Source organism: Gordonia oryzae, from assembly GCF_003797185.1.
In the GTDB taxonomy this organism is placed as follows: Bacteria; Actinomycetota; Actinomycetes; order Mycobacteriales; family Mycobacteriaceae; genus Gordonia; species Gordonia oryzae.
Genome location: NZ_RKMH01000006.1, coordinates 172,554 through 229,849, shown reverse-complemented (window position 1 = coordinate 229,849; position 57,296 = coordinate 172,554). Strand labels below are relative to the sequence as shown.

Annotated in this window: 52 protein-coding genes and 2 pseudogenes (2 of these 54 cut by a window edge); 35 read left to right on the top strand and 19 right to left on the bottom strand. The window is 66.7% G+C overall.

Annotated features, from left to right (window positions below; translation table 11 throughout):
* The 9 genes from dapE to EF294_RS09785 form a co-directional block, all read left to right on the top strand.
* Positions 1–319: the final stretch of a succinyl-diaminopimelate desuccinylase gene (dapE, locus tag EF294_RS09830; RefSeq protein ID WP_123928872.1), read on the top strand. Its footprint begins 776 nt before the window's first position; only the last 319 of its 1,095 coding nucleotides appear in the window; its start codon lies beyond the left edge, outside the window; the stop codon is at positions 317–319.
* 67 nt (positions 320–386) lie between these two features.
* Positions 387–1,235, top strand: coding sequence for an LOG family protein (locus EF294_RS09825; RefSeq protein ID WP_123928868.1), 849 nt, complete (start codon positions 387–389; stop codon positions 1,233–1,235).
* 118 nt (positions 1,236–1,353) lie between these two features.
* Complete coding sequence (locus tag EF294_RS09820; protein ID WP_123928864.1) at positions 1,354–1,893, top strand: LOG family protein; 540 nt, start codon at positions 1,354–1,356, stop codon at positions 1,891–1,893.
* Positions 1,894–1,973: 80 nt separating this feature from the next.
* Positions 1,974–3,743 carry a long-chain-acyl-CoA synthetase gene (locus tag EF294_RS09815; protein ID WP_123928861.1) on the top strand — a complete coding sequence of 590 codons (1,770 nt, stop codon included), beginning with the start codon at positions 1,974–1,976 and terminating at the stop codon, positions 3,741–3,743.
* Between the two features lie 22 nt (positions 3,744–3,765).
* Positions 3,766–4,665, top strand: a complete 900-nt coding sequence (gene folP / locus EF294_RS09810; RefSeq protein ID WP_123928858.1) for a dihydropteroate synthase — start codon at positions 3,766–3,768, stop codon at positions 4,663–4,665.
* Complete coding sequence (locus EF294_RS09805) at positions 4,662–5,723, top strand: glucosyl-3-phosphoglycerate synthase (RefSeq protein ID WP_123928855.1); 1,062 nt, start codon at positions 4,662–4,664, stop codon at positions 5,721–5,723. Before folP ends, EF294_RS09805 begins: the two co-directional genes overlap by 4 nt.
* A 125-nt stretch (positions 5,724–5,848) precedes the next feature.
* On the top strand, positions 5,849–6,376 hold the full coding sequence (locus tag EF294_RS09800; protein ID WP_123928853.1) for a DivIVA domain-containing protein: 528 nt from the start codon (positions 5,849–5,851) through the stop codon (positions 6,374–6,376).
* Between the two features lie 170 nt (positions 6,377–6,546).
* The gene (locus EF294_RS09795) at positions 6,547–6,714 is read left to right on the top strand and encodes a DUF3117 domain-containing protein (protein ID WP_006367626.1); all 168 of its coding nucleotides are present in this window, start codon (positions 6,547–6,549) and stop codon (positions 6,712–6,714) included.
* Between the two features lie 71 nt (positions 6,715–6,785).
* On the top strand, positions 6,786–7,646 hold the full coding sequence (locus EF294_RS09785; protein WP_342774335.1) for a putative RNA methyltransferase: 861 nt from the start codon (positions 6,786–6,788) through the stop codon (positions 7,644–7,646).
* Here EF294_RS09785 and glgA read toward each other — a convergent pair.
* Positions 7,628–8,794, bottom strand: a complete 1,167-nt coding sequence (gene glgA, locus EF294_RS09780) for a glycogen synthase (protein WP_221182449.1) — start codon at positions 8,792–8,794, stop codon at positions 7,628–7,630. The genes EF294_RS09785 and glgA overlap by 19 nt on opposite strands.
* 156 nt (positions 8,795–8,950) lie before the next feature.
* Between glgA and glgC the strand changes: the two genes are divergently transcribed.
* Positions 8,951–10,165 (top strand): glucose-1-phosphate adenylyltransferase, encoded by a 1,215-nt coding sequence (gene glgC / locus EF294_RS09775; protein ID WP_123928845.1) that lies wholly within the window; start codon positions 8,951–8,953, stop codon positions 10,163–10,165.
* A gap of 42 nt (positions 10,166–10,207) precedes the next feature.
* On the opposite strand, the gene EF294_RS09770 is transcribed toward glgC, so the two are convergent.
* The 3 genes from EF294_RS09770 to cofD are packed head-to-tail and all read right to left on the bottom strand — an operon-like array spanning position 10,208 to position 13,202.
* On the bottom strand, positions 10,208–10,777 hold the full coding sequence (locus EF294_RS09770) for an NUDIX hydrolase (RefSeq protein WP_123928842.1): 570 nt from the start codon (positions 10,775–10,777) through the stop codon (positions 10,208–10,210).
* Entirely contained in the window at positions 10,774–12,141 is a 1,368-nt protein-coding gene (locus EF294_RS09765; protein WP_123928839.1) for a coenzyme F420-0:L-glutamate ligase, read from the bottom strand. The genes EF294_RS09770 and EF294_RS09765 overlap by 4 nt, the downstream gene beginning before the upstream one ends.
* The gene (gene cofD, locus EF294_RS09760; RefSeq protein WP_123928836.1) at positions 12,138–13,202 is read right to left on the bottom strand and encodes a 2-phospho-L-lactate transferase; all 1,065 of its coding nucleotides are present in this window, start codon (positions 13,200–13,202) and stop codon (positions 12,138–12,140) included. Before cofD ends, EF294_RS09765 begins: the two co-directional genes overlap by 4 nt.
* 785 nt (positions 13,203–13,987) lie before the next feature.
* On the opposite strand from cofD, the gene EF294_RS21405 reads away from it, so the two are divergent.
* Positions 13,988–14,209 (top strand): WhiB family transcriptional regulator, encoded by a 222-nt coding sequence (locus EF294_RS21405; RefSeq protein ID WP_185091023.1) that lies wholly within the window; start codon positions 13,988–13,990, stop codon positions 14,207–14,209.
* 117 nt (positions 14,210–14,326) lie between these two features.
* Here the strand turns inward: EF294_RS21405 and EF294_RS09750 are convergent, their stop codons facing one another.
* Positions 14,327–14,830, bottom strand: a complete 504-nt coding sequence (locus EF294_RS09750; protein ID WP_246007777.1) for a metallopeptidase family protein — start codon at positions 14,828–14,830, stop codon at positions 14,327–14,329.
* Between the two features lie 141 nt (positions 14,831–14,971).
* Here EF294_RS09750 and EF294_RS09745 point away from each other — a divergent pair, with 141 nt between their 5' ends.
* The 3 genes from EF294_RS09745 (at position 14,972) to manA (ending at position 17,940) form a co-directional block, all read left to right on the top strand.
* Positions 14,972–15,439: a DUF3499 domain-containing protein gene (locus EF294_RS09745; RefSeq protein WP_123928833.1), complete on the top strand. Its 468-nt coding sequence runs from the start codon at positions 14,972–14,974 to the stop codon at positions 15,437–15,439.
* 135 nt (positions 15,440–15,574) lie between these two features.
* Positions 15,575–16,696: a hypothetical protein gene (locus EF294_RS09740; RefSeq protein ID WP_123928829.1), complete on the top strand. Its 1,122-nt coding sequence runs from the start codon at positions 15,575–15,577 to the stop codon at positions 16,694–16,696.
* Entirely contained in the window at positions 16,693–17,940 is a 1,248-nt protein-coding gene (gene manA, locus EF294_RS09735; RefSeq protein ID WP_123928826.1) for a mannose-6-phosphate isomerase, class I, read from the top strand. Before EF294_RS09740 ends, manA begins: the two co-directional genes overlap by 4 nt.
* 6 nt (positions 17,941–17,946) lie before the next feature.
* On the opposite strand, the gene eccE is transcribed toward manA, so the two are convergent.
* A complete protein-coding gene (eccE, locus tag EF294_RS09730; protein WP_123928823.1) occupies positions 17,947–19,623 on the bottom strand; it encodes a type VII secretion protein EccE in 1,677 nt (558 codons plus the stop codon).
* Positions 19,624–19,962: 339 nt separating this feature from the next.
* Between eccE and eccB the strand changes: the two genes are divergently transcribed.
* On the top strand, positions 19,963–21,459 hold the full coding sequence (gene eccB, locus EF294_RS09725) for a type VII secretion protein EccB (protein ID WP_123928821.1): 1,497 nt from the start codon (positions 19,963–19,965) through the stop codon (positions 21,457–21,459).
* A gap of 56 nt (positions 21,460–21,515) precedes the next feature.
* Here eccB and hpxO read toward each other — a convergent pair whose 3' ends face one another.
* Both hpxO and EF294_RS09715 read right to left on the bottom strand, forming a co-directional pair.
* Entirely contained in the window at positions 21,516–22,679 is a 1,164-nt protein-coding gene (gene hpxO, locus EF294_RS09720) for an FAD-dependent urate hydroxylase HpxO (RefSeq protein ID WP_123928818.1), read from the bottom strand.
* Between the two features lie 118 nt (positions 22,680–22,797).
* Positions 22,798–23,424, bottom strand: a complete 627-nt coding sequence (locus tag EF294_RS09715; protein WP_123928815.1) for a TetR/AcrR family transcriptional regulator — start codon at positions 23,422–23,424, stop codon at positions 22,798–22,800.
* 93 nt (positions 23,425–23,517) lie between these two features.
* On the opposite strand from EF294_RS09715, the gene EF294_RS09710 reads away from it, so the two are divergent.
* From EF294_RS09710 to EF294_RS09675, 8 genes and pseudogenes are all read left to right on the top strand, one after another.
* Positions 23,518–24,087, top strand: coding sequence for an NAD(P)H-dependent oxidoreductase (locus tag EF294_RS09710; protein ID WP_123928812.1), 570 nt, complete (start codon positions 23,518–23,520; stop codon positions 24,085–24,087).
* A gap of 356 nt (positions 24,088–24,443) precedes the next feature.
* Complete coding sequence (locus EF294_RS09705; protein ID WP_123928809.1) at positions 24,444–24,677, top strand: redoxin NrdH; 234 nt, start codon at positions 24,444–24,446, stop codon at positions 24,675–24,677.
* A gap of 221 nt (positions 24,678–24,898) precedes the next feature.
* A pseudogene (gene nrdI, locus EF294_RS09700) lies at positions 24,899–25,345 on the top strand (class Ib ribonucleoside-diphosphate reductase assembly flavoprotein NrdI); the annotation flags it as partial.
* Between the two features lie 211 nt (positions 25,346–25,556).
* On the top strand, positions 25,557–27,764 hold the full coding sequence (gene nrdE / locus EF294_RS09695; RefSeq protein ID WP_123928806.1) for a class 1b ribonucleoside-diphosphate reductase subunit alpha: 2,208 nt from the start codon (positions 25,557–25,559) through the stop codon (positions 27,762–27,764).
* A 31-nt stretch (positions 27,765–27,795) separates the two neighbouring features.
* Positions 27,796–28,539: a maleylpyruvate isomerase family mycothiol-dependent enzyme gene (locus tag EF294_RS09690; protein ID WP_123928803.1), complete on the top strand. Its 744-nt coding sequence runs from the start codon at positions 27,796–27,798 to the stop codon at positions 28,537–28,539.
* A gap of 52 nt (positions 28,540–28,591) precedes the next feature.
* Entirely contained in the window at positions 28,592–29,593 is a 1,002-nt protein-coding gene (gene nrdF, locus EF294_RS09685; RefSeq protein ID WP_185091016.1) for a class 1b ribonucleoside-diphosphate reductase subunit beta, read from the top strand.
* Positions 29,594–29,661: 68 nt separating this feature from the next.
* Positions 29,662–30,633, top strand: coding sequence for a hypothetical protein (locus EF294_RS09680; protein WP_123928800.1), 972 nt, complete (start codon positions 29,662–29,664; stop codon positions 30,631–30,633).
* Between the two features lie 86 nt (positions 30,634–30,719).
* The gene (locus EF294_RS09675) at positions 30,720–31,235 is read left to right on the top strand and encodes a TrmH family RNA methyltransferase (RefSeq protein WP_123928797.1); all 516 of its coding nucleotides are present in this window, start codon (positions 30,720–30,722) and stop codon (positions 31,233–31,235) included.
* 9 nt (positions 31,236–31,244) lie between these two features.
* On the opposite strand, the gene EF294_RS09670 is transcribed toward EF294_RS09675, so the two are convergent.
* Both EF294_RS09670 and EF294_RS09665 read right to left on the bottom strand, forming a co-directional pair.
* Entirely contained in the window at positions 31,245–32,048 is an 804-nt protein-coding gene (locus EF294_RS09670; protein ID WP_123928794.1) for a hypothetical protein, read from the bottom strand.
* A gap of 25 nt (positions 32,049–32,073) precedes the next feature.
* Positions 32,074–35,040 carry a DEAD/DEAH box helicase gene (locus EF294_RS09665; protein WP_123928791.1) on the bottom strand — a complete coding sequence of 989 codons (2,967 nt, stop codon included), beginning with the start codon at positions 35,038–35,040 and terminating at the stop codon, positions 32,074–32,076.
* 78 nt (positions 35,041–35,118) lie between these two features.
* Here EF294_RS09665 and EF294_RS09660 point away from each other — a divergent pair, with 78 nt between their 5' ends.
* Entirely contained in the window at positions 35,119–36,516 is a 1,398-nt protein-coding gene (locus tag EF294_RS09660) for a DUF2252 domain-containing protein (protein ID WP_123928788.1), read from the top strand.
* Positions 36,517–36,549: 33 nt separating this feature from the next.
* Here EF294_RS09660 and EF294_RS09655 read toward each other — a convergent pair whose 3' ends face one another.
* The 3 genes from EF294_RS09655 to EF294_RS09645 all read right to left on the bottom strand — a co-directional run bounded on the left by EF294_RS09655 (position 36,550) and on the right by EF294_RS09645 (position 38,949).
* A complete protein-coding gene (locus EF294_RS09655) occupies positions 36,550–37,041 on the bottom strand; it encodes a beta-class carbonic anhydrase (protein WP_123928785.1) in 492 nt (163 codons plus the stop codon).
* Positions 37,042–37,148: 107 nt separating this feature from the next.
* A complete protein-coding gene (locus EF294_RS09650; protein WP_123928782.1) occupies positions 37,149–37,922 on the bottom strand; it encodes an isocitrate lyase/PEP mutase family protein in 774 nt (257 codons plus the stop codon).
* Positions 37,909–38,949, bottom strand: a complete 1,041-nt coding sequence (locus EF294_RS09645) for an ABC transporter substrate-binding protein (RefSeq protein WP_123928779.1) — start codon at positions 38,947–38,949, stop codon at positions 37,909–37,911. The genes EF294_RS09650 and EF294_RS09645 overlap by 14 nt, the downstream gene beginning before the upstream one ends.
* Positions 38,950–39,224: 275 nt before the next feature.
* Here EF294_RS09645 and ctaD point away from each other — a divergent pair, with 275 nt between their 5' ends.
* Genes ctaD through EF294_RS09625 form a run of 4 tightly spaced genes read left to right on the top strand, consistent with a single transcriptional unit; the run spans position 39,225 to position 43,514 of the window.
* Complete coding sequence (gene ctaD, locus EF294_RS09640) at positions 39,225–40,994, top strand: aa3-type cytochrome oxidase subunit I (protein ID WP_123928776.1); 1,770 nt, start codon at positions 39,225–39,227, stop codon at positions 40,992–40,994.
* Between the two features lie 14 nt (positions 40,995–41,008).
* Positions 41,009–42,295 carry a phosphoserine phosphatase SerB gene (serB, locus tag EF294_RS09635; RefSeq protein WP_123928773.1) on the top strand — a complete coding sequence of 429 codons (1,287 nt, stop codon included), beginning with the start codon at positions 41,009–41,011 and terminating at the stop codon, positions 42,293–42,295.
* Complete coding sequence (locus EF294_RS09630) at positions 42,292–43,041, top strand: peptidyl-tRNA hydrolase (protein WP_123928771.1); 750 nt, start codon at positions 42,292–42,294, stop codon at positions 43,039–43,041. The genes serB and EF294_RS09630 overlap by 4 nt, the downstream gene beginning before the upstream one ends.
* On the top strand, positions 43,038–43,514 hold the full coding sequence (locus EF294_RS09625; RefSeq protein ID WP_123928768.1) for a cupin domain-containing protein: 477 nt from the start codon (positions 43,038–43,040) through the stop codon (positions 43,512–43,514). The genes EF294_RS09630 and EF294_RS09625 overlap by 4 nt, the downstream gene beginning before the upstream one ends.
* A gap of 6 nt (positions 43,515–43,520) precedes the next feature.
* On the opposite strand, the gene EF294_RS09620 is transcribed toward EF294_RS09625, so the two are convergent.
* A complete protein-coding gene (locus EF294_RS09620) occupies positions 43,521–44,510 on the bottom strand; it encodes an LLM class flavin-dependent oxidoreductase (protein WP_123928764.1) in 990 nt (329 codons plus the stop codon).
* Between the two features lie 178 nt (positions 44,511–44,688).
* Here EF294_RS09620 and EF294_RS09615 point away from each other — a divergent pair, with 178 nt between their 5' ends.
* Positions 44,689–45,555: an ABC transporter ATP-binding protein gene (locus tag EF294_RS09615; protein WP_123928761.1), complete on the top strand. Its 867-nt coding sequence runs from the start codon at positions 44,689–44,691 to the stop codon at positions 45,553–45,555.
* A 117-nt stretch (positions 45,556–45,672) separates the two neighbouring features.
* Positions 45,673–46,515, top strand: coding sequence for an NUDIX hydrolase (locus EF294_RS09610; RefSeq protein WP_123928758.1), 843 nt, complete (start codon positions 45,673–45,675; stop codon positions 46,513–46,515).
* 430 nt (positions 46,516–46,945) lie between these two features.
* Here the strand turns inward: EF294_RS09610 and ligD are convergent, their stop codons facing one another.
* Both ligD and EF294_RS22030 read right to left on the bottom strand, forming a co-directional pair.
* On the bottom strand, positions 46,946–47,935 hold the full coding sequence (gene ligD / locus EF294_RS09595; protein WP_123928755.1) for a non-homologous end-joining DNA ligase: 990 nt from the start codon (positions 47,933–47,935) through the stop codon (positions 46,946–46,948).
* Positions 47,936–47,958: 23 nt separating this feature from the next.
* Positions 47,959–48,156 (bottom strand): hypothetical protein, encoded by a 198-nt coding sequence (locus tag EF294_RS22030; RefSeq protein ID WP_246007775.1) that lies wholly within the window; start codon positions 48,154–48,156, stop codon positions 47,959–47,961.
* A 1,898-nt stretch (positions 48,157–50,054) separates the two neighbouring features.
* Between EF294_RS22030 and EF294_RS09585 the strand changes: the two genes are divergently transcribed.
* From EF294_RS09585 to EF294_RS09575, 3 genes are read left to right on the top strand one after another with little or no spacing between them, the layout of a single operon-like run.
* Positions 50,055–50,210, top strand: coding sequence for a hypothetical protein (locus EF294_RS09585; protein ID WP_246007774.1), 156 nt, complete (start codon positions 50,055–50,057; stop codon positions 50,208–50,210).
* A complete protein-coding gene (locus EF294_RS09580; RefSeq protein WP_123928752.1) occupies positions 50,203–50,991 on the top strand; it encodes an enoyl-CoA hydratase/isomerase family protein in 789 nt (262 codons plus the stop codon). The genes EF294_RS09585 and EF294_RS09580 overlap by 8 nt, the downstream gene beginning before the upstream one ends.
* Positions 50,992–51,014: 23 nt before the next feature.
* Positions 51,015–52,076: a class I SAM-dependent methyltransferase gene (locus EF294_RS09575; RefSeq protein ID WP_123928749.1), complete on the top strand. Its 1,062-nt coding sequence runs from the start codon at positions 51,015–51,017 to the stop codon at positions 52,074–52,076.
* Between the two features lie 95 nt (positions 52,077–52,171).
* On the opposite strand, the gene EF294_RS09570 is transcribed toward EF294_RS09575, so the two are convergent.
* Complete coding sequence (locus EF294_RS09570) at positions 52,172–53,353, bottom strand: alpha/beta hydrolase (protein WP_123928746.1); 1,182 nt, start codon at positions 53,351–53,353, stop codon at positions 52,172–52,174.
* 211 nt (positions 53,354–53,564) lie between these two features.
* Between EF294_RS09570 and EF294_RS22025 the strand changes: the two genes are divergently transcribed.
* Positions 53,565–54,893, top strand: a complete 1,329-nt coding sequence (locus tag EF294_RS22025) for a THUMP-like domain-containing protein (protein ID WP_246007773.1) — start codon at positions 53,565–53,567, stop codon at positions 54,891–54,893.
* Between the two features lie 237 nt (positions 54,894–55,130).
* Here EF294_RS22025 and EF294_RS09560 read toward each other — a convergent pair.
* Positions 55,131–56,021: pseudogene (locus EF294_RS09560) on the bottom strand (MFS transporter); the annotation flags it as partial.
* A gap of 189 nt (positions 56,022–56,210) precedes the next feature.
* Between EF294_RS09560 and EF294_RS09555 the strand changes: the two are divergent.
* Complete coding sequence (locus tag EF294_RS09555) at positions 56,211–57,194, top strand: GlxA family transcriptional regulator (RefSeq protein WP_123928740.1); 984 nt, start codon at positions 56,211–56,213, stop codon at positions 57,192–57,194.
* A gap of 43 nt (positions 57,195–57,237) precedes the next feature.
* On the opposite strand, the gene EF294_RS09550 is transcribed toward EF294_RS09555, so the two are convergent.
* On the bottom strand, positions 57,238–57,296 hold the 3' end of the coding sequence (locus EF294_RS09550) for an outer membrane protein assembly factor BamB family protein (RefSeq protein ID WP_123928738.1). 1,276 nt of this gene lie beyond the right edge of the window; the window shows 59 of its 1,335 coding nt (coding positions 1,277–1,335); its start codon lies beyond the right edge, outside the window — the gene reads right to left on this strand; the stop codon is at positions 57,238–57,240.

Genomic DNA, 57,296 nt, shown 5'->3' with positions numbered 1-57,296 from the left:
CGAGACCGCACTCGACCACGTTCGCGAGGTGTTGGCCGGGCCGCTCGCCTCCGGTGCGGTGACGCTCGAGCTCACCGATTCCGCCGCGGGCGCGTTGCCCGGTCTCTCGCATCCGGCTGCTGCCGCACTCGTCGACGCCGCGCAGGGACGATTCCGCGCCAAGTACGGCTGGACCGACGTGTCCCGATTCTCGGCTCTCGGCATTCCCGCGGTGAACCTCGGGCCGGGGGACCCGAGCCTGGCCCACCGGGTCGACGAACGCGTCCCGGTCGCCCAGATCCGTGAGGTCACCGACCTGCTGCGGACCTACCTGAGCTGAACTGACGCACACCGGGTTCCCGTCGGTGTGGCGGGGACATCGGCCGGGCGCGCTAGCGTTACGCCCCATGACGACTTCTGGTAGCGAGACGACTTCTGGTAGCGAGCCCGCCGAGCCTGATCCGGTCACCGACGTCGACATCGAGGATCGCCAGAGCACCCGCTACATCGGCCCCATGCGCGTGCGCCGCACCGACGGCGACGAGCGGACCACCGACCGTCGGCTGCTCGAGTGGGTCGATCCGCGCGACGCCGAACGCAGCGCCGAGCGCACCATGCGCGACTCGTGGCGCGTGCTGCGCATCCAGTCGGAATTCGTGGCGGGTTTCGATGCGCTCTCCGACGTCGCCGAGGCGGTCACGGTGTTCGGATCGGCGCGTCTACAACCCGGCTCACCCGATTACGAGCTCGCGGTGCGCGTGGGCCGCGCCCTCGGCGCGGCCGGCTACGCCGTGATCACCGGCGGCGGGCCGGGCGCCATGGAGGCCGCAAACAAGGGAGCACACGAGTCGTCGGCGACGTCGATCGGACTCAACATCGAGCTGCCGTTCGAGCAGCATCTGAACCCCTGGGTCGACCTGGGGATGAACTTCCGCTACTTTTTCGTCCGCAAGACGATGTTCGTGAAGTACGCCCAGGCCTTCGTCTGCCTGCCCGGCGGTCTCGGCACACTCGACGAGCTCTTCGAGGCGCTGACCCTCGTGCAGACCAAGAAGGTGGTCCGGTTCCCGATCGTGCTCGTCGGCCGCGAGCACTGGGCCGGGCTGCTCGCGTGGATGGGCGAGGTTCTCGTCGCCAAGAGGATGGTCTCGCCCGAGGATCTCGACTTGGTGACCGTCGTCGACGAACCCGACGAGGCGGTCGAAGTCATCCGGGCGGCGGCGCAGCGCCGCGCCGCACGGGGCGAGGCCGACTGACGGGACGCCCCTACCGGAACTGCTCCGGCCACGCGCGGAACGTACCGGCGGGCGACAGGGACACTCCATTCGCCGACCATGAGGGTCCGCGAACAAACAGCGAGAGGGTGCAGGACTGATGAGCGCGATCTGCGTGTACTGCGCGTCGGGACGAACTGTGGGGCAGGAGTACCTGGATCTCGCGGCCGAACTCGGCGCAGCGATCGGGGCGGGCGGGCACACGCTGGTCTCCGGTGGCGGCAACGTGTCGATGATGGGCGCGGTCGCCGATGCCACGCGCGCGGCCGGTGGTAGGACGGTCGGGATCATCCCGCGGACCCTGATGCAGCGTGAGGTCGCCGACCTCGACGCCGACGAACTCGTCATCACCGACACCATGCGGGAACGCAAGAAACTAATGGACGATCGGGCCGACGGTTTCATCACCTTGCCTGGCGGTATCGGCACGCTCGAGGAGTTGTTCGAGACGTGGACCGGTGGAGTCCTCGGCATGCACACCAAACCCGTGGTGCTGCTTGATCCGGTGGGCTTCTATAGCCCGCTGTTGTCGTGGTTGCAGGGTCTGGTGGCCCCGGGATTCGTGGCACAGAGTTCGTTGGACCGGCTCGTGGTCACCGATTCTGTGGAGGGTGCGCTGCGTCATGCTACTGCCCGGTAAGGTGTGCACACGAGCTGGCGTCGTGTGTTCGCGGCGGACAGCGCGCGCCATCGTCGTCCAACCAGAGAGCGAGTAAGTCGATGTCGTCCCAGGACACCGTCGGAATCACAGATCTGTTCAGAGGCGTACTCAAGATGGCGCCGCAGGCGCCCCAGATGATCAAACACGCACCCGGACTCATCAGGCGACCCGCCGACGCCAAGCGCACCATCGGCCTGATCTTCGCGCAGCACGCCGCCAACCACCCAGATCGTCCGTTCGTGCGGTTCGCGGGTAAGTCGACCACCTACGGTGAGGCCAACCGGACGGTGAACCGCTACGCCGCGGTGCTCGCTGAGAAGGGTGTGCAGACCGGCGACGTGGTGGCGATTCTGTCGAAGAACTGTCCGACCGACCTGTTCGTGATGCTCGCGACGGTCAAACTCGGTGCGATCGCCGGGATGATCAACTACAACCAGCGGGGCAATGTCCTCGAGCACAGTATGAAACTTCTCGGGGCCCGGGTGTTCGTCCACGACCCGGATTGTGCGGAGGCCTTCGAGTCGATTCCCGAGAGTGCTCTGCCCGAGCACGTTCTCGACTTCGCCGCACTCGATGCCGCGGCGCAGGGAAGGTCCGAGGCCGACCCGCAGGTCACCGCGACCCTGCCGGCATCCACCGAGGCGTTCTACATCTTCACCTCCGGGACCACTGGCCTGCCCAAGGCCAGCGTGATGAGCCACAACCGGTGGCTGGCCAGTCTCTCGGGTATTGGCGGCCTCGCGGTGCGCCTGCGCGCCAGCGACACCATGTACGTACCGCTGCCCCTGTATCACAACAACGCACTGTCGGTGTCGCTGTCGTCGGTGCTCGCCTCGGGCGCCTGTATCGCCATCGGCAAACATTTCTCGGCGTCGAAATTCTGGGACGACGTCATCCTCAATCGCGCTACCGCGTTCTGCTATATCGGCGAGCTGTGCCGTTATCTGTTGGCGCAGCCGGAGAAGCCGACCGACCGCGCTCACAGCGTGCGCCTCGTGGTCGGCAACGGCATGCGCACCGACATCTGGGACGAGTTCCGCGAGCGGTTCGGCATCGACCGGATCGTCGAGTTCTACGGGGCCAGTGAGTTGAACCTGGTGTTCGTCAACGCCTTCAACGCCAGCCGCACCGCCGGGTTCTGTCCGTTGCCGTACGCGATCGTCGAGTACGACGAGGACGGCAAGCCCGCACGTAACGCCGCCGGTCGGCTGACCAAGGTGAAGCGCGGCGGAACCGGCCTGCTCATCTCCGGCATCAACGACCGCGTCCCGATCGACGGCTACACCGATCCGGAGGAGACCGAGAAGAAGATTATCCGCGATGCCTTCAAGGACGGCGACGCCTGGTTCAATTCCGGTGATCTCGTCCGTGACCAGGGCTTCAGCCACATCGCCTTCGTCGACCGACTCGGCGACACGTTCCGCTGGAAGGGCGAGAACGTCGCGACCACCGAGGTCGAGGCCGGGGTCGACGGCCACCCGTCGATCGCGCAGTCGGTGGTCTTCGGCGTCGAGGTCCCGGGCACCGACGGCAAGGCCGGAATGGCGGCGGTGACGCTGCGTGAGGGTGTGAGCCTCGATGGCAGAGACATGGCGTCGCACCTCTACGAAGCTCTGCCGACATATGCGATGCCGCTGTTCATCCGGATCGTCGGTCAGCTCGAGGCCACCTCCACGTTCAAGAACCGCAAGGTCGAGCTGCGCGACGAGGGTTACGAGAAGGTCGGTGACGACCCGCTCTACGTGCTCGCCGGGCGCTCCGACGGATACGTGAAGTACTACGACTCCTATCCCGACGACGTCGCGGCGGCCAAGGCACCCAAGAACTGAGTGCTTTCGTAGTCTGGTCGCCATGGATACGCGACATGCGGAGAACGGCGGCGAGACCCTGTGCGGCCGTCCCGTCGCGGCCGATCGGGCGCTGGTGATGGCGATCGTGAATCGCACACCCGATTCCTTCTACGACCGCGGGGCCAGTTTCACCGACGGCGCGGCCAAACAGCGGGTCGATCGTGTCGTGGCCGAGGGCGCCGACATCGTCGATATCGGCGGCGTCAAGGCCGGCCCGGGCGAGGAAGTCGACGCCGCGGGGGAGATCGCGCGGGTGGTGCCGTTCATCGACTGGATTCGTGATCGTTACCCCGATCTGCTGATCAGCGTCGACACCTGGCGCAGCGAGGTCGCCGATCAGGCGTGTGCGGTGGGCGCCGACCTCATCAACGACACGTGGGCCGGCGCCGATCCGGGACTGGTCGAGGTGGCCGCCGCCCGCCGAGCCGGCATCGTGTGCTCGCACACCGGCGGCGCGGTGGTGCGGACCCGGCCGCATCGGGTCGCCTACGGCGATGCGGTCACCGACGTCGTGGCCGATGTGCTCGAAGCGGTGACGTCGGCGGCCGCCCGGGCCGAGGCCGCGGGTGTCGCCCGTGACTCGATCGTGATCGATCCGACGCATGATTTCGGCAAGAACACCCACCACGGGCTGACCTTGTTACGCCACGTAAAAGATCTTGTTAAGACAGGTTGGCCGGTGCTGATGGCGCTGAGCAACAAGGATTTCGTGGGGGAGACTCTGGGAGTGGACCTCGAACACCGGGTGGAGGGCACACTCGCGGCGACCGCTCTGAGCGCTGAACACGGCGCCCGGATCTTCCGCGTCCACGAGGTCGCCGCCACCCGCCGCGTGGTCGACATGGTCGCCGCGATAGCGGGCACACGGCCTCCAGCCAGAACAGTCAGGGGACTCGCATGACCAAGAAGGTACGTCGAACCCAGAATCGCCCACACGTCGCTGGTCGGACACCGAAGGCATCCACCGGTCGGGACAAGGCCGCCATGTGGCCGGCGCCCGCAGACACCGCCGACCGGGGTTCGTGGTCGACCACCCACACTTGGGAACAACCGGACTGGACAATCGACGAACTCGTCGCCGCCAAGGACGGACGTACGGTATCGGTGGTCCTGCCCGCGCTGAACGAGGAACAAACCGTCGCCGACGTCATCGCCACCATCCGGCCGCTGGTCGGAACACTCGTCGACGAGCTCATCGTGCTGGACTCCGGGTCCACCGACGCAACCGTCGAACGGGCGCGGGCTGCCGGTGCAGAGGTGATCAGCCGCGAGGATGCGGTCCCCGAACTCGAGCCCGTCAAGGGCAAGGGCGAGGTACTGTGGCGCTCGATCGCCGTTGCGACCGGGGACATCATCGCCTTCGTCGACTCCGACCTGATCGACCCCGACCCGATGTTCGTGCCGAAGATGCTCGGACCCCTGCTGGTGAACCCCGGCATTCAGCTGGTCAAGGGCTATTACCGCCGTCCCCTGCGCACCGGGGGTACACAGGACGCGAACGGCGGCGGCCGGGTCACCGAACTTGTCGCCCGCCCACTTCTCGCCTCGCAGAAACCAGAACTCACAGCGGTGCTCCAGCCCCTGGGTGGGGAGTACGCAGGCACCCGTGAGATGCTCTCCTCGGTGCCGTTTGCGCCCGGATACGGCGTGGAGATCGGCCTGCTGATCGATACCTATGACCGGTACGGACTCGAGGGCATCGGGCAGGTGAATCTCGGGGTGCGTACCCACCGCAACCGCCCGCTCATAGAGCTCGGCGTGATGAGCCGTCAGATCGTGGGCACCCTGATGCGCCGTTGCGGCATCGAGGATTCGGGGGTCGGGCTGACGCAGTTCACCGCGGAGCCCGACGGCACGTTCACCCCGCATACCACCGACGTCTATCTCGAGGACCGGCCGCCGATGAAGACGCTGCGCGCGGTCGACATCGCCGTTGACGACGAGGAGATCGCCTCGTAGGCGCGCCTCGCCTCCGAAGGGCCGCCCTCGCCCGGCAGACGCTTGCCACGGCCCGTGTGTTGTGAGCGTGACGCGGCACCGGGCCACAGCGGAACCGCCGGTCACCTCTCTGACACCATGGGATCATGCAGACCCTCTTGCTGTACCTGCTGATCATGGCGGTCGTTGTGGCTGTCGTCTTTGCCGTGGTCTGGTTCGTATTCGGTCGCGGTGAGGACCTTCCGCCGGTTGACGCGGCCACGACGCTGACCCGTCTTCCGCGGAACGGGATCAGCGGATACGACGTGCGCGCACTGCGATTCGCGGTCACCGTCCGCGGGTACAAGCAGAGCGAGGTCGACTGGGCGCTGGCCCGTCTCTCCGACGAGATCGACGATCTCCGCGCGCTGATCCAGCAGTTGCAGGATCGCGACCGTGCGTCGGTGCACCTGGACGCCGCCAGCGTCGGTCGTCACGAGGCGCGCACGCCGTCTACGGGAGTCGGCGATCCACAGAGCGCCGCCATCCACCCCCGCCCGGAGGGCGCCCTGGACCCCCGCCCGGAGGGCGCCCTGGAGTCCCGCCCGGAGGGTGCCCTGGACCCCCGCCCGGAGGGTGCCGGGGCGGCTTCTGCCGACCCCAGTGGCGGGTCCGTGACCGAAACGCGTCACTGACATGTGGGCGCGTGGGCATCTGCACGTCGGCGCGCCACGTATCATTGCTCTGGCGGCAACCACCGTCACCGGCCGCATGGCCGCGATCCGGGCTGCCCCGTCATGTCGGAATGATCGTCCGGCGACGGCGGGAGCCCTCGGCGACGCGAGACTCTGAAGGGAGTTTGAGAATGGCGGCGATGAAGCCACGAACTGGAGATGGGCCACTCGAAGCGGCCAAGGAGGGACGTGGGATCGTCGTGCGCATTCCGATCGAGGGCGGTGGACGCCTGGTGGTCGAGCTGACTCCGGACGAGGCCGCGGCTCTCGGCGAAGAACTCCGCGGGGTCACCGGCTGACCGGGTCGCAGGCCCGCTCGGCGCTGACCGAGCTACTTGCCGATCTGAGGTGTCCGATCTGTTCGGATGACCTGGATCTCACCGCCGACCGCGCCGCGCTGCGGTGCGGTGCGCGCCATTCGTTCGACATCGCCCGCCACGGCTACGTTGCGCTCCTCGACGGGCGCTCTGGTGCACTCCGCGCCGACACTCCGGAGATGGTTGCCGCTCGTGCGCGTGTGCACGATGCGGGCGTCCTGTCGCCGGTCGTCGAGGCCACCGCCATCGCAGTCGCCGAACTGTGCGCTGCAGTCGACGAGCCGTCGCCCCTGATTGTCGATCTCGGGGGCGGTCCGGGGGTGTATCTACGGGCGTGCCTTCGCCGGGCCCCGACCGCGCGTGGGGTGGTCATCGACCTGTCCAAGGCGTGCGCCCGCGCGGCGGTGCGCGGTGAGCCAACCGCTGCGAGTGTCATCGCCGATGTGTGGCGGCAGATCCCGATGCGGTCGGCCTCGGCAACGGTGGCGCTGTCGGTGTTCGCACCGCGCAATATCGCCGAGACCGCGCGTGTCCTACGCGCGGGTGGTCACCTGGTCATCGTGACTCCCCGTCCCGATCACCTGACCGAACTCGTGGGCCCGCTGGGCATGCTGAGGGTGGGACCGGACAAGGACGATCGGATCGACGCCGCGTTGTCGCCGGCTTTCGGCATCATCGATCGGCGGGTGGTGCAGGAGACGCGCACGGTGACCGCGCCGACGATCGCCGATCTCGTCGCCATGGGGCCCTCGGCATTTCACCACGACCGCGCGCACATCGACGAGGTGGCCGATGCGGTGGCCGACGCTCGCGGCGGCAGCCTTGAGGTCACCGTGGCGGTCACCGTCACGGTGTGCCGCGTTCGCGGTGACCGGTCCCACCCGTCGGGGTCGGATCAGCGTGTGACGGACTGATATACCCCGATGGTCTGCTCGGCAATCGCATCCCAGGAGAACTCCGCGGCGGCCCGCTCGCGTCCGGCCTTGCCCATCGATTCGGCTGTCGCCGGATCACGCACCACCGCACTGACGCCGTCGGCGAGCCCGCGCTCGAACGCCACCGGATCGGCGGGGTCGTAGGGGACAAGCACACCGGTGACGGCATCGCGGACCACCTCGGGTATGCCGCCGACCGCCGAGGCCACCACTGCCGTTCCGCAGGCCATGGCCTCGAGGTTCACTATCCCCAGTGGCTCATACACCGACGGGCAAACGAATACCGTTGCCGCGGTGAGGATTTCTCGGATACGCGGGAGTGGGAGCATTTCCCGGACCCAGTGCACACCGTGGCGCGAGGCCGAGAGCGAGGCGACCGCCGACTCGACCTCTGCACCGATCTCCGGGGTGTCCGGAGCTCCTGCGCACAGGATGAGCTGTACGTCGGGGTCGAAATGGTGGGCGGCCGCGACGAGGTGGGCGACGCCCTTTTGTCTCGTGATCCGTCCGACGAAAGCCGCGATCGGCCGATCCGGGTCGACGCCGAGCGCGGTCAATGTCGAGTCCGGACCGAAGGGGTCGTCGACGGCGAACCACTGCGACGTGTCGATCCCGTTGCGTACCACGTGAACTCGATCGGGATCGAGGCGAGGATAGGTCTCGCATACGTCGTTGGCCATCCCGGAGCTGACCGCGATCACCGCGTCGGCGTACTCGACGGCATTGCGTTCCACCCAGCTCGACACCCGATAGCCACCACCGAGTTGTTCGGCCTTCCACGGCCGCATCGGTTCCAGCGAGTGTGCGGTCAATACATGTGGCACGCCGTGCAACTCGGCCGCCAGGTGCCCCGCGAGACCGGTGTACCAGGTGTGTGAGTGCACCAGGTCGGCGCCGCCGGCACCCACCGCCATCCGCAGATCAACGGACAGCGTTGTGATCGCCGCATTGGCGCCGTCGAGCCCTGGGTCGGGCGCGTAGACCGTCGCGGTGTCCCGCGGTTGTCCCATGCAGTGCACGTCGACCGCGATCAGTGCGCGCAGGTGTCGCACCAGTTCGGTCACGTGGACTCCGGCACCGCCGTAGACCTCGGGTGGATACTCCCGTGTCATCATCGCCACCCTCATGACGACGACGCTAGTGCCCGCGCGCGCAGTTCGCCACGAAAGCGGGGCAATCTCGGCGGTAGCCGAATGTCGTCGAGGCGAGAACGTCGCGAACATCGGTGGATCGAGGCGTGTGTTCGTCTGGCCCGCGCACAGATTGGCGGTTAAGTTGTGAGTGTGAGATCACAGCCGCACGTGCTCGGTATCGTCCTTGCGGGCGGTGAGGGTAAACGCCTGTACCCGCTGACGATGGACCGCGCGAAACCGGCGGTCCCATTCGGTGGCGCCTACCGGCTGATCGACTTCGTCCTGTCCAATCTGGTCAACGCCGGTTATGAACGCATCTGCGTTCTGACGCAATACAAGTCGCATTCACTCGACCGACATATCTCGCAGACCTGGTGGTCATCGGGATTTCACGGCGAGTACATCACCCCGGTGCCTGCGCAGCAGCGCCTTGGGCCGCGGTGGTACACCGGCAGCGCCGATGCGATCTTCCAGTCGATGAACCTCATCGAGGACGAACAGCCGGAGTACATCGTCGTTTTCGGTGCCGATCACGTGTATCGGATGGATCCGTCGCAGATGGTCGAGGCGCATATCGACTCCGGCGCCGACGTCACCGTCGCAGGCATCCGGGTGCCGCGCTCGGAAGCCGGCGCATTCGGGTGTATCGATGCCGACGAGTCCGGTCTGATCACCCGGTTTCTGGAGAAGCCCGCCGACCCGCCGGGCACACCCGACGATCCCGACGTCACCTTCGCCTCGATGGGCAACTACGTGTTCACCACCGAGGCTCTCGTGGAAGCGATCCGCGCCGACGCGGCCGACTCCGATTCCGATCACGACATGGGCGGCGACATCATCCCGGCATTCGTGAACAAGCAGCGGGCGTTTGTCTACGACTTCGCCGACAATGAGGTGCCCGGTGCCACCGAGCGAGACCGGGGGTACTGGCGCGATGTCGGGACGCTCGACGCGTTCTACGACGCACATATGGACCTCGTTTCGGTGCACCCGGTATTCAACCTGTACAACCGTCGTTGGCCGATTCGCGGTGAGACCCTACATCTGCCGCCCGCGAAGTTCGTGCAGGGCGGTCATGCCCAGGACTCGGTGGTCGGCGCCGGCTGCATCGTGTCGGCCGGATCTGTGAGTACCTCGGTGCTCTCGGCAAACGTGATGATCGAGGACGGCGCCGTCGTGGAGGGCAGTGTGCTGATGCCCGGCGTGCGGGTCGGTAAGGGTGCGGTGGTCCGACGCGCGATCCTCGACAAGAACGTCGTCATCGGCGAGGGCGAACAACTCGGTACCGACCTCGAGGCCGACCGTCAGCGCTTCGCGGTCAGTGCCGGTGGTGTGGTGACCGTCGGTAAGAACATCCGCGTCTGAGTGCTCTGGGGCGCCGGTCTGCTCACTCTTGCAGTGTCTCGCTCAGGGTGCGAGCATCCGGTGTCCCAGTGCGATGAGGGCGACGATATCGGTGCCCTCGGTGTCGGCGGGCAACGCCTCGACCGGCCACCACCGCAGATCGAGTGACTCGTCGCTGATCGTGATCGGCGGCAGGCCGCCGTCGGACGTCGGTGGGGCCACCGCGACAAACCGCACGTCGAGATGTCGCGTCGGCACGCCGAGCGAGCAGGTGATCGGGTGGGTGTGCAGTTGGGCGAGCCCGGCCAACTCCAGACCGTCGATGCCGGATTCCTCACGCGCCTCGCGCAGCGCGGCGTCTTCGATCGTCGCATCGTTGGGTTCGCAGTGCCCCCCGAGCTGAATCCATCTGCCCACCCGCGGATGCAACGTCAGCAGTACGTGGTCGGCCCCGGCGTCGAAGACGATTGCCGACGCGGTCAGGTGACCGGGAGCGTGAACCCGTAGGCAGGCCTGCGCAGCGGCGTCCAGGAAGGCGCGATAGGTGTGTCGCAATGAGTCCTGTTCCGGTGACGGCGCCGTCCATGCCTCGAGGGTCGCTACCGCCGAATCGTGCAGGGATTCGGCGCTCACCGCAGGATCAGCCAATCGTCGGTAGGTGCGCCCCCGCGCAGCCCGAACTCTTGCGCAGGGTGGCCGATAGCGATGGCGCCCAGCGGTTCCCAGTCCGCGGGAACCTCGAGGTGGGAGGTCACCACGGACGCGGCGAAGATGGTCGAACCGACCCAGCAGGAGCCGAGTCCACGCACCGAGAGGGCCACGAGCAGGGCCGTGACGGCGCCACCGGCGGCAACGGTGAACATGGTGTGCTCGGCGGCGTTGCGACGCTCGTCGGGATAGGTGTGGGCGCCGTCGGGGATCAGGAACGGGATCACCAGTTCCGGGGCATCGTAGAGGATTCGCCCTCGTGCGACGCGTTTCTCGATCGACTCGGCGGTCTTCTCGTCGGCGCTGAGATCGGCGCGCCACGCCTCGCCCATCGCATCGAGCAGTCGCGTTCGGCGCGCGGGGTCGCGGACCCACACGAATCGCACTGGGTGGGTGTGGTGCGGAGCGGGCGCGGTGAGCGCGTCCGCGCATGCCGCGGTGATCGACTCAGGATCGACCGGGGTGTCGGCGAAGGCGCGCACCGACCGCCGCGTCAATAGCGCCTCCCGACGGCCCTGCTCGATCGCCTCTGCGGTACCGAGGTGGAACAGGTCGTCGTCGGTCGGCCGGATCAGGTCGGCCGCCCGTGACCCGTCATCGGTGGGGCACAATCCGCGCACTACGGCCACCGGTACCCCCGCGAGTTTGCCCTTCACCAGATCTGCCGCGGCCGCGATCTCGTCGGCGACGGCGATGTCGGTGACCACCAACGGGTTTCCGTGGCTGTCGACACACCCCTCGTAGGGGTGGGTGACCGCGATACCCGCGGCTCCGATCGCCACGTCGATCTGTCCGGTCCGCCACGCGCGGCCCATGGTGTCGGTGACGATCACCGCCACATCGATCCCGGCGGCCGCGGCGAGGGATGCGCGGAGTTCTGCGGCGCTGCGGTCGGGATTCTCGGGCAGCAGCGCGAGCGAGTCGACCGGAACATTCGAGCCGTCGATGCCGGAGGCCGCCTGCACGATGCCGAGCCGGTTCTCGGTGATCAGCGTGCGGTTGCGGCGTGCGAGTATCCGCACCGATTCCTGCACGACGAGGCGTCGGCGCAGGGCGTCGCGTTCGTCGGGGTTGGCGGGGGCAGGCACCATGCGGCCCTCGGTTTTGGAAAAGACCTTGCTGGTTACCACCAGCACATCACCGGACGCCAACCACGGTGCGGCCGTAAGTATTTCGCTGGTTAGGTCGGTCGTCGTATCGAATTCCGGCAGCCCGGTCACCGGGCGCACCTCGACGATGTCCGGCGCGCGGTGATCAGTGATCGGTGATGCGCCGTTGCCTGTGGTCATCGATCGACCCCGGTGGAGTCCGGTCCGACGATCTGCGGGGTGTCGACGCCGACCAGGGCACACGCCGCGCGCACCATGTGCGCGGTGGTGGCCGGGTCGGTCATCAGCAACGGAGCGGCGCCGATGGAGATGCCCTCGACCACGGCCTCGTCTCCGTCGGCGATGAGCCACCCGTCGAGGATTCCGTTGCCGCTGCGCGCGCCGTAGTGTGCCGCGATCGCCTCGGCGGTGGTCTCGACTCCGATCACCGACAGACACTCGTCGGCCATCCCGCGCAAGGGCCGGTTGTCGATGACGGGACTCACGCCGACGACGCGTGCCCCGGTGGAGCGCAGCGCGCTGCGCACGCCGGGCACTGTGATCACCGCACCGATGCTCACCACCGGATTGCTGGGGGCGAGCAGGACGACGTCGGCGTCGGCGATCGCCTCGATCACGCCCGCAGCGGCGTGCGTGTCGTCCGAACCGACCTGGGCGAACCCGAATGTCGGGATCTTGGCCCGGTGTCGAACCCACCACTCCTGGAAGTGGATCGCCACCCGGGCGCCGTCCTCGCCATCCGGAGCGGACACCACGACGTGAGTCTCGTGGCGGTCGTCGGTGGCCGGTAACAGCCGCACGCCGGGCTGCCAACGTCGACACAGTGCGGCGGTGACGTCGGAGAGCCGGTAGCCCGCGTCGAGCATCTGGGTGCGGATGAGATGGGTGGCAAGGTCGCGATCGCCGAGCCCGAACCAGTCGGGATCGGCGCCGTAGGCGGCGAGTTCCTCCTTGGCGTGCCAGGTTTCAGCCTTGCGCCCCCATCCGCGCTCGGTGTCGATGCCCCCTCCGAGGGTGTACATGCAGGTGTCGAGGTCAGGGCAGATTCGTACCCCGTGCATCCACGCATCGTCGCTGACGTTGACGATCGCAGTGATCTCGTGGGGGCCGGGGGGAGTTGGCGCCTCGGCGCCCGCCGAGTCCTGGGTGGGTGCGGGAAACGGCGTCGGCCCGAACAATTCGCGAACACCCTGCAGGAATCGAGCGCCACCGACACCACCGACGAGAACGGTCACCTTCACAGCGCTCCACTGTAGTGACCCGACGGCGGCGGTCCGACTCTGGTGGCCCACAACGGCTGGTGAACCAGAACCGATGACCGACGTGCGCGTCGGGCCTCGACAGGGGGTGGCGCTCCTCGACAGGGGGTGGCGCTGCGCCCGCGCTTGCGGTAGACCGTACGGGTCGGTGTCCCGAGGGGCCGGTTCAGATCGCAATCCGGACATCCGGGAGCGCAGGATCTGTGAGATTCCTGACGAATCATCTTCCCCACGTGTCGCAACTCCGGTTTGCTCCGGCCGGTGGTATTAAGGAGATTTCTCGCTCGGCTTGACCTGGGTGGTCGCCAGCGTGTCTAATCACATGAGTGTCATTTTCGGTTCGAGATCGAAAATCACTGAGAACTAAGTGGTTTCGATAGAATGTTCGACCGGATGGCGCTTCGGGTCGAGGTGGTGCTCGCATGTGTGAGTGCGACTCGGAACGCCGGGCGCTGGTGGTGATCGAACGACGAACAGGTGGACGGGGTGGCGCGGCAGTGACGCCGTGGCGCGAGACAGCAGCAGTACAACGACTTCCCAGGCAGGAGGGGCCGACGATGGCATTCGACAACCCGATCGGCAATCCCCTTGAACCACAAGATCCTTCACGCGTCACCGGCTCGGACGACTCGTTGTATCACAGTCTCGGACCGGTAAACGACACGTTCCTGAGCTCACCGCAAGGCGGGGTCTTCGACGCCGAGTCCGACGCTCCTCGTCGGCATTTGTCGTTGGTGCCCAACGAGTTCGACGATCTGTTCGATGCGATGGAGGATCAGTGGCAGGACCGGGCGCTGTGCGCCCAAACCGATCCCGAGGCGTTCTTCCCGGAGAAGGGCGGATCGACCCGCGAGGCCAAACGCATCTGCTCCGGATGTGAGGTCAAGGCGGAGTGCCTCGAGTACGCGCTGGCCAATGACGAACGTTTCGGCATCTGGGGCGGTCTCTCCGAGCGCGAGCGCCGCCGCCTCAAGCGCGGCATCATCTGAGCGGCGGTCGGCGAACTCCGGTCATGGTGAGCACCGCACGGTGAGCACCATGAGTCGTCAGCCACCGGGGTCGGCCCGTGAGATCGTCGCCCGGCGACAGCATCCGGCCGTCCCAGGTCAGTCCAGGCCCCCGTCGATCGTGTCCTCGTCGACGCCGAGGTGGGTGGCGACCTGCTGCACGAGGACCTCGTGAATCAGTTCGATCAGTTCGGTGTCGCGACGCGCACGGCTCTCCAACGGTCTGCGGAACAAGATGATCTTCGCGCGGGTCGGTTGTCCGTGGACGTCGACACCGGCCGGGATGAGCCGTGCGAGCGGGATCGCGCCGTCGGCGGTCACCTCGTCGGGCCACTGGATCGTTTCCGGATCCCGCGGAAGCATGCGGGGGATCTCATCTACGGCGATGTCGAGTCCGGCGAGTTCGTCGTGCCACCGCGCATCGATCTCGGCGAATGCCTCGATGGCCACCGCGTCGAAGTCGTCGGATCTGCTGCGCCAGGCTGGTACGTTCGGCGGCAACAACGGTGTCCGCAGACCACGCCCCCGGCGTTCACGACGCCGAGGGGTACGCGCTGGCCCGGTACGACCAGCGCGCAGTGGCCGAAAACCATCGAATCGCATGGCGCGAGTGTAGGAGGGTGCCTGCCCGATGTCTCGTGCCGGTGCCCGTCTTGCGTCGGTTGCCCGTCCACGGTGTCGGTCTCGGCGGTTCAGGCGTGTCGGGATCACTGGATCGATCCGGGCCGGGCTAACCTCAATGGCGTGAAGCTTCCCCGCCAGTGCTGCAGGCCCGGCTGCGCCCGTTCCGCGGTAGCTACCCTGACCTTTGTCTACGCGGAGTCGACCGCGGTGATCGGGCCGCTCGCCAGCTCAGCCGAACCGCATTCCTGGGATCTGTGCGACGAGCATGCGCGCCGGATCACCGTGCCCCGAGGCTGGGAGATGCTGCGCAGCGAACGGGGTTTCTCGGCGCCGTTGGCCGAGGATTACGAGTTGACCGCCCTTGCCGAGGCCGTGCGCGAGGCAAGCTCCGGAGGACGTGCCGGGCGGGTTGCCGCCGACATGTCGCATCCCGATCCGATTGATGCTTTCGACGACATGCGTCCAGGGCGTCACCGGGCGTCCACCCGCGACGCACATCTCGCCGATCCCGGGCCGCGTGGCGGCGCCACCACACCGCGCCCGGGCCGTCGCGGCCACCTCCGGGTCCTGCCCGACCCCGTTGACTGAACCACTCGTCTCTCGCTGATCGCCTCGAGCGCCCCCGATGGCCCGCGCTCTCCGGCGAACCGGATGGCCGATCGTGCGTCGTCGGGTCCCGCGCTGTGTGGGCACCGTGGCGAACGGCTGACTACTGTAGAGGTCATGCGTACCGGTGTCCCCGATCTCGACGATGTCGACGACCTGATCGCGGCCGACACCGAGGGACTCCTGCACGGGGTCGCACTCGCCGGGGCGCAGGTGCGCTCGGTCGCCGAGGCCGTGCGTGAGGGTGTCGCCGAGCCACTCTCGGAGTTGCGTCCCCGGAGTGTGGTCATCGTGTGCGCCCCGGGTGGTCCGGCCGCAGGCGCCACTGCGATGGTAAGTGCGACGATCGCCACGCGGGTCGACGTCCCCATCGTGTGCACCTCGGCGTTGCCCGGTTGGATCGGTCCGCTCGACGTCGTCGTTCTCGCCGGTATCGATGGCGGCGACATGATTCTCGCCGACGCCGCGGCGCGGTCGTTGCGCCGTCGCGCCGAGGTTGTGATCAGTGCACCCATCGAAGGTCCGTTACGGGATGCATTGGGGGGCAATGGGATCGACCTCTCGCCTCGGGTGGACGTCGATCCCCGGTTCCGTTTCCCCGGCTTCGTGGCGGTGTTGCTCGCGGTGTTCACCGCGCTCACCCAGGTCCGGTTCACCGGATCCCCGCCCACGGTGTCCGACCTTGCCGACGCGCTCGACTCCGAGGCTGCCGCCGATCATCCCGCGCGCGAGACCTTCCATAACCAGGCCAAGATCCTCGCCGCTCGGCTCGGCGAGGGGCCGGTGATGTGGACCGGTGACTCGCCCGCGACCCTCGCGGTGGCCGATCGGGCCGCTGCGGTGCTGTTTGCGGTTTCTGGAAGCCGTTGCGCCACAGCTGATCTCGCCGAGATTTCGCGTGTTTCGCGAGATATCTGGCCGGTGGCCGAGGCTGGGTCGGCAGCCGATGCCCTGTTCTACGACCCGCAGATCGACGGGCCGCGTGGCGATGCCCCACCGCGGGTGCTGGTGGCCACCACCGCCGCCCGTGAGTGGGACACGCGTCGTCGCATCGGTGCCCTGGCGTCGATGGAGGTTCTCGTCGGAGCCGACGCTGACGCGCACGCCCCGCCCGTGGTCGGTGGTCACCCCGCCGAACCGGCCGACACCCCTGGCGATCTCACGTCCCTGTTGGTGTTGATGTTGCGTATCGAAATGGCAGCGGTGTACCTGCGACTGATCGGAGCCGAGCAAGGATGAAGGTCATCGAGGGAGCAGTCCGCACGTATGCGTGGGGGTCGCGTACCGCGATTGCTTCGCTGCGCGGCAAACCGGTTCCGTCACCGCACCCCGAGGCCGAGTTGTGGTTCGGCGCGCACAGCGCCGGTCCGGCGTGCGTCGTGGAGGACGACGGGACGACGATGGGCGACGATCTGCTCTCAGTGATCGAGTCCGATCGGACCGCTGCGCTCGGTGCGCCGACCGTTGAGCGGTTCTCCGGTCGGCTGCCGTTCTTGCTCAAGGTCCTCGCCGCCGAAGAACCGCTGTCGCTGCAGGCGCATCCCTCGTCCGACCAGGCCAGTGAGGGTTTCGCGCGGGAGAACGCTCAGGGGCTCGCCCTCGATGCGCGCGATCGCAATTACCGCGATCGGTGGCACAAACCCGAGTTGGTGGTCGCGCTCACCGAGTTCGATGCTCTCGCGGGTTTCCGCGACCCGGCGGTCACCGTCGAGTTGCTGCGCGAGCTGCAGGTCAGCGAACTCGACCCGTTCCTGGGAATGTTGGTGGGCCAACCGGATTCACACGGTCTGCGCGCGTTGTTCACCACCTGGCTCACCCTGCCGGAGGCCGCGATCCAACGGGTGACCCCCGCCGTGCTCTCCGCTGCGGTGCGCGTGCTCGAATCGGGTGAGAGCGGCTTCGGCGACGAACTGCGGACCCTGCTCGAACTCGGTGAGATGTACCCCAATGATCCCGGGGTGCTGGGTTCGCTCCTGCTCAACCGGGTGCGATTGCAACCCGGTGAGGGTCTGTACCTGCCGGCCGGCAATCTGCACGCCTACCTCGACGGCACCGGGGTGGAGATCATGGCCAACTCTGACAACGTGTTGCGCGGAGGGCTGACGTCCAAACACATCGACGTGCCCGAACTGTTGCGGGTCCTCGATTTCACGCCGGTTGACGTGTCCGACCTGATCCCGGCGATCCGCACCGTAGGCGCCGAACGCATCTATCTGACCCCGGCTCCCGAATTCCGGCTGTCCCGTGTGGAACTCGACGGCACCGGGATGACGCAGCCGGCATCGATCAGTTTCGACATGCCGGGCCCACAGATCCTCGCGGTATTGTCCGGCACCATCGAGGTCCGTCCGGCCGGGGACGCGCCGATGGCGGTGACCGCGGGCCGGGCAGCCTGGTTGACCGACGCCGATCCCGATGTGGTGGTCCGCGCGGCGTCGGCGCGCGCGGTATTCTTCCGCGCGCTGGTGCCGATCCGCGGGTGATCGGGGTTACCCTCGCCCGGCTGGCACCGGCTCGGCGGCTGCGGCCTCTCCGATCATCGCCCACTCTTCGGGTAATGCAACCATCGTTACCGTCGTTCGGGCAGCTGGGGTTACCACCGAGATCTGTTGGGGTACAAGCGGATTCTGGATGAGCGAGATCGTCGCGACCGATCCGGGTCGGCGCGTGCCGTCGTCGACGACGAATCGCGTGACACCCGTCGGCGGGGGACCGGCCGGCGGGTCGATCCCGTCGTAGAGATCCACTCGCGCCCCACGCGCAGCGTTGTCGGCGAGTGCGACATGCAGCATCGGGGGATCGGCGACAGCGGCGACGAGCGGGTGCCAGCGCTGCGGGGAGGCCGTGTGCAGCACCACCGGAGTCCCGATCGCAACCGTGCGCAGCACCGTTTGGGCGATCATCGCAAACGAGCCCGAGAGAACGACCGCCTCGATGCCTGGACCGACGAGCGGCAACGCGACCGCGTGACCGCCCCGATCGGCGCCGAGGAGTTGTCCGCAGCCGCCGGCGGGGAGCACCAGGTGCTCGACGAGTCGCGTGGCACGTGCGCCGTCGGCCGCGGGTAGCGCGCGTGCGAGCCGCGAGGACGATGCCACCGGGAGTGAGGCGGTAAACGCATCGAACTGGCGGCCGTGCAGCCGTATGGTGCCGGCCGGGTCACCGTTGTTCGGGCCATTGCCGTGTGGACCGACATCAGCCGGACCGCCATCGAGACGGACCAGTGCGGCGATCTGCAGGCGACCATCGGTGCCTCGTCCGAGACGCACCGTCAGCGTCGTCGCAGTGCTCGGCCGTGACCAGATGTCGGCAGCAACCGCCCGGAGTTCCTTCGGATCGACGGCGAGTGACCGCGTGGTCAGTCGGGAGCCGTGCAACCCGTCCCACTCCTCGGTCAGCTCGTCGAGCTCGTGGCCGGCGGCGAGATGGTCGGTAACCGAGGTCATCTCGGCCGCCGTGAGCGCGGTGACGGCGAGCCCGCGTTCGGTCAGCCGGCGGGCGACTCGCTTGGTGGTGATCGTCGCCGCCCGGAGTGCGCCTTCGGCGCCACCGCCACGCCGGGCGACGGCGTCGGGACAGTTCCGGGGATCGAGCCGCAGGATCACGAACACGTTCCGGTAGGCGATGGCCGACAGTCGCCCCAGAGTGCGTAGATAGATCGACGCCGCGGGGCCCCGACCACCGATACGCATCCCGTGGCTCACCACGTCGATCGAGGCGAGTGGGATGTCGAACGGATCGATGCACGCGGCGAGAACATCAAGGGGCACTTGCGCTTCGGCGGTCTCCGAGCCGACGTCAGCCGGCGCGCCGAGCCGGGTCAGTACTGGTGTGCCAGGGCGGACCCGCAGTGCGGTGATCAGGGTGTCGCCGGCCCAGCGGGCGCCGATCCGCGCCTCGTCGACGTCGGCGACCGGTGATCCCACGACCGTGCGGGTCGGGATGTCGAACGGTGCGGGGGCGATATCGTCGGTGCGCCGACGCAGACGCGCCCAGGTAAAAGCACATCGGCGACCGATACGCTGTAGGGGCGAGGTGCGTTCGCGCCACGGGATCATCATGAGTGCGGCCACCGCTGCGATCGCCAGTGCCGGTCCGCCCAGGTGGGCGCCCCCGACGGCCCAGATCATCAGGCCCAGGGCCAGCAGCACCTCGATGAGCACCACGTACCGCACCGGGAATGGGCCTACAGCCCGCCGATACGCTCTCGTACCATCCTGTCCAGAACCTCTCCGTCCCGACCTGCTCGATCTCAACTCGCCCCCTGTTCGACCTGTCTCTGCCACGTATCGGTGCACGATCCGGCGCCTAGGACGAGGTGTGCGCACACGACGTCTGCATGTCGGGGCCGAGACGATCGGCGTGTATCGGTTAGGGTACTACCCAAATCGCACAAATCGCCGCGGAGACCGATCGGTGACCCCGTAGTCCACAGGGGAACCGAATGGACATGGGGTGCGTCCAATCGGGTATCGACACCGTCGTGTGCGCAGGGAGGGGATCGCATGGCGCGGCAACTCACCACGAAGGCTCAGGTCAACGGCTACCGGTTTCTGCTGAGCAGACTCGAGCACGCTCTGGTCCGACGCGACGCCCGGATGCTGCACGATCCGATGCGCTCGCAGATGCGTGCTCTGGTCCTCGGAACGGTGCTGGCGCTGCTGGCGTTGGCCGGCTTCGGGATCTGGGGTCTGGTGAAACCACAGGGCAGTGTGGGCAAGTCGGCAATCCTGGTGAGCAAGGACAGCGGCGGCCTCTTCGTGGTGATCGACGAGACCTTGCATCCCGTTCTCAATCTCGCCTCGGCGCGCCTGATCGTCGGCGACGACGCCGCCCCGACGTCGGTCGGCGATCGCAGGTTGTCGGACTATCCGCGCGGTGCGCTGCTGGGTATCCCGGGTGCACCTGCCGGTTTGCCAGGTTCGGCACACCCTGGGATCTCGACGTGGAGCGTGTGCGACCGGATCGACGACCGACAACTCGCGGGCCGGCCGGATGGGCCGCACGCGGTTCGGCTGGCGGTGATCGGGGAGAGGCCGGCGCTCGGTGACCGATTCCGCACGGCCGCACCAGAAGACGCGATACTGGCCTCCGACGGCCGTTCGACCTTCCTGCTGTACACGGTTCGGCGTGGGGACCGGCCGATGCCGGTGCGCGCCGAGGTCGACACCGCGGACCCGGCGGTCATGCGGGCGTTCGGTCTTGAGGGGGCCACGGTGCGCACGGTCAGTACCGGCTTGCTCAATTCGGTGCCGGAGGTGGCGTCGCTGCGGGTTCCCGACATCTCCTCCGACACGGTGGCGCCGGTGATCTCGGCGCCGGGTGTGCGGATCGGATCGGTGGTGCGCACGGTCGGAATCGACGGTGCGGCACACTATTACGCGGTGCTCGCCGGCGCGGTGCAGCCCGTCGGGGCGGCCACAGCCGAGATGTTACGGCTCGCCGACGATCGTGGTGGCGCGGAGGTGGTGACGGTGTCACCGGCTGTCGTCAATGCGGTGCCGCACACCGATACCGCCCTGCCGGTCGGCGAGTTTCCTTCTCGACCACCGCATCTGGTGGATGTGGCAGCGGTCCCGACGCTGTGTACGACGTGGGCCCGAGGTGTCGACGAACCGCGTGCATCCACGGCCATGCTCCTCGGCCGCGGATTGCCGATCGAGTCGTCGCAGCGACCGGTCACGCTGGCCACTGCCGATGGCAGTGGACCCGGTATCGACGAGGCATTCGTTCGCCCAGGGTCGGGTGAGTATCTCCGCGTCACCGGTAACGAGCCGGACAGCATTCGGTCCGAATCACTGTTCTACCTGAATGATTCGGGCATTCGATTTGGCATCGAGGATGTGGCCACCGGCCGGATTCTGGGGCTCGGTGACGCTCCCGCGCTCGCACCCTGGTCGGTGGTCTCGCTGCTCACCTCGGGCCCTACGTTGTCGCGTCACGATGCGCTCGTCGCGCATGATGCCCTCGCCGCCGACCCCGCCGGCGCGCCGGTTGGTTAGGGCGTCTTCCGAGCAGGTGTCCGACCGGGTCGGCCGTGATCGCGGCACATCGCTGGTCAGACCGGGGTGACCGGCCCGCCCATGATGTTGCCGACGATTCCGCGGATGATGTTGGTGCCGTCCTCGTCCCGCAGTTCGCGATACCACTGTGCGGTCTTCTCCGGGTCCTTGGCGTGGGTGACGTCGCAGCGTTTGCGCGCCCGCAACACGAGTTCGCCTGCGCGCTCGGTGCGCGCCGCCTGGTAGGCAGCGAGTGCTGCGGGAACGTCGTCGGGATGGTCGCGGAACGCGTACTGCAGTGCGACGGCGTCCTCCATCGCTGAGCAACCACCCTGTCCGATGTCGGGGGTGGTGTTGTGCGCAGCGTCGCCGAGCACCGCGACTCGGCCCTTGACCCAGGTGTGGAAGGGGTCGAGGTCGAGGATCTCGACGCGATTGGTCGCCGACGGGTCGAGGGCGGCGATCAGCGTCTGTACGCCAGGCGCCCAGTCGGCGAACTCGGCGGCAAGGACCTCTCGGGCGCTGCCCCGTTCGTACGGCGCACCCTCGGGCATCGGGACATCGAAGAAGAAATAGAACCGGCCACCGGCCACCGGCATCACCGACACTCGGCGACCGTCGCCGACGTAGGTGGTCCACTCGGTGGCGGGCCCGATCGCCTCGTCGATCTCCACGAGTCCGTTGAAGTTCACATATCCCGCGTAGCGTCGGGTGACGGGTCCTCCCAGTACGTATTCGCGGGTCCGCGATTTGGCGCCATCGGCGCCGATGACCAGATCCGCGGTGACGGTGGTCCCGTCGGCGAACTCGACTGTGGCACCGTCTGATCCGTCGCTCACCGAGATCATCTTCTTGCCGAAGTGGATGTCGTCGAGCCCGTAGGCGTTCATCAGCATGAGTTGCAACTCGGCGCGCGCGACTGGGTAGGGTCGTTGGCCTACCTCGTCGATGAGTGGCTGCATCGAGAAGCGGCACATGGTGTCGCCGGTCTTGGCCTCGACATAGCTCATCGTCTCGACGATGCCGCCGAGTGCGGCGACCTCCCGCTCGAGTCCGAGGTGATTGAGGCACTTGACACCGTTGGACCACACCGAAATCGCCGCTCCGACCGGCTTGTTCTCGGTGACCTGCTCGTACACCTCAACCTCGATGCCGAGTTGTTTGAGCGCGATCGCTGCACTGAGTCCACCCATGCCGGCCCCGATGATGACAGCCTTCACAACACTTCCTTCCCACAGAACCACTACAGGCTAAGGGGATCGGGGCGTTCGCGCGCGCCGAGGATCTTTTTCCGATCGAATACGATCCGGGGAGAACTGGTGGGAGTCGCCGATGCGGTCAGCGGGCGGCGCTGCCCGCGACGAGGGTCCGCACCATGCGTTCCCATTGATCGGTGATGGTGGCGATATCGAGTCCCACGGTGTCGGTGAGGTGCTGCACCGACGATGCCGCCAGCGGTGCGTGCACCGCGATGGCCAAGGTGTGGACGTCGTCGCCGAAACCCAACTGGCGCAGCAAGATCTGCACGTGATGGGTGGACGCCCGCCAGACGGGGTGCTTCATGAACTCGCCGCTGTCGGCGCCGGCTTCTAGGAGTACGTCGAGATGATCCACGGTCATCTTCAGCCGCACCCGCCCGTAGGCGAGCAGTCGGTCGAGAGGTGGTGCACCGGGGCCGAGGGGTTCGGGACCGGAGAGGTATGCCTGCTGGAGCTCGGATTCGGAGTGGTCGAGCAGGGCATGCATCAGCCCGGTCCGGCTACCGAAGCGACGGAACACCGTTCCTTTACCGACGCCTGCGGCCGCCGCGACGGCATCCATCGTCACCCCCGCGGCACCGCGGGTGTCGATGAGTGTCTGTGCTGCGGCGAGCAATAGGCGGCGATTGCGTGCGGCGTCGGCGCGTTCGGGTTCGCCGGTGCCGGCCAGGCGCAGAGGCAGTGCGTTGTGCTCTGACTCGGACACGTGATGTACCTAACTCTCGGCGTCATGCAGAAATATTCGGACCGTGGTCCGGTTGATCCTATCAATCGATACTCGAGTGAAGGAGGAGATGTGATGTCCGAATCAATCGTTCATGTGGTGGCGCTGGTGGGGAGTCTGCGCAAGGACTCGATCAATCGTCGGTTGGCTCTGGCCGCCGTTGACAATGCGCCGGAAGGCGTGTCGGTGACCTTGGTCGACGGCCTCGAGCGACTGCCCTTCTACAACGAGGACCTCGATTCCGCGACCGGATCGGAGGCCGATGATATCGATCCCGCGGTGGCGCGGCTACGCGCGCAGGTGGGTGCGGCCGATGCGGTTCTGCTGGCCACGCCCGAATACAACGGCTCTACTCCGGCGGTACTGAAGAACGCCATCGACTGGCTGTCGCGGCCGTACGGCAATGGTGCGCTGAAGGACAAGCCGGTCGGCGTCATCGGTGCCGCGCTGGGTCGTTACGCGGGCACCTGGTCGCGCGCGGACACCCGCAAGTCGGTCGGTATCGCCGGTGGTCGCGTGGTGGAAGAAGTGGACTTCGGAATTCAGGCGAGCGGGCTCGACGACGGCGCGTTGCACGCCGACGTCGTCGACGGTGTGGGTGCGGCCGTGCGCGCGCTGGCCGATCAGGTGCCCTCCCGCCTCTGACCACGGCGCCACGGCTCGCGGTGGCCTGTGAGCCGTGAGCAGGGGGTCGCTGAGGCGCGCAAACGCGACACGCCCGGCGGCGCCGCAACACGCCGGGATTCGTGATTGTGTATGCGCCGCGACCTGCGAGTTTCATGAATGTGATTCACAACTTCTTGGGGTGCTCTGAAATGTCAGGCACTAGGTGTAGTGTTCTCAGCACCGGCAGGGCCGAGATGCGTAGAGGCGTCAGCGGTCGCAGGGGAGGGCTAGATGCGGTGATCTGCGTCACGTTCTTCACGCTGGAAAACCGAACCAACCGCCACCCATCCGACGAGCATCTGCCGTTCATCATGTGACCCGAGGAGCGTTCATCAATGGCCATCACCGTCTACACCAAGCCGGCCTGTGTGCAGTGCAATGCCACCTACAAGGCGCTCGACAAGCACGGGCTGTCCTATGAGGTCGTCGACATCAGCACCGACGACGAGGCCCGTGACTACGTGATGGCCCTGGGTTACCTGCAGGCGCCGGTGGTCGTGGTTGGCGATGACCACTGGTCGGGATTCCGTCCCGACCGCATCAAGGCGCTCGCCGCCAGCGCTGCCTGAACTCGCCACGCTCGTTCGATCCGGAGGGGAAGTCGGGATCGAACCGAAGGCGGGTCGACGTGCAGCCACGTGCGCGGTTGCCTGCCCCGTGCGATCCACCGGGGCAGGCAACCGGACCACGAACTTCTGCATGGGATCACGGTGTTCAACCAGATGCGGCCCTTGATCGGGTAGCTGTTGACCGAATACGACGTTCATCAGACTCGGTGGGGGTGGGACATATGACGGGCACCGCGCCATTGGTTGTCTACTTTTCCTCCGTGTCGGAGAACACTCACCGTTTCGTCCGCAAGCTGGGGCTGCGGTCGGTACGGATTCCCGTCGCCGATCGGATGACAGTGGAGTCGTTCCGTGTCGACGAACCGTACGTGCTCATCTGCCCGACCTACGGCGGTGGCAGGCCATCGACCGCGGTCAGCGGGGGATTCGTTCCCAAGCAGGTCATCAAGTTCCTCAACAACCCCGACAACCGATCGTGGATTCGCGCGGTGATCGCCGCGGGTAACACGAACTTCGGTGAGGAGTTCTGCCTCGCCGGGGACATCATCTCGCGCAAATGTCACGTGCCCTATCTCTATAGGTTCGAGCTGATGGGCACCGACCACGACGTCTCGCGGGTTCGGGAGGGTCTCGTCGAGTTCGCGGTGAGTCCCGCCTTCAAGCGTCCGAGCCTGTCCGACCCAGTCGTTCGTTCGGACGTGTCCGACCCAGTCGTTCGTTCGGACGTGTCCGACCCAGTCGTTCGTTCGGACGTGTCCGACCCAGTCGTTACAGTGTCGCGGTAGTCGTTTCATCGTCGAAGCCGTAATCCGTCAACCCCATCCCCGATCAGCCCTTCACGCCCCCGTCCGCACACCCTGAAAGCACAGGAGAGTTCTCGTGTCGCCCACCGCATCCGTCTCCGACGTGACCACCGACACCACCACCTCGGCCAGCAAGTCGGGTGTGCACGCCTCGCCGGCGGGTCACGACCCGGGAGATCTCGACTACCACGCCCTCAACGCGATGCTCAACCTGTACGACCGTGACGGCAAGATCCAGTTCGAGAAGGACCGCGAGGCCGCGCACCAGTACTTCCTGCAGCACGTCAACCAGAACACCGTCTTTTTCCACGACCTCGACGAGAAGCTCGACTACCTCGTCGAGGAGAACTACTACGAGCCCGAGGTCCTTGCCCGGTACGACCGCGAGTTCGTCAAGCTCCTCTTCGGACACGCCTATGGAAAGAAGTTCCGCTTCCCGACCTTCCTCGGCGCGTTCAAGTACTACACGAGCTACACGCTCAAGACCTTCGACGGCAAGCGCTATCTCGAGCGGTTCGAGGATCGCGTTTGCATGGTGGCGCTGACGCTGGCAGACGGTGACACCGCATTGGCCCGTAATCTCGTCGACGAGATCATGGAGGGTCGCTTCCAGCCGGCTACGCCTACCTTCCTCAACTCCGGTAAGAAGCAGCGGGGCGAGCCGGTCAGTTGCTTCCTTCTTCGTATCGAAGACAACATGGAATCAATTGGGCGGTCCATCAATTCGGCTCTGCAGCTGTCCAAGCGCGGCGGCGGGGTGGCGTTGTTGCTGTCCAACATCCGTGAGCACGGTGCGCCGATCAAGAAGATCGAGAACCAGTCCTCGGGTGTCATCCCCATCATGAAGCTGCTCGAGGATTCGTTCTCCTACGCCAATCAGCTCGGCGCCCGTCAGGGCGCCGGCGCGGTGTATCTGCACGCCCATCACCCCGACATCTACCGCTTCCTCGACACCAAGCGGGAGAACGCGGACGAGAAGATCCGCATCAAGACGCTGAGCCTCGGCGTGGTGATCCCCGACATCACCTTTCAGCTCGCCAAGAACAACGATGACATGTACCTGTTCAGTCCGTACGACGTCGAGCGTGTCTATGGTGTGCCGTTTGCCGACGTCAACGTCACCGACAGGTACCACGACATGGTCGAGGACAAGCGGATTCGCAAGACCAAGATCAAGGCGCGCGAGTTCTTCCAGACTCTGGCCGAACTGCAGTTCGAGTCGGGTTACCCCTACATCATGTTCGAGGATACGGTGAACCGGGCCAATCCGATCCACGGCAAGATCACCCACTCCAATCTGTGCTCGGAGATCCTTCAGGTCTCGACGCCCTCGACGTTCAATGATGACCTGTCCTATGCGCATGTGGGCAAGGACATCTCGTGCAACCTCGGCTCGCTCAACATCGCCAAAACCATGGACTCGCCCGACCTCGGGCACACCATCGAGACTGCGATCCGTGGATTGACCGCCGTCAGCGACCAGACTGCAATCACCTCGGTACCGTCGATCGAGAACGGCAACAACGAGTCTCACGCGATCGGCCTCGGTCAGATGAACCTGCACGGCTATCTTGCCCGCGAGCGCATCTTCTACGGCAGCGATGAGGGTATCGACTTCACCAACATATACTTCTACACCGTGCTCTATCACGCGTTGCGTGCATCGAATGCCATTGCGCGCGAACGAGGTAAGGCATTCGCTGGGTTCGAGCGTTCGAAGTACGCCAGCGGTGAGTTCTTCGACAAGTACACCGATCAGGAGTGGCTGCCGAAGACCGATCGGGTGGCGGAGTTGTTCGCTCGCGCCGAGATCGCCATCCCGACCCGCGACGACTGGCGTGATCTCAAGGCGGCAGTGCAGCGTGACGGCATCTACAACCAGAATCTGCAGGCTGTTCCGCCGACCGGTTCGATCAGCTACATCAATCACTCGACGAGTTCGATCCACCCGGTGGCGGCCAAGATCGAGATCCGCAAGGAAGGCAAGATCGGTCGCGTCTACTACCCGGCGCCCTATATGACCAACGACAATCTCGAGTACTACCAGGACGCGTACGAAATCGGCTATGAGAAGGTCATCGACACCTACGCCGCGGCGACGCAGCACGTCGACCAGGGGTTGAGTCTGACGCTGTTCTTCAAGGACACCGCGACCACCCGCGACGTCAACAAGGCGCAGATCTACGCGTGGCGCAAGGGAATCAAGACCCTGTACTACATCCGGTTGCGCCAGATGGCCCTCGAAGGGACTGAGGTGGAGGGTTGCGTCAGCTGCATGTTGTGAGCCTCGGGCGACCATGAACCCAACTTCTGCTATGAGCTTCGAGCAATGGATGGCCGCGATCACCACCCACGGTGCCATGATCGCCGCCACCAGCACCGCCGATCTCGGTGTGCCCGTACCGAGTTGTCCCGAGTGGACCGCCGCCGACCTGATCTCCCATGTCGGCGCCGTGCACCGGTGGGCGACCGCACGGATCGTCGGCGACGATTCGGTGCAGTCCTACGCCGACGTCCCCACTCCTCGGGCCGACGAGCTGACCGAATGGTATCGAGGTGGGCTCCGCGGACTCGTCGAGGTCCTCGGTACCCGGGATCCCGACACGGTGGCACCGACCTTCGTCGGTGCGCGCACCGTCGGGTGGTGGGCGCGCAGGCAGGCGCACGAACTCGTCGTTCACCGATGGGATCTGGAGTCCGCGATCCGGCCGGGCCCGCAGCAGCCGGTCGACGCCGAGGTCTCCGCCGATGGGATCGAGGAGTGGCTCGAGGTCTTCGCGCCCCGATTCCTGTCCCGGTCTGGCGGCGTTCCGCAGCACCTGCACGGGGCGACACTGCATATCCATACCCTTGACGAGCCGGTAGGTGAATGGCTGGTCAAGCTGTCCGCGAACGGGCTGACATGGTCGCGAGAGCACATGAAAGCCGATGTGGCGCTGCGTGGTTCGGCTTTCGATGTGTTGCTCACGCTCTGGCATCGCCGACCGCTGTCGGCCCTCGATACGGTGGGGGACCCCGGAGTCGCCGCCGAACTGCTCGACCTCATCCACGTCACCTGACCGCCACCGATACCGTAGAACCCGCATCCGCATCCATGAGGAGATGATCATCATGACCGCAGGCACCCACAGCCCGGCCGACGGCGCGCCCATCAAGCTGGTGAGCCGCGTCTCTGCGATCAACTGGAACCGCGTCCCCGACGAAAAGGACGCCGAGGTGTGGGATCGTCTCACCGGCAATTTCTGGTTGCCGGAAAAGGTGCCGGTGTCCAACGACATCCCGTCGTGGAACACGCTCACCGAGTACGAGAAGCAGCTGACGATGCGGGTGTTCACCGGTCTGACGCTGCTCGACACCATCCAGGGCACCGTCGGCGCGGTCTCGCTCATCCCGGATGCCTCCACCCCGCATGAAGAGGCGGTGCTCACCAACATCGCGTTCATGGAGTCGGTGCACGCCAAGAGCTACAGCTCGATCTTCTCCACGCTGTGCTCGACCAAGGAGATCGACGAGGCATTCCGCTGGTCGGAGGAGAACGAGCACCTGCAGCGCAAGGCCCAGATCGTCATGGACTACTACCGTGGCGAGGATCCGCTCAAGCGCAAGGTGGCCTCGACCCTGCTCGAGTCGTTCCTCTTCTATTCCGGCTTCTACCTGCCGATGTACTGGTCCTCGCGCGCCAAGCTCACCAACACCGCCGACCTCATCCGCCTGATCATCCGCGACGAGGCGGTGCACGGCTACTACATCGGCTACAAGTACCAGCGGGGTCTGGAGGTGCAGACCGCGCAGCGTCGTCAGGAACTCAAGGACTACACCTTCGAGTTGCTCTTCGAGCTCTATGACAACGAGTCCGATTACACCGAGGCGCTCTACGACGAGGTCGGCCTCACCGAGGACGTCAAGAAGTTCTTGCGCTACAACGCGAACAAGGCGTTGATGAACCTCGGCTACGAGGCGATGTTCCCGAAGGACGAGACCGACGTGAACCCGGCGATCCTGTCGGCACTCTCACCCAACGCCGACGAGAACCACGACTTCTTCTCCGGCTCCGGCAGTTCGTATGTCATCGGCAAGGCGGTCAACACCGAGGACGAGGATTGGGACTTCTGAGATAGGAGCACCCGCCTGATTGGGTGTAGCTGGGGAGACGGAGACGAATGAGATGAGGGGCCGCCGTCATGAGTGACGACAAGAACGACCACCGCAAGATCGACCACCGGAAGGGCCCGGTCACGCCTGCGACGGTGAGCGTCGTGGGCGCCCCACCGAAGAGCTGGACCGCGTTTTGGGTATGTGGGGGAATCGGCGTGGCAGCATTCGTCGCCGTCGCGATCTGTGCGGCCGCGCATGCTGTGGCCGGCGTGATCTTCTTCGGCATCTTTGGTGTGGGCTGGAGCGGTCTGGTTCTGCTGACCCTGTGGGGAGCACGATCGGTGATCGGTAGACCTCAGGTCACCGCAGGCCCGGACGGGATCTGGGCGCCGGCCTTTCAGCTGCCCTGGGATCAGATCCGTGCCCTGGATTTCGTCAGCGGCGGAACCAGCTACGGAAAGATCGATCCGCATCAGACGCACGCGGCACGGCGACGGGAGACGTCGCTTGTCGTCACCTCGCGCGCGACGAACAAGAACGGGCGACCCCTGCAGTACGGAACGACCCTGCATCACTTCAACTCGGAGAACTTCGACGAGTTCCGCAGTGCAGTAAGGGCTTTGGCGCCGCACGTCGAATTCTGGACCACGCTGAACGTCAGCGATTACGTCGTCGACCCCACCGCACAGCAGGAGCTTACCCGGCAGTTGGCTGCGACCGGACGGGTCGCGGTGACCACGCGGCGCGGGAAGGAGAAGATGTACTTTGACCGAAACGGAGTCGGCGCCGACGGCAAGTTCGTGCCGTGGACGTCGGTCACCGGTGTCATCGCGGTCATCGATCTGCACACGACCAGCGGCAGCACCGGAATGGGAAAGAGTACGTCGCGGACACCGAAGCTCGTGATCGTCACGAATATGGTTGACCAGAAGGGAAATGAGCTGCGGCTCCGACCCACCTACGAGGCGAGCTACCAGCCGCCCGTCGAGCATCTCCTGCCGCTGCTGCGACAACTCGCACCGCATGTGCAGATCGCCGACCAACGCGCCGTCAAGTGAGCGTCCCTTCGTACTCGGCGCCCGCGGTCGGCTAGCATGGTCGCCATGTCGATCACCGAAAGGGGCGCTGCGCCTCACCTGAGTTGATGGCCGGCGTTCGCGTCCGCAGGGCGGACGAACTCCGACGTTCCCGACGAGCCCGCTCCCATTCCTGTTGGGGCCACCTCATTCTGGCGCCGCTGTGGGCCCAGCACGGAGCCAACCTGGGCACCCTGCTGCGCACCTGTGATGCGGTGGGCGCCTGTATGGCGGTGCCACCGCACGACTGGGTGGGTCCGGCCCTGCGACGGGGCAACACCGTTCCGGGTCGCTCATGTATCCATCGCACCGGCAACCCGGTCCGGTGGCTCGAGCGTGAGCGCGATGCCGGCGCTCACCTCATCGGCGTCGAATTGGCCGAGGGCGCAACGCGTCTGGCCGATCTACCGATCGCACGGCGACGTACCGTGGTGGTACTCGGGCACGAACGCACAGGTATCGGCGAGTCCGTCCTCGACGTGCTCGACGACGTCGTCGAGATACCGATGGTCGGGCGCGGAGCGAGCCTGAATGTTGCGGTGTCCGGGTCGCTCGTCGCCTACAAGCTCGCAGGTTTGGTGTAAGAGCCGCCCTCAGGGTTCGATGATCCGGTCGTAGAGATCGCCCAACTCGTCGACGGCCTCGGCGATGTCGCCGGGGGCGACTCCGGAGGCCCGCAACGCGGTGCGCAGAGCGGTGGCGTCGAGGTCGGTGAGCGGATTCATCCGGGGCGGTGAGGGGAGCGGGGGAGCGGTCGCGCCGGTGCCGTAGAAGTCGATTCGCGGCGGTGCGGAGTCATTCTCGTCGCCGATCCGACCACTATCACCCGACGGGGAGGAGTCTGGGGCGGGTGCGAGTTCTTCGATCGCGTCGAGCAGATCCGGCAGCGACGTCCCCATCACGGACAGCAGGGTGGTGGGGCGCCGGTCGATCTCGACGGCCACCTCGTACAACGTCGACAGGATGTGGATGCACCGTCCGGAGTCGTCGGGGCATGTGCATGCGCCGACGATGTCGGCGCTTTCGGTCGGTAGCACCAGTTCACCGACGGTGCGCGGCTGCTCACCACGCGAAAGCGACATCACCTCTGTCACAGCGTCGGCGGCGCGCAGCAGCGTTGCCACCGTCGCGGTGTCGACGGTGCGGATCTCGATCGTCACCTCGAACGGTTCGAGCTGACTGCCCTCGACCGACGAGGTGACCCGACCTGCGTCGATCCTCAGCCGATGCACATGCCGATCGCGGAAGTACCTGCGGGCCTGGGTGATTTTGCGGCTATCGACTGCCGCATCGGTGCCGTCGCCGGTGAATCGACCTTCGGCCACGTCGACCAACGCACGTGACCACGGAGTGAGCGCATACCCGCGCACCGGGACCGTGCCGCGACGTGCACTCATCGGCGTGCACTCATCTCGGCGCCGCTCATTCGCTCACCGCGTCCTCGCGCAACCGGAACAGTTCGAAGAGTTCATCGTTGCCGAGTTCGCCCATCCAGGTCTCGCCTGCCGACATCGTCAGTCGTGACAGTTCGCGCTTCTTCGCGATGAGGTCGTCGACGCGTTCCTCGAGCGTGCCGACGCACACGAAGCGTCGCACGTGCACACGTTGCCGCTGCCCGATCCGGTACGCGCGATCGGTCGCCTGGTCCTCGACGGCCGGATTCCACCAACGATCCACGTGCACTACGTGATTGGCGGCCGTCAGATTCAGGCCGGTGCCGCCGGCCTTGAGGGTGGCGATCAGGATTGGCGATCGAATCCCGTTGTTGCCGTGCTGGAATCGGTCGACGATCTGGTCGCGATCGCCGCGTGCCAGGCCGCCGTGCAGCAACGGGACCTCGGTGCCCAGCAACTCGGTGAGCCACGCCGAGAGCAAGTCGCCGAACGCGGCGAACTGGGTGAACAGCAGGGCCTGATCACCCTCGGCGACCAGCGTCGTAGCGATGTCGTGGAGTAGTTCGAGTTTGCCGGACCGGTGGGCGCCCCGACGGAGCAGCGGTGTGCCGTCGGCCAGATAGTGCGCGGGATGATTGCAGATCTGCTTGAGTCGCGTCAACGCCGCCAACACCGTTCGCCGGCGCAACGCGCGCTGCTGTCTGTCCCGCAGGGCCTCCATCAGATCGTCGATGACCGCGCGGTACAGCGCGGCCTGCTCGACGGTGAGATTGGCGCGCACGGTGATCTCGGTCTTCTCTGGCAGGTCGGTGATGATCGACGGGTCGGTCTTCTCGCGCCGGAGGATGAACGGGCGGGTCAGTGCGGCCAGCCGGGCGAGCGCGTCGGGATCACGGTCGCGCTCGATCGGCTCGGCGAAGCGATTACGGAAGGTCGATGCCGACCCGAGCAGCCCGGGGTTGACCAGGTCGATCACCGCGCGCAGATCCTCCAGCCGATTCTCGACGGGGGTCCCGGTCAGGGCGATCCGGTGATCGGCAGGAATCGCCCGGAGTGCTGTGGCCGCAGCGGTTCTCACATTCTTGACGTGCTGGGCCTCATCGACGACGAGATGCCGCCACGGGTGCGCTGCCAGCAACTCGCGGTCCCGGGCGACGATCGCGAAGGTCGTCAGCACCACCTCGGAGCTGCCGTGGACCGCGGCGAATGCGGCGCCCTTCGCGCGATCGGGACCGTGGTGGACCGCGACCGGCATGCTCGGCGCGAACCGGGCCAATTCGGCAGACCAGTTGCCCACCACCGACATCGGGCACACGATCAGCGTGGGCGAGCGGGTGGCAGTGTCTGCGGTATGTGCTTCGTGGGCGAGCAGAGCGATCACCTGCACCGTCTTGCCCAGCCCCATGTCGTCGGCGAGGACGCCACCGATCCCACGCCGCGCCAGATGCGCCAACCACTCCAGGCCGCGCTGCTGATACGGGCGCAGCGAGGCCGCCAACAGTTCGGGTGGCGGGATAGGGTGTGGGCGCAGGGCTCCGGTCTCGGCGATCTCGTCGAGCCAGTCCAGTCCGCGCACTGCGCTCACCGGTACCGGCAGGGTGTCGGTGTCACCGGTGACCAACCCGAGCAACTCACCCATGTCGGGTGCGCCGCCCGAACCGGCAAGCGCGCGCTGGGAGGTGACGTACGCGGCCGCCCGGCTCAGCCGAGCGCCCTCGGCGCGCACCCACACTCCGCGGATTCGAACGAGATCGCCTTTCTGCCTGGATAACTCGTCCAGATCGGCTTCCCCGAGGGTGATCGCATCCGGCCCGTCGCCGAGTGCCAGGCGCCACTCGAACTCCCGGATCTCTCGCAACCCGACCATGCGTGCCGGCGCACCGCCGCCGACCACCGGGCGTGCCCGCATGGTCAGACTCGGCCGAACCTCGGCGATGGTGCGCGGCAACAACACCGGGAACCCGGCGTCGGCCAGCGCGGCGGCGCCTGTGGTGAACAGTCGTTCGGCAAGTTCGGTGGGCAGCAGGTAGTCCAGGCTCGTTCGATCCGGATCCGCCTGGTGCAGTTCGGGAAACGCCCGGACCGCGGTGGCCAGCTCGGTGGTCACCTCATCGAGGTCGGTGGCATTGAGCCGACCCGGCAACACCGGCGCCACATGACCGTCGATCGAGCGTCGACACACTGCAAGACGCCATCGCAACCGGTCCGGGTCGGTGCGCACCCGGCCGGTGTCGTCTGGGCCGAGGTCGTCGATCGGCGAGTCCGGGTCGTCGGGTTCGTGCAGCCGAAAGATCAGGGTGGCCTCATGGGCCGCGGCGCTCGTGCCCCAGCCCGCCCACGCCGACATCGCCGCCGGGCGGGTGGCGGCCGCCGGCACCCCACCGTCGCCCACGAGCGCGGCGATCAGCGGCGTCGTGGGTTCGATCGCGCCCAGTCTTGACGCGGAAGTATCTATCCGACAACGGCATTCGTGATCGACCGCCTCAGCCGCGAAGTCCATCAGGGCGGCGCCGCCACCGTTGTCGGCGAGCGCGCCGGGCGCGCCGCCGGTGATTACCGCACTCCAGGCACGCCACGCCGGGGTCGGCAATGGCGCCCAGCGGAACACCGTTTCACCAGCGATGTCGGCCAGGGCGGGGGCGACCGCGCCAGCGGCGACGAAGCGCCGGACCCCGTCGACGAGGTGCCGATACCAGGCGATGTCGCCGGGAACGGGCAGCGAGCGGGTGGCATCGAGGAACGAGACGGCAGAAGCCGTACCCAGGGTCATCGTGGCGACGAAGTCGCGGCGGCCGGCATCGTCGATGATGTCGATCTGGCGGCGGAAACGCCTACCCGCCAACAGTGATCGCAGGGGATCGGGGAGTTCGCCGGTGCGGCCGGCGTCCTCCCAGACCGCCAACCCCACGCCCGGGCGCCACAGCGCATGTAATCCCACCAGCGACCCGCCCTGAGCCGACGGCTCGCCGTCCCGCGTCGCGAGAGTCGATGACATGGTCTTCAGAGTAGTTTGCGACCCGGACACGACCGCGAAACGGCCGCCGGCGGTGCCAATCTGCGAGAGAATCCAGCGATGACCGCCACCCACGACGCTCCGAAGACCCACGGTGAGGCGCTGGCCTCCGGCCCCACCGTCTACTCCGGCAATGAGCATTCGGCGGGCAAGGCCGCACGCAAGATCGTGCCTCGCCGAGCCCTCGGAGACTGGGACCCGTCGGGGCGCGGGCACGATGCGCTGCAGACCATCCTGGCTCAGAACGAGACGCGCGATCAGCGGCTCGTCCCCATCCGCCACGGCCGGATGGCGGCGTCGCCGTGGACCTTCTATCGTGGCGCTGCCGCGGTGATGGCCGCCGATCTCGGTTCCCGGCCGAACACCGGCATCACCGTCCAACTCTGCGGAGACGCACACGTCCTGAACTTCGGGCTGTGGAACACCCCGGAGCGGACGCTGGCCTTCGATCTGCGCGACTTCGACGAGACCCTGCCCGGGCCGTTCGAGTGGGATGTGCTGCGATTCCTGGCAAGTCTGGTGGTGCTGGCACGAGATAACAAGGTCGCCGACGCGACTGCCACCGAGGCGGTTCGCGCCGGGTTCGGCGGCTACCGCAGGTGGATGCGCACCTATTCGGGGTGGCCGATCCTCGATGTGTGGGCCGAGAAGTTCTCCGTCGACGAGCTCACCGGCTACGTTGCGACCCCGGCGAACGGGGCACGCCTGGACAGGGTGATCGAGAAACGGGCGCAGAAGCGGACCAGCCGAGGAGCCTCGAAGAAACTCACCCACCTCGTCGACGGCCGCCGGATGATCAAGGAGGAGCCGCCCTATCGGGTGCACGCGTTGGCCGACTACTCCGACGTCCTCAACGACGTGATCGTCGCGTACTACGCGTCGGTGCCGGAGAACGTCGCAGCCCTGCTGCGTCGCTTCGACCTCGTCGACGCGGTGCAGCAGATCGTCGGGGTGGGCAGCGTCGGCATGCGGGTGTTCCTGAACCTCGCCGAGGAGCACGAGACCGGAGACCCGCTGTTCTTTCAGATCAAACAGGCCGCCCCGTCGGTGTACGAGAAGGTGGTCGCACCGAGCGCCTACGGCCATCACGGTCAGCGGGTTGTCAACGGTCAGCGCCTGATTCAGACCGCCTCGGACATGTTCCTGGGGTGGACGACGATCGGGGAGTGGGAGTTCTACGTCCGACAGTTCCGCGATGGCAAGGTTATTCCGGATGGTCCGACTGTGTCGCGTGCGCTGTCGCAGTTCGCCGCCGCGTGCGGCCACGTGCTCGCGCGAGCCCATGCCCGTAGCGGCGACGCCCGCGCCATCGCCGACTATCTCGGCACCTCCGACAAGGTTGAGGAATCGATGGTGCGTTTCGCGCACGCCTACGCCGACCAGACCGAACGCGATCACGCACAATTGGCCGCCGCGATCGCCGACGGGTCGATCCCTTCGGCGCCGGGCTGGCCGTAGAGTACTGCGGGTTCGGTGACGAGACCGGAGTCCTCAGTCGGTGACCTCGGTCAGCGTGCCGGTGGCCACGTCGAAGATGAATCCGCGGAGTGAACTGGTCTTGGTGACGAACGGGCTGTTGCGGATGCGCGTCAACGACTGCCGCACGTCCTCCTCGACGTCGGGGAAGGACTCGGCCGCCCATGCCGGCTTCTGACCGATCTCGTTCTGGATGTCGCGCTTGAATTCGTCGTCGGTGAACGTGAGCATCCCGCAGTCGGTGTGGTGGATAAGGATGATCTCGGTGGTGCCGAGCAGTCGCTGGCTGATGGCCAACGATCGGATCTCGTCGTCGGTGACGACGCCACCGGCGTTGCGGATGACATGGGCCTCGCCCTCGTTGATCCCCAGCGCGCGGTAGACGTCGAGGCGGGCGTCCATGCAGGCGACGACCGCGACGTGACGGCTCGGTGGCAGGGGCAGGGGACCGGAGAAGGTCTTGGCGTACTCGGCGTTGTTGGCCAGGTACTCATCGGTGACAGTCATTCGTCCACTGTGCGCGCCGGCACGCCCGGGGCGCGAGGGTTGCGATCACGACGGGCCGAACACCTCGGCGTCGGCGCATGTATCGGCGCCCGGTCCGCTTTGGGCGCTCACTGCCAGCGGGCCAGCAGGTCCTTCGATCGTGCGGCCAGATCGGCCTGCCAGAACGGACCGAAGCTGATCCGTCCGACGCCGAGCTCGGCCAGGTGCGTGAGCGAATCCTCGGCGGGCACGGCGATCGCGTTGACCGGCAACGGCAACGACGAGGTGAGCTCGCGCTGCACCGCGTCGGTGTGTCGGCCGACGGGGTAGAGGCTGCTCGCCCCGGCCTGCGCACAGAGCGTCAGACGTTCGATCGCGCGGGCCACGCGGTCGGTCTCGGCGCCTCCGGCACGCAGGAACAAATCGGTCCGTGCGTTGATGACGACCGGGACACCGGCGGAGTCGGCGGCGGTGCGCAACGCGCCGACGAGTTCGGCGTGCTCTCCGGCGGCGCGCAAACGTCCACCGTCGGCGTGCACGGTGTCCTCGATGTTCAGACCCACCGCTCCGGCGTCGAGTAGTCCGTCGATCAGTGCGGCCGGCGACCGGCCGTACCCCGACTCGACGTCCACCGACACCGGAAGGTCCACCGCTGCGGTGATCTGGCGGACGCGGGTCAGTAGTTCGTCGAAGGTCATGCCCTCGTGGTCGGCGCGACCGATCGAGTCGGCGACCGGATGGGAGCCGACGGTCAGCGCCGCGAACCCGGCGTCGGCGGCCAGGGCCGCCGACCACGCGTCCCAGACCGTGGGCAGCACAACCGGGCTGCCGGGCACGTGCAGATCGGCCAGGGTGCGGGCGAGGGTGACCAGGTCAGGAGTTGCTTCTTCAGGAATTGCCATTCAACGACTTCTTCACATCGTTGAGCACGAGCCACGCGGCCGCCAAGCCTGTTCCGCTGTACCAGATCTCGTCGTTGACCGAGAGGACGCGCTTCCAAGTGGGTGCGCCCATGTTGAGCCAGCGATCGCTGAGCAGAACCTGTGTGCCGTGATCGAGGCCCCCGTCGCCGTCGAAGGATACATAGATGAGGTCGGCGTCGGCGTCGGTGAAGTTCTTGTCGGTGACGGTGAAGCTGTCGGCACCACGCTGTGGGGCGGGGCGCTGCACGCCGATCGTCGTCAGGATCTGGCCGGCGAATGTACCGGTGCCGGCGATGATCTCGGTGTCCTTGGTGAATCGCACGAGCGACACCTGGTTGTGGGCGGCATCCATCCGTGTACCGGTCTTGGTGGCCTCGTCGGTGAATTCCTGAAGGAGGCGGGTGCCGTCGGCGGAGCGGCCGAGGGCGGCGGCCACCGCCTGGAAGCGTTCCTGCCAGGTGCCGTCGGCGATCGTCGCCGTCTTCGTTCCGGTAAAGGACTGTGCCGAGCTTGAGGTTGCCGGGGTGGTGAGCACGATGTCTGGGGCCGCGGTGCGGGCCGCCGTCGGATCGGGGGTGGTGCCGATCGCCGGAACCGAGGTCAGCTGCGGTCCGAGATAGGCGGGGACCGAGCCGGGGGCCGCGGTCACTGCGGTCACTTTGGGGCCGATGCCCAGGGCACAGAGATCATCGAGCAGCGCCGGGTCGGTGACCACGATGCGCCTAGGGTCGGTGCGTGGGTCGGAGGCGGTGGTCGGTGCCAGGCAGGTGCGCGAGTAGTCGCGGTCGGCGGAGACGACGTTGACCTGGGCGATGCGGGTGGTGGAGGTGGAGATGGTCTTGCCATCGGGGGTGGTCAGTAACGGCTGATCGTCGGAACAGGCGCCGAGCGACAGGGTTGCGACGCACACCAGCACTGCCGTGGCAACCACGCCACGCCTGCTCGACCGACTCCGAACACTGTCGCCGGATCCGCGTTCGACCCGTTCCTCACCGCCACCCTGCACCCGCCCAACCTAGCAGGGCCGCCACCGCACCCGCCCGAGCTTGTCGCCGCCGGGCCGCACGCCGTGGCGGGACGTTCCGGCGAGCCTGGCGCGTCGGCTCCGGTGCTGGGGTTGACCTGCGTCGATGGTGCCCACGAGAAATCATGTACGACAGATCGTAGGACCCACTCGGCCAGGGTGGGTGCAAGGGTTTAGGATCGGTACCCAGCGCTCGGTTTGTTCATGTGCCGACCGGCGGACATCGCATCCCGACCGGTCGGGCAAGAGGAGGATCTGTGACCGCGGTAGACCAGCCCACCACGCAAGTGGCACCAGTACGTCCGTACCCGGAGCGCTTTCAGCCCAAGGGTTCGTTCATCTACAAGCTGATCACCACGACCGATCACAAGTTGATCGGCATGATGTATATCGTCGCCTGCTTCGCCTTCTTCCTCATCGGCGGCCTGATGGCACTGCTGATGCGTGCGGAGTTGGCGCATCCGGGTATGCAGTTCCTGTCGACCGAGCAGTTCAACCAGCTGTTCACCATGCACGGCACGGTGATGCTGCTGATGTATGCGACCCCGATCGTGATCGGGTTCGCCAACTTCGTGCTCCCGCTGCAGATCGGCGCCCCCGACGTCGCCTTCCCGCGGCTCAACGCCTTCGGGTTCTGGCTGTTCGTGTTCGGTTCGACGGTCGCCATCGGTGGCTTCATCACCCCGGGTGGTGCAGCCGACTTCGGCTGGACCGCCTACACCCCGCTCACCGACGCGATCCACTCTCCCGGTGTCGGCGCCGATCTGTGGATCATGGGCCTCGGCGTCTCGGGTCTGGGCACCATCCTCGGTGGCGTCAACATGGTGACCACCGTCGTGTGTCTACGCGCCCCCGGTATGACGATGTTCCGGATGCCGATCTTCACCTGGAACATCCTGGTCACCACCATCCTGATCCTGATGATCTTCCCGCTGCTGACCGCGGCCTTGCTCGGTTTGGAGGTCGACCGTCAGTTCGGTGCTCACCTCTACGACCCGGCCAACGGTGGTGTGATTCTCTGGCAGCACCTGTTCTGGTTCTTCGGCCACCCCGAGGTGTACGTCATCGCGCTGCCGTTCTTCGGCATCGTGTCGGAGATCTTCCCGGTCTTCTCCCGCAAGCCGCTGTTCGGCTACTCGGGTTTGGTGTATGCAACGCTGGCGATCGCTGCGCTGTCCGTGGCGGTGTGGGCTCACCACATGTACGTCACCGGCGCGGTCCTGCTGCCGTTCTTCTCCTTCATGACCTTCCTGATCGCAGTACCGACCGGTGTGAAGTTCTTCAACTGGATAGGCACCATGTGGAAGGGCCACATGACGTTCGAGACGCCGATGCTGTTCTCGGTCGGCTTCATCGTCACCTTCCTCTTCGGTGGTCTCACTGGTGTGCTGCTCGCCAGCCCGCCGCTGGATTTCCACCTTTCCGACAGCTACTTCGTCGTCGCGCACTTCCACTACGTGCTCTTCGGTACCATCGTCTTCGCGACCTACGCCGGCATCTACTTCTGGTTCCCCAAGATGACCGGACGCATGCTCGACGAGCGTCTGGGTAAGTGGCACTTCTGGCTGACCTTCATCGGTTTTCACACCACGTTCCTGGTGCAGCACTGGCTGGGTAACGAGGGTATGCCGCGTCGTTACGCCGACTACCTGCCCTCGGACGGCTTCACCACGTTGAACGAGATCTCCACAGCCGGCGCGTTCATCCTCGGTCTGTCGACGCTGCCGTTCCTGTGGAACGTCTTCAAGAGCTACCGCTACGGCGAGGTCGTGACCGTCGACGATCCGTGGGGCTTCGGCAACTCCCTCGAATGGGCGACCAGCTGCCCGCCGCCGCGCCACAACTTCACCGAGCTGCCCCGCATCCGCTCGGAACGCCCGGCCTTCGAGCTTCACTATCCGCACATGATCGACCGGATGCGAGCGGAGGCTCACGTCGGCCCGGGCCACGGGCATGACAGCGAAAGCGCCGAACGTATCCGGCGCGACCCGCTCACCGTCGGCGACCACGAGTCCTCCGCCGACTGACGCGGCGCAGCGCGGTGGGCGGCTCCCCGGATTCACACACCACTTCCGCACCCGGATCGGTTCACGCCGCTCCGGGTGCGGTTGCGAAGGCGACTCTTCTGATCACCGTCACCGGACCCGATAAACCCGGTGTCACCTCGGTACTCATGGGTGCGCTTGCCGGACAACAGGTTTCCCTGTTCGACGTCGAGCAGGTCGTCATCCATGACCGCTTGACGCTCGGTGTCCTCGTCGCTTGCGACACCGACCCCGAGCAGGTGCAGGACGTCATCGAGCAGGCGATGAGTTCAGTCGGGATGGATGTCCACGTCGAAGTCGGTGGACAGTCCGGAAGCCATCAACCGTCGACACACGCCGTGGTGCTGCTCGGCAGCCCGGTAACCGCGCGCGCTTTTTCCGCGGTGGCAGCCGAACTCGCCGGGCAGGGCGGCAACATCGACTCGATCCGCGGGGTGGCCGACTATCCGCTCACCGGATTGGAATTGATGGTCAGTGTCGGTGGACGCGACGACGTCGCGGCCGACGCCGCGCTGCGCAAGGGTCTCGCGCGAGTGGCCACCCGCCACTCCATCGATATCGCGGTCGAACGCGGGGGTCTCGCGCGACGGGCCAAGCGACTCATCGTCTTCGATGTGGACTCGACTCTTATCCAGGGCGAGGTCATCGAGATGCTCGCCGCCCATGCCGGCCGCGAGGCCGAGGTCGCGGCTGTGACCGAGGCGGCGATGCGCGGTGAACTGGATTTCGCGCAGTCCCTGCATCAACGTGTCGCCGCGCTCGCTGGACTCGACGCGAGTGTTCTCGACGACGTCGCCGCGTCGCTGGAGCTGACGCCGGGAGCGCGCACCACGATTCGCACGCTGCACCGCCTGGGCTATCACTGTGGAGTGGTGTCCGGCGGGTTTCGTCAGGTGATCGACGGGCTCGCCCATGAGCTGGAACTCGATTTCGTGCGGGCCAATACCCTGGAGGTCGTCGACGGAACCCTCACCGGTCGGGTCGTCGGAGAGATCGTCGACCGGCCCGGCAAGGCCAGGGCGTTGCGGTCGTTCGCCGATCAGGTCGGGGTGCCGATGGAACAGACCATCGCCGTCGGCGACGGCGCCAACGACATCGACATGCTGTCGGTGGCCGGTCTCGGTATCGCGTTCAATGCCAAGCCCGCACTTCGTGAGGTCGCCGACGCCGCGCTCAGCCACCCGTTCCTCGACGCGGTCTTGTTCATCCTCGGCGTCACCCGCGACGAGATCGAGGCTGCCGACGCCGCCGACGGGGTGCTGCGCCGGGTTCCGCTGGAATGACCGGCGCCGGCCCTGATGTACCTGATGCGTTCGAGAACGATCACCATCGGCTGACAGCTTATGTCGGCGGTCACGACGACCCGCCGGATCCCGCCGACGTGCTCGCCATGCAGATGGTGCTGCGCATCGAGAAAGCCGATCCGCCGCACCGCGCCGAGCTTCTGGTGGCCGCCGCCCGTGCCGTCGCGCTGCTGTGCCTCGACGACCGATCCGGTGGCGACGGTCCGTGGTCGGCGCCGATGGACGCCTGGTGTGACGCGCGTATCCGCAAGATCGCGCGACGCGCCCGTGGTGCGCAGTGGGCTGCCGCACAGGAGGTCTGGGGCCTCACGGCCACCGAAGGCGGCGCGCAGGCCCGCGCCCTGGTACCCGGTCGGGTCGGCGACGTCGACAAGCGCATCTCCCGATTGCAGATCGGCGGTACCGAGGTCGGCGGTGATCTGCCATCGGCGCCCGGCAGCCGCGGGGTGTGTCTGTGGCTGGATCCACGACTGGAGATGACGGTCGGGAAGTCGGCGGCCCAGGTGGGTCACGGCGCCATGCTCGCGGTGAAGCTCCTCGATGAGGCCACCGCCCGCGACTGGCGCGCGGCCGGGTGTCCGTTGATGGTGTGCTCCGCCGAGGAATCCACCTGGACGCGGCTGCTCGCCGCAGAACGTGCCGGTGAGGCGGTGGCCGTTCGGGATGCGGGCTTCACCGAGATCGCACCGGGGTCGGTGACCGTCATCGCGGAGGTGATCGTATGACGAAAGATCACGCGGCATTGCCGGAGTGGGCGCAACCTCTGGGTCTGACGCCTCACCCGGAGGGCGGCTGGTACGCCGAGACGTGGCGCAGCGAACTCACACTGCCGGCGGCGTCGCTGCCCGGATACGACGGCGACCGTGCCGCGGGCACCGCGATCTACTTCGTGCTGCTGCCCGGCGAGGAATCGGCCTGGCACACCGTGCGCGGGGCGGAGATGTGGCTGTTCCACCGCGGTGCGCCGGTGGAGCTCGATCTCGGCGGTGACGGTGCTGTGCCCCTCGGCGCCGGGCCCACCGGCATCGCGCACATCGAAACGATCGTCGTCGGACCCGACATCGAGGCCGGTCACCGGCCGCAGGCCCTCGTGCCGCCGGGGCACTGGCAGCGGGCGCGAGCCGTGGGAACAGAAGCGGCGCTGGTCAGTTGCGTCGTCGTACCCGGATTCGAGTTCGCCGACTTCCGGCTGGCCTGACGGCGCTCAACTCGCCGGGACCTGCGCCGGCGCCAGGTGCTCCAGCGTCTGCAGCCATACCTGCCGGTCGGGGGCGATCGACGCGACGATCACCTCGTCGGCGTCGGCATGTCCGGCGAACCAGTCGAGATAGTCCCGTACCTCGTCCGGGGTGCCGACACCGCAGTAGGTGAGCATCTCGTCGATCTGGCGTCCCTGTGGCATCGACAGGATCGCATCGGCGTCCTCGTCGGTGAACTTGCGTCCGCCCCGGCCGAACAGCGCGGAGACCCGATGCCGCTTGGCCTGGTGGAGTTGGTCGCGGGCGCGCTGCGGATCCTCGTCGGCGATGACGCAGGCCCCGGCGATCACATACGGCTCGGCCAGTTGCTCCGACGGCCGGAACTGCTCTCGGTAGATCTGCACCGCCTGGGTCAGCGCGGCGGGCGCGAAATGCGAGGCGAAACCGTAGGGCAGGCCGAGCGCCGCGGCGAGTTGCGCACCGAAGAGCGACGACCCGAGGATGTAGAGCGGCACGTCGGTACCGTTGCCCGGCGTCGCGCTCACCCCGGCCACTCGCGAATGCCCGGTGAGATACCCCTGCAGTTCGAGAACGTCGTTCGGGAAACGATCGGCGGCGGCCATGTCACGGCGCAAGGCTGCAAACGTGTTCTGGTCACCGCCGGGCGCGCGGCCCAGCCCGAGATCGATACGACCGGGATAGAGCTCGCCGAGGGTCCCGAACTGCTCGGCAATCGTCAACGGCGCGTGATTGGGCAACATCACCCCGCCCGAGCCGAGCCGGATCGTGGAGGTGCGCGCCGCGATGTGGGAGATCAGCACCGCGGGCGCCGACGACGCGATCGACGACATGTTGTGGTGTTCGGCGTACCAGATGCGTTCGTAGCCCCACTTCTCGGCGCGGATGGCCATGTCGGTCGAGGCGGCCAACGATTGGCCGACGGTTTCGCCGGTGCCCACCTGGGCGAGGTCGAGGATCGAAAGAGGCACACTCATGCTCAGATCAAGGTCGTCGGGCACGTGGCTATTCCCTTGCCCGATCCCGACTTTGGTCCTCCCGCACACGGTTGCGCCGGCGGTGTCACGCCGGGGTCGGTGCACCCTCGGCGGACCCCGGCACCGGGCGGACACGCCTCGCGAGGATGGTGCCCACGGGCGCGGTGAGTAGGGCACGATGGAGTCCGTGACCGCCAGCGATCCCGTGTCCGACGAGCCCACCTCCGACCCCGACCTGTTGATCGACTTCCGAGACGTCGCGGTCGTTCGCGGCGGAACGTCCCTTGTCGGTCCGGTCACATGGCAGGTCGAACTCGACGAGCGCTGGGTCGTCCTCGGTCCTAATGGTGCCGGCAAGACCACCCTGCTGCGTATGGCCGCGGCTGAACTGCACCCGAGTTCCGGCATCGCCTTCGTGCTGGCCGAGAAACTCGGCAAGGTCGAGGTCCGCGAATTGTCCACGCGGATCGGCGTGGCCAGTGCGGCGCTGGCCGACCGCATCCCCGACGACGAGGTGGTCAGCGACGTCGTCATCTCCGCCGGCTATTCGGTCATCGGCCGGTGGCGGGAGACCTACGACGACGTCGATCGGGCGCAGGCGCTCGAATCCCTGGAGTCGATGGGTGCCGAACACCTCGCCGATCGGGCTTTCGGCACCCTGTCGGAGGGTGAACGCAAGAGGGTTCTCATCGCCCGGGCATTGATGACCGATCCCGAACTGCTGTTGCTCGACGAACCGGCCGCCGGACTCGACCTGGGCGGGCGTGAAGAGCTCGTCGAACGGCTCTCCGCGCTGGCCGCCGACCCCGACTCACCGGCGATCGTGCTCATCACCCACCACGTCGAGGAGATCCCCGCCGGGTTCACCCACGCCATGCTCCTGTCGGAGGGGGCCGTGGTGGAGCAGGGACTGCTGAACAAGGTGTTGACGAGCAAGAACCTGTCGACCGCGTTCCGCCAGCAGATCACCTTGTCGAAGGTCGACGGCCGGTTCTTCGCCCGCCGGTCCCGCCGCGCCGGCGGGCACCGGCGTTCCGCCGGCTGACGAGTCGCCGCGGTCGATCGGGATCGGCCGCCCTGGATGCGGTTGTGCCACGGCCCGGCGATAGTGTCGACGGGTGTCCCGGCACACACCTCGGCCGGGACGGGTTGGAGGTCTTCGATGGCAGGGACGTCGGCACCGCAGGCCGCGCCGTTACGTGACGCGGCGACCGTGGTGCTCGTGCGCGACAGCGGCGAGAACAGCGGTGGTGGTGCCGACAGCGGTGGCGGGATCGAGGTGTTCCTGCAGCGCCGCGTCAAGCAGATGGCGTTCGCCGGTGGCATGACGGTGTTCCCGGGCGGCGGGGTCGACCCCCGTGACAGCGACGCCGACCTCGCCTGGACCGGACCCGCGCCGCAGTGGTGGGCCGAACAATTCTCCACCACAACCGAACTCGCGCAGGCCCTGGTCTGCGCCGCGGTACGCGAGACGTTCGAGGAGTGCGGCGTGCTGCTCGCGTCGTCGGGTGCGGAGTTCCCCGACCCCGCGACGTTGCGTGACGACCGTGCTGCCCTCGTCGACAAATCCCTGTCGTTCGCCGGATTTCTCCGCGCCCACGGCCTCACGTTGCGCGCCGATCTGCTGCGTCCGCTGGCGCACTGGATCACCCCGGTCAACGAGAAGCGCCGCTACGACACCCGGTTCTTCCTCGCGGCCGTCCCGCCCGGTCAGGAACCGGACGGATCGACCACCGAGGCCGACGTCACCCGGTGGGCGAGCGCGCAGGACGCGATCGACGCATGGTCGGCGGGTAAGCACTTCCTGCTGCCCCCGACGTGGGCGCAGTTGACGGAGGTGGCCCGATACACGACCGTGGCCGATCTCCTCGACGCCGAGCGCACCATCGAGCCGATCGAACCGGTGGTCAGCGCTGGAAAGGGGTTGTCGGGATTGGCCTTCACCCGGTCCGATGACTACTTCGCCGGTCTCGGCGATCAGCTCCCACCCGACATCACCCTCTAGTCCCGAGACGCGGGTCGATAGAGCTGCCAGCCGACCCCCAGATCGAGACCGGACGCGCGCACGACGTGTCGAGGGAGATCGACGGGCCGGCCAGTGCCCCCGATCCGGACGTAGGCTGTCCGCCCGTAGGGCGTGCAGGGCCATCTCGGCGACCGGACCGTGCAGCGCGCGCTGGTGGCGCTCAACACGCTCGTCACCGGTGAATGGTCGACGAGCAGCGCCGGCATCCGGCGCCTGGGAAAAACGCGTGATCGCCGAGGCCCGACGCGCCCGCTTCGATCCCGACGAGCAGCCTCTTCACTAAGCGCTCAGTGTGGAGTCGGCGACACTGACGGTCGACACCTTCGATTGGGCGCTGGAGGCGCTCATCACCGGAATCGTTGTGCGCGTACGGCTCTGAGCGCTCTCTGGCGTCCCACTCCGTGGGGTCCTACTCGTCGAGGTCGACGATGGCGGCGGCGTCGGTCGTTTCGCCCGCAGCCTCGTCGCGATCTGCCCACTCGAGGAGGTGATCGAGGCGGTGGGCGACGTCGTCGATCTCGGCGTGCAGGTCACCGAGTTCGGCGAATCGTGCAGGCATCGTGGCGATGGTGAAGTCGTCGGGTTCGGCGTCGGCGATCTCCGACCAGGTCACCGGCGCCGACACGGTCGCCCGCGGGTTGCCGCGCACCGAGTACGCCGCGGCCATCGTGTGGTCCCGGGCATTCTGGTTGTAATCGACGAACACCGCCGACGGGTTGCGGTCCTTGCGCCACCAGGTGGTCGTCACGTCCGCGGGACTGCGCCGCTCGACCTCTTTCGCGAATGCCAGTGCCGCACGACGGACCTGGGGGAAACCCCATTCCGGGACGATCCGGACGTAGATGTGCAGGCCGCGCCCGCCGGAGGTTTTCGGGAACCCGCGGATGCCGAGTTCGTCGAGGACCTCGTGGACGACGCCGGCGACCCGGCGAATTCGTGCGAAGTCGCAGTCGGGCATCGGATCGAGGTCGATTCGCCACTCGTCGGGCGATTCGGGATCGGCACGACGGGAGTTCCACGGATGGAACTCGACCGTCGACATCTGCACCGCCCAGATCACGCTGCCCAGTTCGGTGACGCATAATTCGTCGGCGGTGCGTCCGAACCGGGGAAACCACAGCTCGGTGGTTTCCACCCAGTCGGGAGCTCCGGCCGGAATCCGCTTCTGGTGCACCTTCTTTCCGTCCACTCCTTGGGGAAAGCGGTGCAGCATGCACGGACGCTCCAGCAGCGCGCGCACGATGCCGTCGCCGACGGAGAGGTAGTAGTGAGCGAGATCGAGTTTGGTCTCGCCGCGCTCGGAGAAATAGATGCGGTCCGGGCTCGACAGTCGGATGGACCGTTCGCCGACGGTGAGCATCACCGGATCCCCTGCGTTACTCGCTGCCGACGGGGCCATCTCCGCTCCTCTCGGGCCGTGCGTCAGCCGACGTCGCGCCCTGATGTGCAGTCTGCCATCGCGGTGGCGTGGGTGACGACAGCGGCGCGTCTGCTCGCGGCGTCGCCGGGCGGCTCCGGCACTGTCTGTAGCAGAGCGCTCAGCGTCCACCGGCCGACGACCGGCGAGATGACACAGAAGAGCAGTTGTTCGGCTCCGGTACAGCCCAGACCGGAGAACATCGCGCGGAATCCGGTGATGTTACTCGCACACAGAGGGTTTCGCCCCGTCGGCCGGGAGCTGGGGTAGATGCGGGTGCTCGGCGCACCGGTCGGACAGTGCTCCGGCGCAACGCCCAATCGCCTCGGGGCCGACGCCGCCGGGGTCGATCCCCCTACTGATGTCGATGCACGGCAAGTACTCATTGGGCTCTTCCGGTTTGACGGTTGCCTAGAATGCGTCGCAGCGGCCTCTCGCGTCTCGTTGGGGTCTCCGATAATCGATCCGCACCATCAGAAAAACAGCACTCCGATCAACAAGCCGCCAACGAAACCAAGGGCTGGGTAGACGATTAGCCAGCCTATCCATCCAGTGAGAACTCTACGGAGTCGTGACATTACCCTAGCGGTCCTTCCCGAGATAGCACATTCAATTCGATCGTGCTGATATCTGGTTCAAGCGCCTTCCATTCCTTTATCGGGGCTGTTGAAGTGATTACGGTCAACCCCGATCTGCTCGCGCTTTGCAGGGGATACGTATGATGGACCCTGCGGACTGCCGGTGTGAGGCCTTCGTGATTGAATGCCCCTTCATCGACGCTGAGTAGGCCGTCGTCAGATACATGGTGGCCAAAGACAACACTCCGATAAAGTGGCGCAATATCTTTGTCGGTCGCAACTGGCGACAAGCTCAGGGTTTCATACGAATCGAAGTCAAAGTACTGGATGACTGTATTCGGAACAAAGTCACCTTTCGGCGCCGGGTGAAGAGATATCGTACTCGCCATCACAGAATGCGCCTCAGGGGAGCCCGCTTCACGCCACTCTGTAGGAATGGCAACCTTGGCCGTCTCGGAGGGAGCGCGAAGCCTAGCCGCACTTCCCGACTCGCGAGCCACCTGCTCTACGGCTATAAGGCTCATACGAACTCCCCTGTGACAATGACCTAGTGAAGAGAACTACCGATAATGAGACCAGCCATAATGGCGGCAACGGTAGGGGCTGAGTACAGCTGAAGTACCCAAACATTAGTGGACGGCCGAAAGAATTCTGAGAACGTGTACAGCGGCTGCACGGATGACCGATGTGACGTGGGCTTTTCCCTATTTCGTTGCCGGTGTCGAATCATCCGATGCACTAGGTTCTCCTCTTACTGTCAGTCAAACAGTCCCTTGATCCACCGGGCAGCGTCCGCGCCGGCCTGACTTCCGACCGCAGCACCGATACCTGCACCAACAGCGGTGCCGATGGGGCCAGCGAAGGGTTCCGATCGCCGCTCCCGCCGCCGGGCCGCCCAGCGTACCCCGGCTAGCGAGCCGACGTTGAGATCCAGTGGTTCTCCGGTGATCGGATTGATGAACAGTGACGTAGCGCCGTCGTTGTCACCGGTGGCGGATTGTCCGGTGACGGTGGTGACGATGAGTCCCTGTTCTGAGGTTGACCCCGTTCACCGGACATCCCGATGGCCGGCGCAACGCTGGCAAGGGAGGATGGAGTGATGGGCGCAAAGCCGAAGAGCTATACGTCCAAGTATCGGCGTGAAGCTGCTCATGTGGTGATCGACACCGGCTGCGCGCGATAGCCGAGGTTGCGCCTGAGCAGTTGCCGGGTCGGTGGCCAGTGCGAGGTCGCGGATGTATGAGCGGACCGATTTGGAGCGGTGGCGCCATCAGGTCGCAGAGTTGCGGATGAACCGCGAATTTCGAGAAATGCGGCCGCCTTCTTCGCTGCGGAGAGTGCGGCGCTGAGCAAGCGTACGTCGTAGTCGAGGTTGAGGAGGCCACGTTCCCGATCACCCGGGCGGCCGGGGGGATTCGGACGTTGCGGTACCTGTCGGCGGTCCACCGCGTGGTCATCAACGCATCCGGGGTGGGAAAACGCCTGCTCGCCGATCGGCGAGTCCGAGTGCGTAGTCGCCGTGCATGGAGGAGTCGAGGGCGACCGGTGTACTCACCGCGTGTGCCGCCGAACTTGTCGCCTCCGCTGCGGTGAGGATGCTCGATCTCACCGCTGCCGCCGCGGCGCAGGGACGGCTCGAACAGCCTGATCGTCAGACGGTAGCCTTCGACCATGCCTGAGTTCGTGACCCTAGAGACCTCCGACGACCATCCCGGTGTGGGCACCATCCTGCTCAACCGACCGCCGATGAACGCGCTGAACCGACAGGTCCAGTCCGAGCTGGCCGCCGCGGCCGCTGCGGCCACCGATCGTGACGACATCAAGGCCGTCGTCGTCTATGGCGGTCCCAAGGTGCTCGCCGCCGGTGCCGACATCAAAGAGATGAACGACATGACCTATCCGGAGATGGCCAAGGTCGCCGGTCGCCTGCAGACCGCGCTGGGGTCGATCTCGGAGATCCCCAAGCCTACGGTCGCCGCGATCACCGGTTATGCGCTCGGCGGCGGTTTGGAGGTCGCGCTCGGCGCGGACCGACGTATCGCCGGCGACAACGCGAAACTCGGCGTCCCCGAGGTCCTGCTGGGTGTCATCCCCGGTGGTGGCGGTACGCAGCGTTTGGCCCGTCTCGTCGGACCGGCGAAGGCCAAGGACATGATCTTCACCGGCCGGTTCGTCGGCGCCGACGAGGCGCTTCGGATCGGGCTGGTTGACGAGGTCGTCGCACCCGACGAGGTCTACAACGCGGCCCTGGCGTGGGCCGGCCAGTTCGCCAATGCGGCATCGGTGGCGCTGGCCGCCGGGAAGAAGGCCGTCGACCAGGGGCTGGGAGTGGACCTGGCGACCGGTCTGAAGATCGAGGAGCAACTGTTCGCGGCGCTCTTCGCCACCGAGGACCGCACGATCGGAATGGAGTCGTTCGTGGAGAACGGCCCGGGGAAGGCCCGGTTCACGGGTAAGTGAGCCGCGCAGAGGGAGAGGGACACATGACGACCACCGAGAACGAGCCGGGGATGAACAACGATGCTGGCGCCGCGTCGCCGGTCGATCCGACGCCCAACCCGCACGCCAGCGCCGAGGAGGTCGCGGCGGCGCTGACCGACACCAAGCTCGCGCAGGTGCTCTATCACGACTGGGAGGCCGAGACCTACGACGAGAAGTGGTCGATCAGCTTCGACGAACGCTGTATCGATTACGCGCGCGGCCGATTCGACGCCGTCCCGGCGGCACGTGCGGCTGCCGCCGGGAGCTCAGCGAGCGGGGCAAGTGCGGCTGCCGCCGGGAGTGAGCTGCCCTATGGGCGGGCAATGGAACTCGGTTGCGGCACCGGCTTTTTCCTGCTGAACCTGATGCAGTCCGGGGTGGCCGAGAAGGGGTCGGTGACCGACCTGTCGCCGGGAATGGTGAAGGTGGCGCTGCGCAACGCCGAGAACCTCGGGCTCGAGGTCGATGGCCGGGTCGCCGATGCCGAGAAGATCCCCTACGACGACAACACCTTCGACCTCGTCGTCGGGCACGCTGTGCTGCACCACATTCCGGACGTCGAGCAGGCATTGCGCGAGGTGTTGCGGGTACTCAAGCCGGGCGGTCGGTTCGTCTTCGCCGGTGAGCCGTCGACGATCGGTGACTTCTATGCCCGGTGGATGAGCCGGGCCACCTGGTATCTGACGACGAATCTCACCAAGCTCGCTCCGCTGCAGTCGTGGCGCCGCCCGCAGGAGGAGCTCGATGAGTCCTCGCGCGCCGCCGCGCTCGAGGCTGTCGTCGACATCCACACCTTCGATCCCGACGAGTTGGCGGGCATCGCCCGGTCGGCGGGAGCGTCGTCGGTGCAGACCGCGACCGAAGAGTTCGCCGCGGCGATGCTCGGCTGGCCGGTCCGTACCTTCGAGGCTGCGGTGCCGCCGGGCAAACTCGGCTGGGGCTGGGCCGGTTTCGCGTTCGGTTCGTGGAAGCGCCTGACCTGGCTCGACGAGAATGTGCTGCGCAAGGTGGTTCCGCCGAAGTTCTTCTACAACGTCGTGGTGAGCGGGTACAAGCCCAGTTAGCCCAGGTGTGACCGTTCTTCTCCAAGACTTTCACTCTTCCGCAAGAAATATCCAGCGGAAGTACGAAGGGTTTGGGGAAGAACGCTTTTCGGCCGTCACAACCCCGTGATCAGGTGCTCGGGCATCTGCCCGAGCACGGCGGCCATGTTGTATTGGGCCATCGTCGATTTGCCCTCGACGTCACGTGTGTAGGTGGCGTGGCCAGCCGATCCGACACGCCGGACACCGGTGCGATCGACGCCGGCGCGGGTGGCGAGGCGGATCAACGATGGACTCTCGACGGGGTCGCTGCCGAACAGTCCGAGGTCGGCAATCGGATCGTCGTCGTTCTTCAACACGTATGCGGCACCGGACTCGAGGTTGAAGCTCTCCGGTGTGTAGTCGAGGTCGAATCCGCGATCGCCGCCGAGGCCGGGGGAGCCGTAGAAGATGACATCGTCGACGAGTCCATGAGTCAGCCGCAGGGCCTCGGCGGTGACCAGTGACCCGTACGAGTGGCCCAGGGCAACCAGGTGGGGCCGGTGATCCGACGCCGCGGTGAGGCCGGCAAAGAACCGCGACAGGATCGGCGCGGCGTCGCGAGCCTTGCTCGACGTGGCGACATGCAATGCGCCGCGGGCCGTCGACACGCGCCGGCCCGGTCCCCTGAAATTCGGTGTGTCATAACCGATCCAGGCGATCGTGGCGACGGTCTCGGCGGGGCGTCCGACGATGGCCAGCTGGCGCAGGGTCTCCTCGCGCAGCAGGCGCCCCTCACCGCCCATGCCCTGATAGGGCAGATCGCCGGTCAGGGAGGGTTGCACGGTGGTCCCCAAACCGGGGGTGGTGACCCCGATGTGGTCGGCGGAGTCGGGATTGCCGATGGCCACCGCGGCGTGCCCGCGCTCACCGCTGTGCATGTCGAACGAGATGAGCAGTCGCGGATGCGCCGGCTCGGAGCGGTGGAGCTCCCGTTCGATCGCCCCGATGTCGGCGATCTTTGCATCGACGTACCACTTGCGCGAGTCATCGGAGGTGAATGTGCCGCCGAATCGGTTGTCGGCCAGCCGTTCTGCCAATGTGCGGCTCTGCTTCTCCAGGCTGTCGCGGACCGTCGGCAGCAGCGCGCGATTCGCGAGATCGCGGTCCGCGGCCGGGAGTCCGTCGCTGTTGCCGATCCACTCCGGGTGCTCGGTGTGCAACCGCTCTCGCTGCACCGCGGGCAGACCCGCCCACCACGCAGCACGTGTGGTGGGCGGGGCCGAGAGTTCGGCCGGACGGTCGTCTGTCGATGCCACGAGGTGAGACTAACGGCTGATGCTGGTAGCGGTCATGCCCGCGGTGCCCCGACGACGCTGTGGGCGATCGGTCAATCCGGCGGTGGGGGCGCCGGGCACTCTGGGCGGGTGCGAGGGGTGGGCTGTTCTGCCCGTTCCTCTCGAGGCGGACATCTGCTCCGAGGATGACCCAATTTGGGGGAGGACGACCGCACGGGGAAGGATGGGGGCGGTGGGGTATGGGTTCGGGTTAGGCGATGTGGCCTTTCTACGGTCGCGACACGGGGTGAAGGCCCTCGAGATGGTGTCGGCGTTGCCGTTGACGGATCGGTCGATGCTCGCCGATATCACCGAGGCGCGCAGCCGTTATGCCCCGCACGACGCAGCACTGATCGAGACCGTGCGGTGCCGTCGGCGCGCGGCCGGGAAGCTGCGCCACGCCGACGATCTCTTGCTCACCGATGACGCCCTGCAACAGGCGACCGCATCCCCGGTTGCCGGGCACCGCGCCGCCGAGATCGCCGCCCGCTGGCCAGGGGCAGTGGTCCACGACGTCACCTGCTCGATCGGCGGCGAGCTGATCGAGTTGGCCGCTGCCCCGGGAATCGGTGGGGTGATCGGCAGTGATCTCGACCGCGTCCGATTGGCCATGGCCCGGCACAACACGGTGGTCCGACAGAGCACGGTGGCCCAACAGAGCACGGTGGCCCAACAGAGCACGGTGGCCCAACAGAGCACGGTGGCCCAACAGAACACTATGGACCCGAAGAGCATGGCGATCGGTACGGGCCGAGACCCGACGCTGCTCGTCGCCGACGCTCTCACGCCGACGTCGGGAGCCGATGTGTTCCTCGCCGACCCCGCTCGCCGTTCGGGTACCGGCCGGGTCTTCCGTCTCGATGCCTTGACGCCACCGCTCCTCGATGTGCTGATGACCTACGCCGGGCGGCCACTGGTGGTGAAATGCGCTCCGGGACTGGACTATCAGGTATTGCGTGATCGGTTCGGGTTCGCCGGTCAGGTGCAGGTGACGTCGCTGGACTCGTCGGTGCGGGAAGCCTGTCTGTGGTCGGGCCCGGGGATCGACGACGGGCGTCGGGCCACGGTGATGCGCACCGACACCGACGGCACGATGCGGGTGTGGGAGATCACCGACGCCGAGTCCGACGACGTGGCCGTGGGCGAACCCGGGACCTTCCTCCTCGACCCGGATGGGGCGGTGGTGCGCGCGGGTCTGGTGCGCCACTATGCGCACCGGCACGGGCTCTGGCAGATCGATCCGCACATCGCCTATCTCACCGGCGATTCGGTGCCCGAGGGTGAGCGCGGTTTCCGCATCATCGAGCGCCTGCCCTCGACAGGGGAGAAGGTGCTCCGCAAAGCGCTCGCCGCGTACGACTGCGGTTCACTGGAGATCCTCGTTCGCGGCCTTGATGTCGACCCGGACTTGCTTCGAAAGCGGCTCAAGCTCAAGGGGGCCCGTCCGCTGGCCCTGGTGCTCACCCGCATCGGCCGCAAGGGGGTCGGCTTCGTTTGCGAGTCCGGCGTCCGGGCGGGCTGAGAGCCGGATCGCCGCACAGCATCCGGCAGCGATCACGCACAGGGCGGCGGCCACGTGGAAAGCGTTGTCGTAGGAGCCCTGTGCGTCGCGGATGTAGCCGGCGCCGAAGGCGGCGATGGCCGCCCCCACCTGATGAAAGGCGAAGACCCAGCCGAAGACCACCGGCGTGTCGACGCCGAAGTAGTGGCGGCAGATCGCGATCGTCGGCGGAACCGTTGCGACCCAGTCTAATCCGTAGAAGATGATGAACACCCAGGTGCTCGGTTCGGCGTGGGGAGACAGCAGCAATGGCAGCAGGAGTAGGGACACGCCCCGTCCGAGGTAGTAGACGACGAGCAGGACGCGAGGACTGACACGATCGGTGAGCCAGCCCGAGAACACCGTGCCCGCGACGTCGAAGATGCCGATCGTGGCGAGCAATGAGGCGGCGACGGTCGTCGGCATGCCGTGGTCGTGTGCGGCCGGGATGAAATGTGTACCGATCAGACCGTTGGTGGTGGCCCCACAGATCGCGAAACTCGCCGCCAGCAACCAGAAGGCGCGCACTCGCATGCCGTGGAGCAAGCCGCTTGCGGCGGAACCGAATCCACGAGTGGACAGTACCGGGTCCTCGCCACCGGGCCGAGCGCCGTAGGCGGTGGCACCGACGTCGGCGGGCCGGTCGCGGATGAACAGCAGGACCAACGGCACGACGGCCAGGGCGGCCACGGCGACGACTACCGACGCGACACGCCACCCGTGGGAGTCGGTGAGGTGGGCGACGATCGGCAAGAAGATGAGCTGGCCGGTCGCCGACGCGGCGGTGAGCACACCAGTCACCAGGCCGCGACGGTCGACGAACCACCGCGTGGACACGGTCGCCACGAAGCCCATCGAGATCGACCCGGTGCCGAGTCCGACGAGCACCCCCCATAACAACAGCAACTGCCATCTCGCCGTCATGAAGACGCCCAGCCCGGTGCCGGCGGCGATGAGGACCAATGCGATGGTCAGGATTGCTCGGACCCCGAAGCGATCCATGAGTGCCGCCGCGAACGGGGCGGTGACGCCGAACAGCACCATAGTGATCGACATCGCCAGGCCGACGGTGGCGTGCGACCAGCCGAACTCCATGTGCAGCGGATCCATCATGACGCTCGGCACGGCGCGGAATCCGGCCGCGCCGAGAATCGCGACGAAGCTGACGGTGGCGACGATCCACGCCCAGTGCGGGCGGTGTGGAAGACGTGCAGGCTGTCCGGCGCGGCGGGTATCGGTGGTCACCCGACCAAGCATCGGGGATGGTCACAACCATGTACCACTGGCATGATTGCCAATATGTCGGAAGATCATGCCACACCGGTGCCGCATCGGGTGGCGGTATTGCTCGTGCCGCCGGTGGTCGGTTTCGATGCGACCATCGCGCCCCTGCTGTTCGGACAGGCGGCCGACGAGGCCGGGCGCGCGTTGTATGAGGTGACCACGGTGTCGATCGCCCCGGGGCCGGTGGCGACCACCACCGCCTATCAGTTGATCGCGGGAGCGGGGCCCGAGGCGATCGCGACGGCCGATACCGTGATCGTCCCGGGCACCCGTGACGAGAACTGCCGTCGACGGGCGACGATGTCCGACGGTGTGGCCGCGGCGTTGGCACGGATCCGTCCCGACGCCAGGATCGTGTCGATTTGTACCGGGGCATTCCTGCTCGCCGCTGCCGGTTTCCTCGACGGCCGCCGTGCCACCACCCACTGGCGTTACGCCGACGACTTCCGAACGCTGTACCCCGCTGTCGCACTGGACGAGTCGGTCCTCTACGTCGACGAAGGGCAGATCCTCAGCTCGGCGGGGCTGGCGTCGGGAATCGACCTGTGTCTGCACATCATCCGTCGCGATCACGGCGCCGCCGTCGCCAATCGGGTGGCGCGGTACTGCGTCGTGCCACCCTGGCGTGAGGGCGGTCAGGGACAGTTCATCGAACGCGGAGTCCCCGACGACGCCGGTCACCTCACCCTGGCCACTCGGGAATGGGCGCTGACCCGCCTCGACGAGGCACTGAGCGTGGAACGGCTTGCCGCACATGCACATCTGAGTCTCCGCACCTTCATCCGGCGGTTCCGGGAGGAGACCGGAACGGCGCCGGGATCGTGGCTGCGAGACCGGCGACTCGATCTCGCGCGCGAACTACTCGAGACCACCAGCGCCTCGATCGACGAGATCGCCGAACAGTCGGGCCTGGGGTCGGCGGACAACCTGCGGCACCATCTACGCAACGAGCTCGGCATGGCTCCGTCGACCTACCGCAAGACCTTTCGCGGAGCGTGAGCCGACCGCGCCTGCGGCCGGCATCACCGGGCTCACCGCAGTTTTATTGTCCGGCGATGTTGCGCTTGCTGTCGAAGAAATACACCTCGCCGATATTGGTGG

Excerpts from the sequence above, each read along its gene's own strand:
- EF294_RS09825 (WP_123928868.1), top strand. The coding sequence starts at position 387 with ATGACGACTTCTGGTAGCGAGACGACTTCTGGTAGCGAGCCCGCCGAG.
- EF294_RS09820 (WP_123928864.1), top strand. The coding sequence starts at position 1,354 with ATGAGCGCGATCTGCGTGTACTGCGCGTCGGGACGAACTGTGGGGCAG.
- EF294_RS09815 (WP_123928861.1), top strand. The coding sequence starts at position 1,974 with ATGTCGTCCCAGGACACCGTCGGAATCACAGATCTGTTCAGAGGCGTA.
- folP (WP_123928858.1), top strand. The coding sequence starts at position 3,766 with ATGGATACGCGACATGCGGAGAACGGCGGCGAGACCCTGTGCGGCCGT.
- EF294_RS09805 (WP_123928855.1), top strand. The coding sequence starts at position 4,662 with ATGACCAAGAAGGTACGTCGAACCCAGAATCGCCCACACGTCGCTGGT.
- EF294_RS09800 (WP_123928853.1), top strand. The coding sequence starts at position 5,849 with ATGCAGACCCTCTTGCTGTACCTGCTGATCATGGCGGTCGTTGTGGCT.
- EF294_RS09795 (WP_006367626.1), top strand. The coding sequence starts at position 6,547 with ATGGCGGCGATGAAGCCACGAACTGGAGATGGGCCACTCGAAGCGGCC.
- glgA (WP_221182449.1), bottom strand. The coding sequence starts at position 8,794 with ATGAGGGTGGCGATGATGACACGGGAGTATCCACCCGAGGTCTACGGC.
- EF294_RS09765 (WP_123928839.1), bottom strand. The coding sequence starts at position 12,141 with ATGACCACAGGCAACGGCGCATCACCGATCACTGATCACCGCGCGCCG.
- EF294_RS21405 (WP_185091023.1), top strand. The coding sequence starts at position 13,988 with ATGGAGGATCAGTGGCAGGACCGGGCGCTGTGCGCCCAAACCGATCCC.
- EF294_RS09750 (WP_246007777.1), bottom strand. The coding sequence starts at position 14,830 with ATGCGATTCGATGGTTTTCGGCCACTGCGCGCTGGTCGTACCGGGCCA.
- EF294_RS09740 (WP_123928829.1), top strand. The coding sequence starts at position 15,575 with ATGCGTACCGGTGTCCCCGATCTCGACGATGTCGACGACCTGATCGCG.
- manA (WP_123928826.1), top strand. The coding sequence starts at position 16,693 with ATGAAGGTCATCGAGGGAGCAGTCCGCACGTATGCGTGGGGGTCGCGT.
- eccB (WP_123928821.1), top strand. The coding sequence starts at position 19,963 with ATGGCGCGGCAACTCACCACGAAGGCTCAGGTCAACGGCTACCGGTTT.
- EF294_RS09710 (WP_123928812.1), top strand. The coding sequence starts at position 23,518 with ATGTCCGAATCAATCGTTCATGTGGTGGCGCTGGTGGGGAGTCTGCGC.
- EF294_RS09705 (WP_123928809.1), top strand. The coding sequence starts at position 24,444 with ATGGCCATCACCGTCTACACCAAGCCGGCCTGTGTGCAGTGCAATGCC.
- EF294_RS09690 (WP_123928803.1), top strand. The coding sequence starts at position 27,796 with ATGAGCTTCGAGCAATGGATGGCCGCGATCACCACCCACGGTGCCATG.
- nrdF (WP_185091016.1), top strand. The coding sequence starts at position 28,592 with ATGACCGCAGGCACCCACAGCCCGGCCGACGGCGCGCCCATCAAGCTG.
- EF294_RS09680 (WP_123928800.1), top strand. The coding sequence starts at position 29,662 with ATGAGTGACGACAAGAACGACCACCGCAAGATCGACCACCGGAAGGGC.
- EF294_RS09675 (WP_123928797.1), top strand. The coding sequence starts at position 30,720 with ATGGCCGGCGTTCGCGTCCGCAGGGCGGACGAACTCCGACGTTCCCGA.
- EF294_RS09670 (WP_123928794.1), bottom strand. The coding sequence starts at position 32,048 with ATGAGTGCACGTCGCGGCACGGTCCCGGTGCGCGGGTATGCGCTCACT.
- EF294_RS09665 (WP_123928791.1), bottom strand. The coding sequence starts at position 35,040 with ATGTCATCGACTCTCGCGACGCGGGACGGCGAGCCGTCGGCTCAGGGC.
- EF294_RS09660 (WP_123928788.1), top strand. The coding sequence starts at position 35,119 with ATGACCGCCACCCACGACGCTCCGAAGACCCACGGTGAGGCGCTGGCC.
- EF294_RS09655 (WP_123928785.1), bottom strand. The coding sequence starts at position 37,041 with ATGACTGTCACCGATGAGTACCTGGCCAACAACGCCGAGTACGCCAAG.
- EF294_RS09650 (WP_123928782.1), bottom strand. The coding sequence starts at position 37,922 with ATGGCAATTCCTGAAGAAGCAACTCCTGACCTGGTCACCCTCGCCCGC.
- EF294_RS09630 (WP_123928771.1), top strand. The coding sequence starts at position 42,292 with ATGACCGGCGCCGGCCCTGATGTACCTGATGCGTTCGAGAACGATCAC.
- EF294_RS09625 (WP_123928768.1), top strand. The coding sequence starts at position 43,038 with ATGACGAAAGATCACGCGGCATTGCCGGAGTGGGCGCAACCTCTGGGT.
- EF294_RS09620 (WP_123928764.1), bottom strand. The coding sequence starts at position 44,510 with ATGAGTGTGCCTCTTTCGATCCTCGACCTCGCCCAGGTGGGCACCGGC.
- EF294_RS09615 (WP_123928761.1), top strand. The coding sequence starts at position 44,689 with ATGGAGTCCGTGACCGCCAGCGATCCCGTGTCCGACGAGCCCACCTCC.
- EF294_RS09610 (WP_123928758.1), top strand. The coding sequence starts at position 45,673 with ATGGCAGGGACGTCGGCACCGCAGGCCGCGCCGTTACGTGACGCGGCG.
- ligD (WP_123928755.1), bottom strand. The coding sequence starts at position 47,935 with ATGGCCCCGTCGGCAGCGAGTAACGCAGGGGATCCGGTGATGCTCACC.
- EF294_RS22030 (WP_246007775.1), bottom strand. The coding sequence starts at position 48,156 with ATGTTCTCCGGTCTGGGCTGTACCGGAGCCGAACAACTGCTCTTCTGT.
- EF294_RS09585 (WP_246007774.1), top strand. The coding sequence starts at position 50,055 with ATGGAGGAGTCGAGGGCGACCGGTGTACTCACCGCGTGTGCCGCCGAA.
- EF294_RS09580 (WP_123928752.1), top strand. The coding sequence starts at position 50,203 with ATGCCTGAGTTCGTGACCCTAGAGACCTCCGACGACCATCCCGGTGTG.
- EF294_RS09575 (WP_123928749.1), top strand. The coding sequence starts at position 51,015 with ATGACGACCACCGAGAACGAGCCGGGGATGAACAACGATGCTGGCGCC.
- EF294_RS09555 (WP_123928740.1), top strand. The coding sequence starts at position 56,211 with ATGTCGGAAGATCATGCCACACCGGTGCCGCATCGGGTGGCGGTATTG.